Genomic DNA, 56,922 nt, shown 5'->3' on the forward strand with positions numbered 1-56,922 from the left:
TTAATATTTATTTTAAAGTCGGGCCCAATTTCATTCATTGCCCTTTTAAAACAATTTAGAATTATTTTACTAGCCCCTTTCATATTTGTAGATACAATAATATCATCTGCATATCGTGTATAAGTGGCATTAAGTTTATCAATTGTGTTTAGTTTTCTCGTCAGTTTTTCATCAAGCTCTCTTGCGACAAAGTTTGCAATTATAGGTGACGTTGGAAATCCGATAGGGAGAGTACTATCTGATATGAAACAGATTGTTTTTATAAGTTGTAGTAACTCTTTGTCATACTCTGTTGTAAATTCAATGCGATCTCTATAACGAGTGAATGCATTTTCAAAATCACTAAATTTAATTGAAGGAAAAAAATCTTTGAGATCTATTTTTACATAATATTTATTTTTTGATTCAGCATGCAATAAGGCGTTGCTTTTTATTGAACGGTTTTTAACAAATGCATATGCAGCATTATGCATTGGCAGTTTAGAAAAAATATTATTCATTAACCAATATTGAATTAGTTTTACTTTAGATGATGGGTGGTATATTGTTCTCACACCGCCTTTTTTCTTAGCTATATCCCATCTTTTTGGAGGCTCAGGTGACCGCATTACTTCAGAAGCAAATCCCTTAGTCATTAATGTTTGAGAATCAATCAGGCTATATATTCTCATATACCTTCATCCTTTCTGGTTTGTTCTTGAGGAAAAAAACCTTAAACATTGATGAGATGTTGTCAATATCAAAATCATATTTAAAATAATATTCTTTATACAGAGAATAATAAACTCCATTTGTGCATGATATTATTCTAATAGCCATTAGAATACCAAGATGCTTTAGAAGGTTTTTTTTGTAATGACTTTCTGTACCAAAAATTTTGGTGATTATTTCGATAAGTTCATTAAGCTGTAAAGGGCCACATACAAAAATTATATCATGAATAAATCGTACTGAGTCTTTATTAAAGTTATTGGAAGGATCTAACTCTTCCTTTTTTAAAGTTCTTGAAATTGCTCTCTCATTCTTAGAAAGAATATCATATAGAGCATCGAATATTTCGCCAATGCCGTCAGAGCGCTCTATACTTTCAATACCTTCTGTCATTTTATAATGTAAGAAATGACCAGATTGTTGTGATTGTTGAGTAATAGCCTTTATTGGTCCCATATTTATAAATGATTTCTCATTTATAAATTTTGTATTGTTAACTATTATTAATTTCTTGCGTAATTGCTTGCTGTATGCGAATGCACCAAGTTCCGTGAAAGATGAATAACTTTCTAAAACAATGATAATATGGTCAGCTAATTTAGATAAGTCAGCTTCGATATCTAATAAATTATCAGATAATGATTCTTCATCGGTGCTTAATTCTTTGAAAACTAGTTCAGCAAGAAAAAAATGACAGTTATTCAAATACCTTTCAGAAAAATTTATTAATTCCAATCGTCTTGCTGATGGTTCTCCATTGTTTTTGTTAGCACCACACAGAAAGACGAATTTTTTTACATTACCAGGACATTTTACTTTGTTCTTTTCAACGAATGATGAAAATAACGCGGTTGCTCTGGATACCTCAGTACCATTTTTTTTTAGCTGAGTCAGCATCGAGAATATCCTTATGCACCTTGATGGTAGAGGACTAAAAGAGCCAAACCTACTTGAGCACGTCGATCAGTTCGCTGATCGGTGGCCCCCAGCCGCCGCTCAGCGAACTGAACGACGGGCATAGCTAAAATACTAGGCGAAACCATGACTCATGGCCCGATGGGCTATTAACCCATAAAATGCTAGGTTTGGCTCTGTTACGCTCTCATAAACCTCAAGAGGATTCAAGAGGAAAGCTATTGATGTGAATTAATTTTCTTTTATCCAAGTGCTGAGAAAAAAGTTTTTTTGCATTTAACTGTTAACACTGTTCACCTCGGTTATTTCTCATTTTATATCATTAAGTTAAGTGATGATGAGTTGGTGAAGGGTGAACAGTCGACTCTTCACCTTTTTTCGCTTTACTCGTTCCGGGGGCGCCCGGTCAGGCAATACTCGGGGGGATAAAAAGTTTTTTCCGGTTTTACTGTTCACACTGTTCACCTTTGCTTTTTTATCAATAATTTCATACTGATACAGGGTGAATATACGGTGAAGGGTGAACAGTGGAGTGTTCACCTTATGATAAGGTCGGAAAGAAAAAGACCGGCTGTTGCCGATCTGGAGTTGGTTAAGTCGCTGCGGGTTCGTCGCATTTGGGCAGCCAGTCGCCGTAGCTTTCCTCTTTCAGCGACAGGTTGGTCTGTATCCCCTGCTTTGTGTGCCGCTTTTCATAATTCAGGCCGTACTCTTTCAGCATCATGGGCAGCCCCAGCCCGAACATTTTCAGGCTGAGTACGTTCCTGTATCCGTTAGCCTCCATATAGGCCAGATACGCGTGATAAAGATATTTACGGTAATTACGCGGGACAATGCTGGCATTACCCATAAACATTCCGTTGGTCTGCGGCAGCATTTCCAGATAGCCGCAAAAATCAAACGTCGGGTCAGCATCACGCTTGATGCTGAGCGCCTCGTCGGAGTTCTGCTGCGACTGGAGCAGTGCGCGCGCTGTCATCGGGTCGCTGAACCGCTGCATAAGCTGACGCACAATAACGGCCAGCTCGCGCGCAATTTTATCTCTGAGCTGCGGGTCGCGTTCCTCCGGGGCAATCTGCTCCGGGAAATGAATAATCACCCGGCGACGTGACACACCGCCGCTGCGGTCGGTAAAGCGCATCGGATTGTTGTTGACGGCCAGAATGACCGCCGGAATATGTGTTGAATACGGGTTCTGGTATTTCGGGTCAACCGAAACTGCATCACCGCCGGTGATGGCTTTAAGTCCTGCGCCGTCACCGCTCCATTTTTCCTGGTCAGGCAGACGTATCAGCGAGAAGCCAATCAGGGAGGCACGCTTGCGCGGGTCTTCCAGTGTGTCGATGTCGGCCGACGTGGCGTTATCCTCTCCGGCGAGCAGGGTCGCAATTTCGGCCAGAATACTTTTGCCGCTCCCGCCGGGACCGGTGACTTCGAGAAAGAGCTGCCAGTCATAGCGGTTCGCCAGCACCATAAAAAGCGCAGCGAGTATCACGTCGCGCTTTTGTGGATTTTTACTGGCCGCCCGGTCAAGCCAGCGCCAGAAATTCGGCGCGTGGGTTTCCAGCGTTTCACCCTCAACAGGCGGGGTAAAATCCACGTCGCACAGCGTGCGCAGCCAGTACGATTTGCTGTGCGGGCTGAACAGACCGGTTTGTGTATCGAGTACCCCGTTGCGAAAACCAATCAGACGGCGTGCCGGTGTATCCTGCTGCGGAATAATCAGCTTCAGGGTCTCCACCACCGAGGCAATTTTCCCGGACGAGAATGGGGCGCGTAAGCGCTGGAATAAATCAGCCACATTCCGTGAAAAAGTGGCGGCAGGGATATTTTTCCAGATGCCGTTTTCATAGCGGGACAGGAGCTGGCCGTTCGCATCCACCGCCAGCGCTTCGCCGTAATGCTCATGCACCCGCAAAGCCTTGTCGCTGGCGCTCATGGCGGTAAATTCTGCCTCGCTCATGGTATCGAACGGGCTTTGCGCCGGTGGGCGGATGGTGTCATAAATGGCTTTGCGCGTGTCTTCCTCGCCGTACTGTATAAACGCATCATTCCAGTCACCGAACACCGGCGGCAGGGCGACAATGCCCTCACAGGCGTCTGCGGCCGCAGTGGCTTTACTCTGACCATCGCCGCTCAGGTCACGGTCGGCGGCGAGGACAATCTGACAGGCCGGGTGTTTCTGACGGACAAGGCTCGCCAGAGAAAGGAGGTTCACGGACGACAGCGCCACCATGACGGTTTCTCCGGTCAGGTGATGTACGGTGAGCGCGGTTGCATAGCCCTCCGCAATCCACAGGCGTTTTCCGGTCTGTTTTTTCCCTTCGATGGTGTGGCACGCTCCTTTTACTGCCCCGCCTTTCAGGGTGCGTTTGAGTCCGTCAGAACTGATAAGCTGAAGGTTAACCAGCACGCCGGTATCGTCATACAGCGGGACAACCACATCACCGGCGCGGAACGTCACGCCGCCGGTTTTATGTGTGGCCGTCAGCATGACACATTCATGACCGGGGAATCCCTTGCGGGTCAGATAGGTGTTGCCGCTGGCCGTGCGGGTTTTCTCCATGAGCCTGACGGCCAGTGTGGCCGCCGCTTTACGGTCAGCTTCGGTTTCAGCTTCTGCGGCCGCAATCACTTCGGGGGCAACCGGTGGCAGGTTGCCGGTCACGGCGTTCACCTTTTGGGCTGCCTCTGACGGTTTTACACCGAAAACCTTTTCAACCAGCTTAAGCCCGTCACCCGCGCCGCACTGGTTACAGAACCATGTGCCGCGCCCCTCTTTATCGTCAAAGCGGAAGCGGTCAGAGCCGCCGCACACCGGACAGGCCTGATGGCGGTTTTTAATGACCTTAACACCCAGCGCCGGGAGAATGCGCGGCCAGTGGCCGCACGCCTGTTTTACGGTTTCCGTTACGTTCATTTTCATCGTTATTTTCTCCCTCAGTGCATAACAGGCGATGTGATATGACGGGCGCAGAGTTCCTCCATCACGGCCAGCCCGAGAAAGGACAGCGACGGGGTGGCCTTGAGCGGTCCGGCTTCCATTAAATCTTCCAGCAGCGCACAGGCAATCTGGCGGCCTTTTTCCTCACCGTGCTGGCGCAGATAGAAGCCCTCCAGCTCGTCGGCAATGGCGCTTTCCAGCGCATCAAGGGTGAGGTGTTCGTAGCGGTGCTGACGCTCGCATACTGTCAGCCATGCACAGGCCACGGCGCGGCGATAGAGCGCGGCGCGTAATACGGGTGAAAGAGGCTTTTTCATACGTTATCCTCCCCGGTCAGCCAGCGCTTTTTGCAGCGTTCGACCACGCCGTCGAGCTGGGCGGTCATGAGGTAAATCACGGAGGTGAGCTGCAACTGCTGCGCCGGGTCGCGACAAACGGAGGTTGAGTCCTGCACCTTCATCAGCTCGTCAACAAGCTGGCCGACATTGCGCATATGCTCAAGGCACTCAATATCATGAGGGGTGATAAGGGTCTGTTTCATGCACGCACCTCCGCAACCGGCAGGCGGCCAGCGAACGACAGAACGTAGTCGCGAACGAGCGACAGGCGTGCGGCGTGTTCATCACCGGCAACGGTGCGGAGCATACAGACACGGGGTTTACGGTCTGCGCGACGAACGGCGGCAAACACAAAGACAAACTGCGGATGTGACGGGGTGAGGATAGTAGCCATAATGGCAGCCTCCATTGAGTAGCGGTTAACGCCACCACCGGAGTTCTCACGCTCGGGTGGTAGCCCAGACGGGGGTGAGAAACCGGCCTCAATGGGTACCGGCCAGCCCGAAGGCTGCCCCGCCTGAGCCACCATTACGCGAATACAGCAACGGCTAAAGAACCGATGCGTAAACAACAGGTGCACATAGGCATAGACACAAAAAAAGACGCATGGCGCGTCCGGTGTCGCCACTGAGTAACTCGGGTTCTCACGCCCGGCTGCCGATTTTGCGACAGCGGGAAAACTATACCTGGAAACGGCGACAGGAAGCAAGCCAGAAAAAGGGGCGGTTTGCTGAACGGTCATCATCATGCGTCATACCCCCGGTTACGTTCGGCAATGCGATCTGCCATCCATGCCGTGATTTCAGACTGCGCCCATGCCACGTTTTTGCCGCCCAGGCTGATTTGTTTCGGGAAAGCCTCGCGGCTGATGAGGTCGTAAATGGTTGACCGGGACAGGCCACACAGATGCATCACTTCAGGCAGGCGGATAAAGCGCTCCTGAACGGCATCAGAAACAGGCATCAGTGGTGCGGCAGGGGCAGAAGACGGGGAAGAAAAAGCGGTGTGCATCGGGCTACCTCATAAAGTCCATACAGTGCCGGTCATGTCCGTCCGGCATCGGGTAGCTCCTTATTATGTCTATATTTTTTCTCAGGTCATGTGAGATTTTCGGGGAAACAAACATTGACTTTTCGCTCTGGCAAACAAAGACAAACGCTGGCAAAGATGTGCAAATCACTGCATTACAATGCAGCAATTTATATTGCTTTTAGTTATACATTTTTCATTTTTAATCGAAATATAGTCTTAGTGGTATAGACAGAGCAAAACAGGAGGGTGAACAGTGGTGAACAGACGGTGAACAGTCATACCCTCAACTGTTCACCCTTTATCTTACTGTATTACTTATATTTTTATTTAAGGTGAACAGTGGTGAATAGTTATAAGTAAAAAAACAATCGATGAGTAGGTTTTGCTGAGACCTTTCTCTGGCAAGCCGGGTTTTGAGTGGTGTTTGTGCCAGAACTGCCACAACTGCAATGAATCGAGATGTTGTGTGATGAAGGGCAGAATCATTTCAGGTTGAATAAACGGAGAGCCTGAACATGAAACCCGAAACAGTCATTACCGCCCTGCAAAATGTTGCCGCTCAGCAGTATGAAGTGAACAACCAGCACATCACCGACAAGCTGAGCGCATTCACTGCGGCCAGAGACACCCACGCGGCCAGCATGCAGGTACTGAAAGAGATTGATACGTCCATTGAACGCTGTAAGCAGGAGCGGCAGACCGCCCTCGATAAGAGCGCAGAGGCTGAGCAGGACTGGCGCAGCCGCTTTCGCACCCTGCGCGGCAGTCTCACCCCTGAAATGAAAGCTGAGCACAGCAGGCGTATCGCCAGTCGCGAGCTGGCCGACGAGTTCACCGGCCTGATTGCGGAGCTGGAGACAGACCGGACACGCGCCATGCTGAATGCCTGCTCCACCGGCAATAAATACCTTTCAGCGCATGAAGATGCCTTTACCGCTTACGCCGGTGCGGAATGGGCTCAGGCTGTCAATGCGGTTCCCGTCGCCCTTATCCGCGCTTTCCTGCTGCGCATTCGTGCCCTCGAAATGAAGGGGGAGAGCGCCCCGCAGTCCGTGGTCATCAGTGAGCTGCGCGATGCGCTGAGCCGTCAGGGCAGCCTGTATCACTTCGATATGAAGCAGGAGCCGGTGTTGTCCGTGACGGGCATGCACCGGCCGCAGATTACTGACGTTGATACGGAGCTGTTACGCAGCCCGGCGAAGAGAATGATGCTCGCCAGAAAGCTGGCTGAGAATGGCGAGACAAAAGCAGAGGAGTAAGCATGTTTCACTGTCCGTTCTGCAAAACCAGCGCGCATTCCCGCACCAGCCGGTATCTGTCCGATAACGTCAAACAGCGCTATCACCAGTGCATGAACATCGAATGCTCGGCCACGTTCCGCACGCTTGAATCCATCGACGGGATTATTCGTTCACCGGTGGCAGAGCCGGTCATCCCTGTACCCGCACCGGGGGCCACCGTTAACCGTGCCGGTGCGTAAGCACGGCCAGTCATCAGGAGAATCATACGTGACCACACTGACGCTACAGAAAGCCTTTGAGGCCTGTCAGGCAAACAAATCCGCCTGGCTGCAACGCAGGGATGAACTGAAGCAGGCCGAACAGGCATACCGCGAACAGCTTGCCGGTAACGGCCACAGCCTGCAAACGCTGCGCGAAATTATCGACGTGAAAAAATGGGAAATTAATCAGGCCGCCGGGCGTTATATCCGCTCGCATGAGGAGGTGCAGCGAATCAGCATCCGTAACCGTCTGAATGATTTTATGCAGGCACATGGCGCGGAGCTGGCCGCCGCCCTTGCCCCGGAGCTGATGAATTATTCCGGGCAGCATTCCGCCATTCAGCGCTGCGCCATGCAGCACTCACTCGACTATCTGCGTGAGGCGCTGCAGGTCTGGCTGGCCGCCGGTGAAAAAATTAATTATTCGGCGCAGGATAATGACATTTTAACGGCCATCGGATTCAGACCTGACGCGGCCTCGCGCGATGATAATCGTGAAAAATTCACACCTGCACAGAGCCTGAATTACACCCGCCGCCGTGCAGAACTGGCCGTGCGGTAGTCCGCTTAAAAATCCCAGAACATCCCGCCATTTTTACGTATAAAAGCCATGCATGCATAAGGTGCATGGTTTTGCATGCGTTTTACCGACACAGGATCCCCCGCCAGCGCCAGCACTGGCGTGCCCTGAGGCCGGTCATGCACCTGCATTAAAAGCGCCCCCTTAAGCGGGCAGGCGGGGCGGGGAGAGCATTGCGCGCACACGTACACTTGTCATTTATTTTTGTCTATGGCGTTTTCTAGAAAATCAAAGAATTCCTTCACTAATTTATCATTGTTATTTTCGGTAAAGCCTCGCTTGTAAAATCCCATGCATGCAGAAAAAATTGCCCTGCTAGTTAATTCGCTATATTGGGATGAATACAAAGGTTCAACTCCTCGGTATAGAGACCAGGCTCCATGAGCTATGTCAGATCTAATTTCATACATTTCTTTAGCAACCTTATCCCAGTCCTTTTCATTTGGATAATAAATTGAAACTAATGATGAAATGCGTCTAGTGAAGTTCTTTGTAGTTGAAGAATCTTTTTTCTCACTTGGTAGACTCACAAGTCTTTCGAGGGCTGTTGCTAATTTCACTATGCGTGAACTTTCATCCTTATCTTGTTGCGCGCTACTAAATAAATAGATGGCATCAATTAATCGGTCAGAAATGATAGATCTTTCATTAGGCTCGATGGCTAAGTCAATTAGCTGAGATAACACCTCTCCTAAATCGGAACAGTAATCTTCCTCAAATTTATCCCAGAACTTATCACTCCATACAACCCTACCTATAGATGAATGATTATAATTGAAATTACTATTAGATTTTTTTGTGAAATAAAAACCTTCGTAGTTAGGATAGGGACTAGTTGATAAACTTAAAAAGTGTGGCGATATTTTATAGTGCTCGCTAAATAAATGTAGTATCCCAACTACAAAGCCTGCTATATTTTTAGCGATTCGCTCTCTACTCTTTTTAGAGCGTTTACTTATTGGGGTTTTTAGGAAATGCTCATAGGGGTATTTATGAGAAAGGCAATATCTCGTTGACAATGCAAGCTGGTCTTCAGTCAATGCATCACCAATTATTGAATACATTTTCTTTGATGAGATTATTTCAGCGCGACCAATTGAAATTTTATCTTTGATTAGGCCGTGAGCTAACACAGGGAAATAGAACTCTTCTTCTACCATTTCCCTTTTTATCATTTTAAATGCATTGTTAAGGATTCTTGTGCATCCTTTAATTCCATCTTCACCATCATCGATGAATATGTGAATATATAGACTGTCCTTTATTTTTGCCACTAATTCATCCACAGCAACCAACATCTCTAATCTATTCGATTTGATATATCTTGCTGCTATGGAATATAGCCTTTCATTTGAAAGGTATGAAAGATGGATTTGCCTTCTTGGGGTGTTATTGTTTTTCTCTATAAGCTCACACGGAGTGTCTATAGTCATTCCTATTGAACCAAGGGGACGATCATATTCTTTTCGATAGAAATCTTTAAAATTAGATGAAGCTAATTCTTTATTTATTCTATATGCTTCAGAAATAATAAAATCAAAATCCGTAACATCTTGTAAACTTGCGCTCATGATTTTCACCACGTTGTATTAATAAGAAGATCACTATACCATTGCAGCATTTTCTTTCGTTCTTCTAAATATTGAGCATGATTATATATGCCGCGTATTTTATTTTTATCCGCATGCGCTAATTGCATTTCAATCCATGCACTTTCAAAACCTTGTTCGTGCAAGATAGTGGACATTGTATGCCTGAAACCGTGGCCAGTAGCACGTCCTTTATAACCTAATAATTCAATTACTTGTGACACAGTTTCTTTAGAAATAGGTTTGCTACGGTTATTTCTTCCAATAAATATATAAGGATAATGTCCAGTTATTGGTTTAAGCTGCTTAAAGAGGTCAATAACTTGAGTAGATAAAGGAACAAGGTGAGGTCTACGCATCTTCATGCGTTCTGCTGGAATTTGCCATACCCCTTTATCTAAATCAACTTCATCCCAAGTAGCAAAACGCATCTCCTGAGTTCGTACACCTGTTAACATGATTATTTTTGTAGCATTTTTAGTAATAATGCTACCTGTATACGCTTCTAAATCGCGAATAAAATGTGGTAATTCTTCGGCAGATAAAAACGGGTGGTGTTTTTGCTTGTGAACGGCCAGCGCTATAGCTAAGTCAGGGGCAGGATTATACTCAGCACGACCTGTTATGATCGCATAGCGAAACACTTCTCCACATCTTTGTCGCACCTTTCGGGTTTTCTCTAAAGCTCCACGTTTTTCAATGCGTCGCAGCACCTCAAGCAACTCTAATGGCTTAATCTCACCTATAGGTCGTTTACCTATAAAAGGGAAAACATCCTGCTCAAATGTTTTGATGATTTCCTCTCGGTAAGCAACTGTCCAACGATCGGCTTTAGTTGAATGCCACTCACGGCTTACTGATTCGAAAGAGTTTTCTGTTGATAGCTTTTGAGCGAGTTTTAATGCTTTGCGTTCCTCTACCGGGTCAATGCCATTAGCAACTTGCTTACGGGCGGTGTCACGCTTCTCACGTGCTTCTGCAAGGCTTACCAAATCGTAGCTACCGAATGACATTAACCGCGCTTTCCCAGCAAAGCGGAAACGGAAACGCCAGCCCTTCGAACCATCGGGATTGATAAGCATTGACAGACCTTGCCCGTCGTTCAATGTGTACGGCTTGTCTTGGGGCTTTGCTCGTTTGATTTGTATGTCTGTAAGTGCCATATGTATAAGCCAAAAATGCGTATAAAAAATCTATACACATCACTATACATATTTTTCATGGATTCAGGGAGAACTTGTCGGACGACTACGGATGAGTGGTAAATTATGTATATTGAAAATAAAGACTTTTTAGACATTCTCGGATGACGGCGGAGGAACTTTGGCGGAAGATCACAGGAGTCGAACCTGCCCGGGAACGCTGGCGTCCCCAACTGGATTTGAAGTCCAGCCACCTCACCGGAGATGACGATCTTCCGCGCCTGCATTGCTACATGGAGGCGGGGCGCATTATAGCTACTTTCAGGCATTTACCACATACCCCCACACACTTTTTTCACCTCTCTTTTGACCTGTACACCCCTGTTTCAGTTAATTCTTAAGAAAATCCTCAGGTTAGCCTTTCGTGCTGCCAACATTTACCGCGATCACAAAAAACAAGAAACGTAATTTGCTAACCAGAAAACGCAATACCCGCCTTTGAAACAATGGTTTAAAACCAATGCAACCGGTCTCAGCGCCCCCTACAGCGTGAAGGATAAAAAAGATGAGCGAAGTATTGTCAGTAAAAGAGAAGATTGGCTACGGCATGGGAGACGCCGCCAGCCACATCATTTTTGATAACGTCATGTTGTACATGATGTTTTTCTACACCGATATTTTCGGCATTCCCGCCGGTTTTGTCGGCACCATGTTCCTGCTGGCCCGCGCGCTGGATGCGATCTCCGACCCGTGCATGGGGCTGATTGCCGACCGCACCCGCAGCCGCTGGGGCAAGTTCCGCCCGTGGATTTTGTTCGGTGCGATACCGTTCGGTATCGTCTGCGTGCTGGCCTACACCACGCCGGACCTCAGCCTCAACGGTAAAATGGTCTACGCCGCCGTGACTTACACGCTGCTGACCCTGCTCTATACCGTGGTCAACATCCCCTACTGCGCGCTGGGCGGCGTGATCACCAACGACCCGACGCAGCGTATCTCCCTTCAGTCCTGGCGCTTCGTGCTGGCGACCGCGGGCGGCATGCTCTCCACGGTGCTGATGATGCCGCTGGTGAACCTCATTGGCGGCGACGATAAGGCGTTCGGCTTCCAGGGCGGCATCGCCGTGCTGTCGGTTGTCGCTTTCCTGATGCTGGCGTTCTGCTTCTTCACCACCAAAGAGCGCATTCAGGTGCCGCCGAGCACCACCTCCATGCGAGAAGACCTGCGCGACATCTGGCAAAACGACCAGTGGCGCATCGTTGGCGTACTCACCATCCTCAACATCCTCGCCGTCTGCGTGCGCGGCGGGGCGATGATGTACTACTGCACCTGGATCATGGGTTCGCCGGAGGTGTTCGTCGCGTTCCTCACCACCTACTGCGTCGGCAACCTGATCGGCTCCGCGCTGGCGAAACCGCTCACCGACTGGAAATGCAAGGTCAGCATCTTCTGGTGGACCAACGCCGCGCTGGCGGTGGTCAGCGTGGCGATGTTCTTCGTCCCGATGCACGCCACCGTGCTGATGTTCGGCTTCATCTTCGTCATCGGCGTGCTGCACCAGCTGGTGACGCCGATTCAGTGGGTGATGATGTCCGATACCGTCGACTACGGCGAATGGACCAACGGCAAGCGCCTGACCGGCATCAGCTTTGCGGGCACGCTGTTCGTGCTGAAGCTCGGCCTGGCGCTGGGCGGGGCGATGATCGGCTGGATGCTGGCAGGCGGCGGCTACGACGCGGCGGCCAAAACCCAGAACAGCGCGACCATCAGCATCATTATCGGCCTGTTCACCCTGGCCCCGGCGGTCTGCTACGTGCTGAGCGCCATCATCGCTAAACGCTATTACACGCTGAAAACCCCTTTCCTGACCAAAATCCTGGGCGAGCTGGCGCAGGGCGCGCGCCGCAATCAGCAGGAGTTTGAAAACCTGCCGGCCAGCAAAGAATTGCAGAACTAAGAGGACGAGAGCATGAAAATCAGTGATGGAAATTGGCTTATTCAACCGGGCCTGAACGTGACGTATCCGGTGCAGGTGTTCGACGTGGAGCAGCAGGGCAATGACCTTGTGGTGTTTGTTGCGCCGCGCGACGTGCGCGAACGCACCTGGCAGCTCGACACGTTGATGTTCACGGTGCGTCTGTTTTCCCCGGAGGAAGGGATTGTCGGGGTGCGCATCGAGCACTTCCAGGGCGCGCTGAATAATGGCCCGCACTACCCGCTGAACGTTCTGAAAGACGTGAAGGTAGAGATTGAAAACAACGCCGATTTTGCCGAGCTGAAAAGCGGCAGCGTCAGCGTGCGCGTCACCAAAGGCGAGTTCTGGGCGTTGGATTTCCTGCGCAACGGCCAGCGCATTACCGGCAGCCAGCTGAAAAACAACGGCTACGTGCAGGACAGCAATACCGAATGCAATTACGTGTTCGAACGTCTGGATCTGGGCGTGGGGGAAACGGTCTACGGTCTGGGCGAGCGCTTTACCGCGCTGGTGCGCAACGGCCAGACGGTCGAAACCTGGAACCGCGACGGCGGCACCAGCACCGAGCAGTCCTACAAAAATATCCCGTTCTACCTGACCAACCGCGGCTACGGCGTGCTGGTGAATCATCCCGAGAACGTCTCGTTTGAAGTCGGCTCCGAAAAGGTCTCCAAGGTGCAGTTCAGCGTGGAAGGGGAATATCTTGAGTACTTCGTGATCGACGGCCCGACGCCGAAAGAGGTGCTGAACCGCTATACGCGGTTCACCGGGCGTCCGGCGCTGCCGCCTGCCTGGTCGTTCGGCCTGTGGCTCACCACCTCGTTCACCACCAACTACGACGAAGCGACGGTAAACAGCTTTATTGACGGCATGGCCGAGCGCGACCTGCCGCTGCACGTCTTCCACTTCGACTGCTTCTGGATGAAGGCCTTCCAGTGGTGCGACTTCGAGTGGGACCCGGTGACCTTCCCGGATCCGGAAGGGATGATCCGCCGCCTGAAAGAGAAAGGGCTGAAGGTCTGCGTGTGGATTAACCCGTACATCGGCCAGAAATCCCCGATCTTCCGGGAGCTGAAAGAAAAGGGCTACCTGCTCAGGCGCCCGGACGGATCCCTGTGGCAGTGGGACAAATGGCAGCCGGGGCTGGCGATTTATGACTTCACCAACCCGGAAGCGTGCCGGTGGTATGCCGACAAGCTGAAAGGCCTGGTGGAGATCGGCGTCGACTGCTTCAAGACCGACTTCGGCGAGCGTATCCCGACGGACGTGCAGTGGTTCGACGGGTCCGATCCGCAGAAGATGCACAACCACTATGCCTACATCTATAACGAGCTGGTGTGGAACGTGCTGAAAGAGACGGTGGGAGAAGAAGAGGCGGTGCTGTTTGCCCGTTCGGCGTCCGTGGGTGCGCAGCAGTTCCCGGTACACTGGGGCGGCGACTGCTACGCTAACTACGAATCGATGGCTGAAAGCCTGCGCGGCGGGCTGTCGATTGGCCTGTCCGGCTTCGGGTTCTGGAGCCACGATATCGGCGGGTTCGAAAACACTGCCCCGGCGCACGTCTACAAGCGCTGGTGCGCGTTCGGGCTGTTCTCCAGCCACAGCCGTCTGCATGGCAGCAAATCCTACCGCGTGCCGTGGTCGTACGATGACGAGTCCTGCGACGTGGTGCGCCACTTCACCCAGTTGAAGTGTCAGTTGATGCCGTATCTGTATCGCCAGGCGGCGCTGGCGCGTGAGTTCGGCACGCCGATGCTGCGGGCGATGATGCTGGAGTTCCCGGACGATCCGGCGTGCGATTACCTTGACCGTCAGTACATGCTGGGGGATTCAGTGATGGTCGCGCCGGTGTTCTCTGAGGCGGGGGACGTACAGTTCTACCTGCCGGAAGGCCGCTGGACGCACCTGTGGCACAACGACGAACTTCAGGGCAGCCGCTGGCATAAGCAGCAGCACGATTTCATGAGCCTGCCGGTCTACGTGCGCGACAATACCCTGCTGGCGCTGGGTAACAACAACCAGAAGCCGGACTACGCGTGGAACGAGGGGACGGCTTTCCAGCTGTTTAACCTGGACGATGGCGCAACGGCGGTAAGCGAGGTGCCTGCGGCGGACGGTTCAGTGGCGCTTACGCTGAAGGCGTCACGTCGGGGAGACATTGTGACCTTTACCGGCGCGGGAGACGCGCAAAACTGGTCGGTGTGCTTGCGCAACGTGCAGAAGGTGAGCGGCGTGAAGGGCGGTTCACTCGCGGGCCGCGAGAGGGGTGTGGTGGTGAAAGCAGAGGGGGATGTGGTGGTAGTTCACCTTTAATTCCCCTCACCCTAACCCTCTCCCCAAAGGGGCGAGGGAAGGGTTTGCTCCCTCTCCCTTTCAGGGAGAGGGCTGGGGTGAGGGTGGTGTTGAAACCACACCGCCCGTCATCGTCTGCTGCACCTGCTGTTTATCCATATTCACCGCGTTCAGCTTGCCGTTCACCGTTGGCTTCAGCGGGGCATTTGCCTGCACGCTGCCGCTGGCGGTCATCTGAATATTGCCGTCGCCCGTAATCGGCAGCGCAGGCCAGCCCCACTGCTGCAGCACGTTGAGCGGCACGCCGCGCCCGTTCAGGCTCACCGTGGTCTGCCGCTGTGGCAGCTGTGAAACCGTCGCCGTGGCTTCCAGAATGCCTTTCTCGGTAAACGCGCTCAGGTCGGTAATGTTCACCGTGGCGGCGTTGGCATTCAGCGCCAGCGACGGACGGCGTACGTCGACGCGGTTAAAGGTTGCCGCCGCGCCATTCAATGTTGCGCTGCCGCCCCAGACGCCCCACTGGCGATCTTTCACCAGCTGCAGGTTTGCGCCATAGCCGTCCAGAGAGGTGATCTGCCACGGGAAGGCGGGATCGATGTCGATCACCAGGTTGCGGCTCAGGCCGAATTTTTGCAGCGTGACGCTGTTCAGCCATTCCGGCAGCGGCTCCATCCACAGCGTTTTCCAGTTCTGCGGCAGGGTATACTCCAGCCCGGCGATGGCGACATCGTCCAGCACCAGCGCTTTGCCGTCGCGCAGCCAGTTACCGGACGTGCGCACCATGCCGCCTTCCCAGCGGGAGGTGAACTGGCGCAGCGCCATGCCCTGCGGGGAAAACTCCGCATTCAGGATCGGGTCGAAAAGGTGCAGCGAGCCGTAGATAAACTCGCTGGCATTCATGGACAGGCGGCCTTCCTGGCTCTGCCAGTCGCCTTTGCTGAGAGTCAGGTTGCGCAGGCTTAAGTCGAGATCGGTTACCGCCCAGTCCGGACCCTGAAGCCTGGCGTCGGTCACGTCCAGACGGCCAATCTGTAAAGAGGGAATGGTGGCCAGTGGTGCGAAGAACGCCGTCAGCGTTTTGTCGCTCTGCAGGCGGATCTCGTTCAGGCGCATCGTGTCGATAATCCAGCTCCCGTCGGCGTTGCGCAGGGCGGAGCCGGTGAGCGAACCACGGGCCATGTCGGCACCAATCGTTTTCAGCACCACCTCCTTGCCGTTCAGCTGCCCCTCGATCAGCACGTTGGTGGCCGGTACGCCGTTCAGGGTCAGCGAGCCCGCGCTCATCTGGATCTGCGCGTTATTCCCCAGCACGTTGCCGGCTTCCGGCTGCCATGGGCTGACGCCGCCCGTGACCTTTTGCGCGCTCAGGTCCCATTCAGTATTCGGGCTGTTAAAGGCCATGTTGTTCAGCTGCAGACGATCGGCCTGGAAGGGCAGCGGTGCTGTTTGAGGCGAGAGATTCAGCGTACCGTCGAACAGGGTGATGGTGCCCATGTGCAGCGGATCGGTGATCTGACGGCTGCTCAGGCCAATATCGACTTTTTTGGCAACTAATGTGGCAGGTTTACCATCCCGCCCAAAGGTGACGTTTTCCAGAATGATGTGGGAAGGCGACGAAAAGCGGTGATTCATTTTATCGAAACTGAGTTCGTAGTCGGTATTCACTGTAATCCAGCTGCTGACCTGAGCCGCGCCCCAGCGGGTCTGGAGCAAAATATAGAACGCCAGCAGCACAATAAGCAGGGCTATCAGAAGATAGACGAGTAGCTTTCCAATAAATTTCATGGTCTTCCATCCCGCAAAACGAACATAAGGGAGTTATGCACGATTTATACGCAATGCTCAAGGCGGGAATGGTGTAATTAGATGTCACGGCAGGCATTGACTGCCTGCCGTGAGGGAGATCAGTTCTTCTCAGGCGGGAAAACGAGGTTCAGCACGATAGCGGTGATACCGCCCGCGGCAATGCCGGAAGAGAGCAGGTTTTTCACCCAGTCCGGGGCAAACTGCAGGATCAGCGGCTGCTGGGAAACGCCCAGGCCAACGGCCAGCGACAGCGCGATAATCATGATCGCGCGGCGGTTCAGCGGCTCGCGGGAGACGATACGCACGCCGGAGGCCGCGATAGTCCCGAACATCACTAGCGTTGCGCCGCCGAGCACCGGCTCAGGAATGTGCTGCACAAAGCCGCTCACCGCCGGGAACAGGCCGAGGACGATCAGCATGAGCGCCACCACAAAACCAACGTAGCGGCTGGCCACACCTGTCAGCTGGATCACGCCGTTGTTCTGGCCGAAGCAGGAGTTCGGGAAGGTGTTGAATACCGCAGAGACAAACGAGTTCAGGCCGTTCGCCAGCACGCCGCCTTTCAGACGCTTCATGTACAGCGGGCCGGACACCGGCTGCTCGGAGACGTCAGAGGTGGCGGTGATATCGCCGATGGTCTCCAGAGAGGTGATCATAAAGACCAGCATCAGCGGCAGGAGCAGGCCCCAGTCAATGCCCAGTCCGTAGTACAGCGGCGTGGGGACGGTGATCAGCGCGCTGTTGGTAGGCGCGGTGTTTTCCGGCAGCATGCCCAGCGTCCACGCCAGCAAATAGCCCGCCGCCATGGCGATCACCAGCGAGGCGACGCGCAGGTAAGGGTTACGCTGACGGTTAAGCAGAATAATGATTGCCAGCACTACGCCCGCCAGCAACAGGTTTTTCGGCGCGCCGAAGGTGTGATCGCTCATTGCGGAATAGCCGCCGCCGATGGAGGTGAGGCCCACCTGGATCAGCGACAGGCCGATAATCATCACCACCACGCCGGAGACCAGCGGGGTAATGACGCGGCGAGCCAGATGCAGCACGCGGGAGATGACCATCTCCGTGCAGCTGGCCAGCATCAGGGTGCCGAACAGCGCCGCCATCATGGTTGGGACATCCGCACCGCCGGTTTTCAGCGCCGTACCGCCCATGATCAACGGTGCCACGAAGTTAAAGCTGGTGCCCTGAATCGACAATAATCCAGAGCCCACCGGACCCCACGCTTTAATTTGAATAATGGAGGCCACGCCGGAAGCGAACAGAGACATACTGATGATGTGCTGCGTATCCTGCGCCGGTAAGCCAAGTGCCTGGCAGATCAGCAGCGCCGGAGTGATCACGGCAACAAACATCGCCAGAAGATGCTGGCAGGCGGCGAAAAGCGTCTGTGGAAGCGGCGGGCGGTCTTCAAGGCGGTAAATCAGTTCGCTATTATGCTTCTGCGCAATCGGTTGCGCATCAGGCGACTCTATGGTGTTAACGGACATCGGCGGCAATCCCACGGTGGAAAAGCGGGCATTTTATCTGACCACCTGGTAAAAGCAAACGATTGCCAGCAAAAAAAGGGAAGAAAATCTGCTGCTGTGAGCAGGTTTTCTACAACGCATCGGGAAAAAAAATTACACTTTTTGCGCCGGGGGCTCATGAAGAGCGCAAACTGGCCCAGGATAACGCCGCGTGTGTATGGAACACGCGCAAAACAGGAGCCTTTTATGATTCATCTCGATACGTTGTCGACACTTGTTGCCGCAACGCTGGTCTTATTGCTTGGCCGTAAGCTGGTACATAGCGTTTCCTTTCTGAAAAAGTACACTATCCCTGAACCCGTCGCCGGCGGTCTGCTGGTGGCGCTGGCCCTGCTGATACTGAAAAAAAGCATGGGCTGGGAAATTGATTTTGATATGTCCCTGAAAGACCCGCTGATGCTGGCCTTCTTTGCCACCATCGGCCTGAACGCCAACCTGGCGAGCCTGCGCTCGGGCGGTAAGGTGCTCGGCGTATTCCTGATTGTGGTGGTGGGGCTGCTGCTGATGCAAAACGCCATTGGCATCGGCATGGCGACGCTGCTGGGGCTGGATCCGCTGATGGGTCTGCTGGCGGGGTCGATTACCCTTTCGGGCGGCCACGGCACTGGCGCCGCGTGGAGCAAGCTGTTCATCGAACGCTACGGGTTTGAAAACGCAACGGAAGTGGCGATGGCCTGTGCGACCTTTGGCCTGGTGCTGGGTGGCCTGATTGGTGGCCCGGTGGCGCGTTATCTGGTGAAGCACTCCACCACGCCGAACGGCAGACCTGACGATGAAATGGTGCCGACCGCATTCGAAAAGCCGGACGTTGGACGCAGCATCACCTCACTGGTGATGATTGAAACTATCGCGATGATTGCCATCTGCCTGACCGTGGGCAAAGTGGTTGCGCAATGGCTGGCGGGTACCGCGTTTGAGCTGCCGACCTTTGTCTGCGTGCTGTTTATCGGGGTGATCCTGAGCAACGGTCTGGCGCTGATGGGCTTCTACCGCGTGTTTGAACGGGCGGTATCGGTGCTCGGCAACGTCTGCCTGTCGCTGTTCCTGGCGATGGCGCTGATGAGCCTCAAGCTGTGGGAACTGGCCTCGCTGGCGCTGCCGATGGTGGCGATTCTGGCGGTGCAGGCGCTGTTTATGGCGCTGTACGCCATGTTCGTGACTTGGCGCATGATGGGCAAAAACTACGATGCGGCGGTGCTGGCGGCGGGTCACTGCGGGTTTGGTCTGGGAGCCACTCCAACGGCTATCGCCAACATGCAGGCGATCACCGAACGGTTCGGGCCATCGCATATGGCGTTTCTGGTGGTCCCGATGGTTGGCGCATTCTTCATTGATATCGTCAACGCGCTGGTGATCAAGCTGTACCTGATGCTGCCGATGTTTGCCTGAGATCAGGCGTTGGAATAGCGTTCGGTTTCCGGCATCCAGCGTTCAATTAACGCTGCCGCCTGTTCGGGGTAGCGTTCATGAATATGGCGAGCCAGGCGCTGAACTTCGGGGATCATGGCTTGATCGCGCAGTAAATCCGCCACTTTGAATTCTGCGTTCCCCGTCTGGCGCGTGCCCAACAGTTCACCCGGGCCGCGGATCTCCAGGTCTTTTTGCGCAATTACAAAACCGTCGTTGCTGTCGCGCAGCACCTGCAACCGCATCTGGGCTGTTTTTGAGAGCGGGGCTTTGTAGAGCAGTACGCAGTGGGACGCTACCGCGCCACGGCCAACGCGCCCGCGCAGCTGGTGGAGCTGAGCAAGGCCCAGACGCTCCGGGTTTTCGATGATCATCAGGCTGGAGTTGGGTACGTCAACGCCCACTTCAATGACCGTCGTCGCAACCAGCAAATGCAGATCTCCCTGTTTGAAGGACTGCATCACCGCCTGCTTCTCGGCAGGCTTCATGCGGCCGTGAACCAGGCCAACGTTCAGCTCGGGCAGTGCCAGCTTGAGTTCTTCCCACGTCGCTTCGGCGGCCTGCGCTTCCAGCAGTTCAGACTCTTCAATCAGGGTACAGACCCAGTAGGCCTGACGCCCTTCGTGGGTGCAGGCGTTGCGCACGCGGTCAATGATATCGCTGCGGCGCGTGTCAGGAATTGCGACCGTCGTGACCGGGGTACGGCCCGGCGGCAGTTCGTCGATGGTGGAGGTATCCAGATCGGCATAGGCGGTCATCGCCAGGGTGCGCGGGATCGGCGTGGCGGTCATGATCAGCTGATGCGGGTGGAAGCCCTGCTGCAGCCCTTTTTCCCACAGCGCCAGACGCTGATGCACGCCAAAGCGGTGCTGCTCGTCGATAATCACCAGCGCAAGACCGTTAAACTGCACCTGCTCCTGGAAGATGGCGTGCGTGCCGACAATCATCTGCACCTGGCCGCTGGCGATGGCTTCCTGCTGCGCAAGACGCGCTTTGCCTTTTTGTTTCCCGGCAAGCCAGCCCACTTCAATCCCGAGCGGCGCGAACCATGTGCGGAAATTGTTGGCGTGCTGCTCGGCCAGCAGCTCTGTCGGTGCCATCAGTGCGACCTGCTTGCCATGGGCGATGGCGCGTAACGCGGCCAGGGCGGCAACCAGCGTTTTACCGGACCCCACGTCGCCCTGCACCAGGCGCATCATCGGCACGTCGAGCGCCATATCGCGTTCGATCTCGGCGGTGACCCGCGCCTGCGCGCCGGTGGGCTTAAAGGGCAGCGAGGCCAGCAGCTTATCTTTGAGCGCATCATTCTGGCTTAACGGCTGAGCGTGGAAACGCTGCGCGCCCGCGCGAAGCGCCAGCATGCTCAGGTTATGCGCCAGTAATTCCTCAAGGATAAGACGCCGTTGGGCGGGATGTTTGCCGCTTTCTAAATCGCTGAGCTGCAGCGTTGGCGGCGGGCGGTGCAGGGTGCGCAGCGCCTCAGGCAGGCTCATCATCCCCTGAGCCAGTTCTGGCGGCAGCAGCTCGGTGATGGCGCAGGTATCGAGCAGTTCCAGGGCCTGATCGGTGAGCTTACGCAGCGTTGCCTGCTTGATGCCTTCCGTCGTCGGGTAAACCGGGGTGAGCGTCTCCTGCATTTCTGGCGTGCTGAGATCGCCCTGCACGCGGTACTCCGGGTGGATCATCTCTGCGCCGTATTTTCCGCGTTTAGCTTCGCCATAGGCCAGCACCCTGCGGCCTGTCGCCAGGCTGTTTTTCATCGCCGCGCTGAAGTTGAAGAAACGCATGGTGAGGATGCCGGTGCCGTCGCTGATCTGGCAGGTCATCATCCGGCGTCCGCCGAAAGTGATGTTGCAGTTCAGGACTTCGCCTTCAACGGTGGCGTAAATTGCGGGAAGCAGATCGCCAATCTTGTAGAGTTGAGTGCGGTCTTCGTAACGCAGGGGGAGGTGAAGCAGGAGATCCTGCACAGTGTGCAGGCCAATTTTTGCCAGCTTATTGCTTTGCGCCGCGCCCACGCCCGTCAGGCTGTTGAGCGGGATAGCATCCAGCAGGCGGCCTTTCATCGGTTACCCGGCGTACTGCATGGTGGCCCACCACTCGGCATCGGCTTCAATTTCGCCCTGCGCGTTGACGTGGGGATAAGGCAATTTTTTCTGCTTCGCAACGCGAGCCAGCACCGGATAGCCACCTTCAAACAGCAGGCGCTGCTGTTCCTCTTCCGGCAGCATGCTGTTGCTGCGCTCGTACATCCCGGCGTTCTGACGCTGGCGCTGCGCTTCATACAGAATGAGCGCGGACGCTACGGAGACGTTAAGGGACTGGACCATGCCGATCATCGGAATGATGATGTCCCGATCCGCCAGATCCAGCGCTTCCCGGGAGATCCCGGTTTTTTCCTGGCCCATCAAAATGCAGGTCGGGCGGGTATAGTCGATCTCGCGGAAATCCACTGCTTTAGCGGAGAGGTTTGTCGCAAGAACCTGCATCCCGCGGCCTTTCAGGTGCGATACGGCTTCGCTAATGGTTTGATGGTTTTTGACCGAGACCCAGCTGTTACTGCCTGCGGCAGCGGAGACCATGTTGCGCATGCGGTTGCCTGGCCAGACGGCGTGCACTTCATGCACGCCTACGGCGTCAGCGGTACGGACGATAGCAGCAACGTTATGTGGTTTATGGACCTGCTCCATGCAGACCGTCAGGTCAGGCTGACGCCTGGCGAGCATTTCGCAGATACGGGCATAACGTTGTGAATTCATAAACCTAGTTTCGGTTTCGGGTGACTTTAATCACGTCCGGCATGACGCGGATCTTGCGCATAATGTTCGCCAGATGCACGCGGTCGCGAGCGGTCAGACGAATAAAGGCGCTGTACACGCGGCCGTCTTTTTCTTCCGTATTCAGGCTCTGAATGTTGGACGAGGCCGTGTTGATTGCTGCCGTCAGGTTCGCCAGAGCACCCTGGTGGTTGAACATATCCACCTTAATTTCGGTGATAAATTCCTGCGCGGTCTCTTTATCCCACTCGACCGCCATAAACTTCTCGGCTTCTTTCTGGTAGCCGCGAATGTTACGACAGGATTCATGGTGGATAACCAGCCCTTTGCCCGGGCTGACGTGCGCGATAATCGGGTCGCCAGGGATTGGGCGGCAGCATTTTGCGAAGGTGATCAGCACCCCGTCCGCGCCTTTAATCGGCAGATGAGCATGGCCGGATGCGCCTGGAGCAGAAGGCGTCGCTTCGCCCTGCTGCAGGTTTTTCGCCACCACGACGCTCATGGCGTTGCCCAGACCAATTTCCGCCAGCAGATCGTCCAGAGACGTGAGCTTCATACGGTCGAGTTCACGCTGGATATGCTCCGGCGGGATCTCAGCCAGCTTGCGGCTGCCGCCTAACGCGTGGTTGAGCAGACGACGCCCCAGGCTGACGGAGTCGTCGCGCTTGAGGTTTTTCAGCAGCTGACGGATTTTTGCGCGCGCTTTGGAGCTCACGACAAAGTTCAGCCAGGCCGCGTTCGGACGTGCGCCCGGCGCGGTAATAATTTCCACCGTCTGGCCGCTGGAGAGCGGCTGAGACAGCGGGTAAGGCTGTCTGTCGACGCGCGCGCCGACGCAGGCGTGCCCGATATCGGTATGCACGGCGTAGGCGAAGTCGACCGGCGTTGCGCCCGCAGGCAGTTCGACAATGCGGCCTTCTGGGGTGAAAACGTAAATCTCATCCGGGAAGAGATCGGATTTAACGCTCTCGATAAATTCAAACGAGCTACCCGCACTCTGCTGAAGCTCCAGCAGGCTCTGCATCCAGCGCTGGGCGCGGATTTGTGCGGTTGTGCTGCTTTCGCCACCGTGCTCTTTGTACGCCCAGTGTGCGGCAACACCCATCTCTGCCATCTGGTCCATGTCTTCGGTGCGGATCTGCACTTCAACAGGCACGCCGTGCGGACCGATCATCGAGGTATGCAGAGATTGATAGCCGTTCGCTTTTGGAATGGCAATGTAATCTTTCATGCGCCCCGGACGAGGTTTGTAGAGGCTGTGCATCTGCCCCAGCACGCGATAGCAGGTGTCCGAATCGTGGACGATTACGCGGAACGCGTAGATATCCATGATCGAGTGAAAACGCTGCTCTTTGAGCACCATTTTGCAGTAGATGGAATACAGATGTTTCTCGCGACCGCTGACGCGGCACGGAATTCCCGCTTCCTGTAAGCGCCCTTCAATTTCAGAGAGGATCTTTTGAATCATCTCTTTACGGTTACCGCGGGCGGCTTTTACCACCTCTTTGATTACGCGATAGCGGTTCGGGTACAACGCTTCAAAGCCCAGCTCTTCCAGCTCGGTTTTGATGTGGTGAATACCTAAACGGTGCGCCAGCGGACTGTAGATTTCGAGGGTTTCACGGGCAATGCGGCGACGTTTATCCGGGCGAAGTGAGCCCAGCGTGCGCATGTTGTGGGTACGGTCAGCGAGTTTGATGAGAATGACGCGGATATCCTGCACCATCGCCATAATCATCTTGCGGAAGTTTTCGGCTTGCGCCTCTTTCTTGTCGCGGAATTTCAGCTTATCAAGCTTAGAGACCCCTTCCACCAGCTCGGCAACGCTTTTGCCAAACAGCTGTTCCATATCCTGGTAGGTGGCAGGGGTATCTTCGATCACGTCGTGCAGCAGGGCGGCCATCAGCGTTTCGTAGTCGAGTTTCATCTCGGCCAGAATACAGGCTACCGCAACCGGGTGCGTGATATAAGGTTCACCGCTTGAACGTGTCTGGCCCTCGTGAGCGTCACGTGCAACGAGATACGCCTGCTGAAGACGCTTAATCTGGTCTTCAGGCAGGTAGGTTTGAATCAGTTGATTCAGGCTTTCAAACAGATACAAGGGCGACCCGCAGGTTTAATTAACGACGACCTTCAGCAATGGCGGTTACGGCCTGCAGTTCTGCGGCTTCCTGCTCTTGCTGCTCCTGGCGCTCACGTACGTCGAGGATCTGGTTGTTAATCAGACCTTCTTCGATTTCGCGAAGTGCAATAACGGTGGTTTTATCGTTTTCTTCCGGTACCAGCGGATCTTTACCGCCTACCTGCATCTGACGAGCGCGACGCGCGGCGACCAGCACCAGGTCAAAACGGTTACCAATTTTCTCTACAGCGTCCTGAACAGTTACGCGTGCCATACTTAAAATGCTCCACAGGTGAAGAAATGACTGGGCATGATACTGAAAGTGGGTTCAGTCTGCCAACAGTTTGGTGATTAATGCGTCATGTCGCTGCTTCTGGCGGCTCATACGCAGTCGTTCTGCGCGAAGAATGGTTTTGAGATCGCTCAGCGCGGCATCAAAATCATCATTCACAATAAGGTAATCATATTCCGCGTAATGGCTCATTTCTGCAACTGCCTGTTCCATACGCTTTGCGATGACTTCTTCGCTGTCCTGACCGCGGCCACGCAGGCGGCGATCCAGCTCATCTTTCGACGGCGGTAAAATAAAGATACTGCGCGAGTCAGGCATTTTCTTACGAATTTGCTGTGCGCCCTGCCAGTCGATGTCGAGGAACACATTCACGCCCGTCGCCAGAACCTGCTCAATGGTTTCACGTGAGGTGCCGTAGTAGTTTCCAAACACTTCTGCGTGTTCAAGAAACGCGTCTCTGCCGATCATCGCTCTGAACTCGTCGTGATCCACAAAGAAATAGTGTTCACCGTGCACTTCACCCGGACGCGGCGCTCGCGTGGTGTGAGAAACAGAAACCTGTGTGTCGTACAACGGTTGGGTTTTTAACAGTGCCTGAATAAGGCTGGATTTACCCGCGCCACTAGGGGCAGAAACAATATAAAGCGTGCCTTGAGCCATGAGAGTCTTTTGTATGTGTTAACGAAGAAGTCCTACATACGGGCTTATTATACACGTCGGCGCACCGTGACGTAGCCTTTGTCACACTTTTTCCCCTGGATTATTGAATTTTGCGTGCCGTTTTCAGGTTTTACCCGCGGTTTGCAGAAATAAAAAGAAACCCTGGATAGCGCCTCGTAAAGCGAAAGGTTGCCGTTAGCGTTGTTTTGATCGGCAGGTTATACCTCCTGCAACGCAAAGGAGGGGTAGCAATGTGGCGATGGATAAGCGGATTACTGGTGTTGTGGTGTGGCTATGGCGCGGCGGTGTGTCCGGTGTGGTCGCAGGCAAAAGCAGAGAAAGAGATTGCGTCGTTAAGCGCGCAGATAAAACGCTGGGATGATGCCTACTGGAAGCAGGGGGCGAGCGATGTAAACGACGACGTGTACGACCAGCTTCACGGGCGGTTAACGCAGTGGCAGCGCTGTTTTGGCAGTGAGATTTCAGAAGAGAAACTCCCCGCGCTGACGGGAAGCGTAAAACATCCTGTTGCCCATACGGGGGTACGTAAAGCAGCCAGCAAAGAAGCGCTGAGCCAGTGGATGCACGGCCGGAAAAATCTCTGGATGCAGCCAAAAGTCGACGGCGTGGCAGTGACGCTTGTGTATCGCAACGGAAAGCTAGCCCGGGCGATCAGCCGTGGTAATGGGCTAAAAGGCGAGGACTGGACGGCACGCGTGCGTTTGATTCCGTCCGTGCCTAAGGAGGTATCCGGCGTGCTGGCAAACAGCGTCTTACAGGGGGAGCTTTTCTGGCTACGCGAAAACCACGTCCAGCGGCAGATGGGCGGAATGAATGCACGTGCAAAAGTGGCGGGCGCGATGATGCGACAAAAGGACAACGCGTTTCTGAACCAGACGGGAATATTTATCTGGGCCTGGCCGGATGGACCGAAGGGAATGGAAAACAGGCTTTCTGAGCTGTCCAGCGCAGGTTTTTCCCTGACGGCGCGCTATACGCTGCCCGTACAGACTGTTGATGCTGTTGAAAAACAGCGTTTGGCCTGGCAAAACACGGCATTACCCTTTGCCACGGATGGCATAGTGGTTCGGTCTGCTGAGTCTCCTTCAGGGGAGCGCTGGCTGCCTGGCGAAGGCAACTGGGTCATCGCGTGGAAATATTCGCCTGCAGCACAGGTCGCTGAGGTCAGAAATATTCATTTTTCCGTGGGGCGCACGGGCAAAATTTCTGTCGTGGCGGCACTGGAGCCTGTCCAACTGGACGATAAACAGGTGCAGCGAGTGAGCCTGGGTTCGGTTGGGCGCTGGCAGAGGCTGGATATTGCCCCGGGCGATCAGGTTCAGGTAAGTCTGGCCGGGCAGGGTATCCCCCGGTTTGATAAGGTGGTCTGGCGAGGAACGGACAGACAAAAACCAGAACCACCGGCCTCGCGTTATCACTCCCTTAGCTGCTTTTATGCCTCGCCAGCGTGTATGGAACAGTTCTTTGCCCGGCTGACGTGGCTCAGTTCAAAGCAGGTATTCAACATTGAAGGATTAGGTGAGTCAGGCTGGCGGATGCTCTGGCAGGCACATCATTTTGAACATCTCTTTTCATGGCTGCTATTAACGCAGGAACAGCTGCAGTCGACGCCGGGGTTTTCCGCAGCGCGCGGGCTCGCACTTTGGCACCGCTTTAATCAGGTGCGCGAGCAGCCTTTCATCCGCTGGATTATGGCTCTGGGTGTTCCGTTACCGCAGGCGTCGCTGAAGGCTTCAGGGGAGGTGTCCTGGCAGAAGATGAGCGAGCGCAGCGCAAAGTCATGGCAGACCCTGCCGGGAACGGGAGAGGAGAAGGCGCGGCAAATCGTTAGCTGGCTGCACGCGCCAGAGATTGATGTGCTGGCGAAGTGGCTCGCTGGACAGCACATCAACGGGTTCTGAGATTAGTGAGCGCCGTGCTTATAGTGAAACACAGGCAGCCCGAGCTTCAGACGCAGCGCCAGCATGCGGGCCGTAAAGCCAAACAGCAGCGTGGAGATGACCACCACGTCGTGGTTTGAAACGTAATGCTGCAGGGCAATGTAGAGCACCGCTGCGGCGAAGGAGATGCCGGCATACAGCTCTTTTTGAAAGACCAGAGGAATGCGTTTGCAGAACATATCGCGCAGCACGCCGCCGAATACCCCCGTGACCACGGCCGCGATGGTAGCGATAACCGGACCTTCCCCCATATCGAGCGCGATTTGCGCGCCGATGATTGAAAAAACGATCAGCCCCAGCGCATCAAGCACCAGGAACAGGCGGCGCAGATGGGGCATAACGGGTGCCACTATGGTGGTTAATACGGCAGCCGTTGCGACGATAATCACGTACTCAGGATGCTTCACCCAGCCAAGCGGGTAGTGACCAAGCAGGATATCGCGCACGGAACCGCCGCCCAGCGCGGTTGCAGTAGCAATAATGATCACGCCGAAGGTGTCCATCCGGCGACGCCCGGCGGCGAGAGCGCCAGTCATGGCTTCTGCGGTGATACCAATGAGATAAAGAATGTGAAGCAGCATATACCCTCCGGTGTGAACGCGGGAAGGTTAGCGATTTGTGCGCAAGATCACGATTGAGATTTTCTAAGGCGATTGGATTTCACCTATAAAATCTAATCAATACATGCTGAATATGGTTGATTATTGGCAGGTGAATTGGAAAAGGTGTGAAAATTCGAATTAGAAATAATAATGGGTGGCATCAGCCGATACCACCCAAAAAGGGATTACTCAATATTCTGGATCTGCTCGCGCATCTGCTCAATCAGAACCTTCAGTTCAATCGCTGAGTTGGTCACTTCAGCATTGATAGACTTAGACGCCAGAGTATTCGACTCGCGGTTGAACTCCTGCATCATAAAGTCCAGACGGCGGCCTACAGCTTCCTTCTTCTTCAGTATGTTGTAGGTCTCTTTCACGTGCGCTTCCAGACGATCCAGCTCTTCGGCCACGTCAACGCGCTGCGCCATCAGCACCAGCTCTTGTTCCAGACGGGTGTTTTCCAGCTGAACTTCCGCTTCTTCCAGCTTGGCGACAAGTCGTTCGCGCTGCCATTGCAGCACTTCTGGCATGTGGGTGCGGACTTTGGCCACTTCGGTGCTCACGCCTTCAAGACGCTGCTCAATCATCGCTTTTAGCGCCTGGCCTTCGGTTTCTCGGGCAACGATAAAATCGTCCAGCGTGCCGTCGAGGGCTGCCAGAATTTCAGCGGCAATGGCATCCAGATCCTGCTCACCGGCGGCCATGACCCCAGGCCAGCGCAGAATATCAACCGGGTTGATTTCGCCTTCATCGCTCTGCATTTTGACCCAGTTCGCCGCATTCACGAGCTGTTTCGCCAGCTTTTCGTTGAGGATAAGTTCGCCCTGCGCGCTGGCATCTGGCTCAAAGCGCAGGTTGCATTCCACTTTCCCGCGGGTCAGACGCGTACGGATACGCTCGCGCACCACAGGTTCAAGGCTGCGGAACTGTTCCGGCATACGGAAATATGTTTCCAGATAGCGCTGGTTTACCGAACGCATTTCCCAGGTAGCGCTACCCCAGCTACCCTTGATTTCACGCCGGGCGTAGGCGGTCATACTGCGGATCATAGACATTCCCGTTTTTAAAGGAGAGATGGGGGGATTATAGCTTTCGGGGGCTTCTCAGGATAGGAATAAGCGTCCTTTATCCGTATAATGCGCAGCCACATTCGTTTCAAGCCGGAGAATCCATCATGCGTCCATCAGGTCGTAGCGCCAATCAGGTGCGTCCCGTCACCCTGACCCGTAACTATACAAAACACGCTGAAGGCTCCGTGCTGGTTGAGTTTGGTGACACCAAAGTGCTGTGCACCGCGTCCATCGAAGAAGGGGTTCCGCGCTTCCTGAAAGGCCAGGGTCAGGGCTGGATCACCGCCGAATACGGCATGCTGCCACGCGCAACGCACACTCGTAATGCCCGTGAAGCGGCAAAGGGTAAGCAGGGCGGCCGTACCATGGAGATTCAGCGTCTGATCGCACGTGCGCTGCGCGCTGCCGTTGACCTGAAAACTCTCGGTGAATTCACTATTACGCTGGACTGCGACGTAATTCAGGCAGATGGCGGCACGCGTACCGCGTCCATTACCGGTGCCTGCGTAGCGCTGGCGGATGCCCTGAACAAGCTGGTTGCAGCCGGTAAGCTGAAAACCAACCCAATGAAAGGGATGGTCGCGGCGGTTTCCGTGGGGATCGTTAACGGCGAAGCGCTTTGCGATCTGGAATACGTTGAAGATTCCGCCGCCGAGACCGACATGAACGTGGTGATGACCGAAGATGGCCGCATCATTGAGGTGCAGGGCACGGCGGAAGGCGAGCCGTTCACCCATGAAGAACTTCTCTCCCTGCTGGCGTTGGCCCGAGGGGGGATCGAATCCATTGTAACGACGCAGAAAGCGGCGTTAGAAAATTGATTTTAAAGGCGACCAGTGAGTCGCCTTTTTTTTGCCTGTAAGACAGAAAAACCAAAGGAGCGAATCCATGAAATCGTATCAGCGCCAGTTTATTGAGTTTGCTATTAATAAACAGGTACTTAAGTTTGGCGAATTTACGCTGAAATCCGGGCGTAAGAGCCCCTATTTCTTCAACGCCGGGCTGTTTAATACCGGGCGCGATCTGGCCCTGTTAGGCCGTTTCTATGCCGAAGCGCTGGTGGATTCCGGGATTGATTTTGACTTGCTGTTTGGCCCGGCCTACAAAGGCATTCCAATTGCGACCACCACAGCAGTCGCGCTGGCGGAACATCACGACCGCGACGTGCCGTACTGCTTTAACCGCAAAGAGGCCAAAACCCACGGTGAAGGCGGTAATCTTGTAGGCAGCGCGCTGCAGGGCCGCGTGATGCTGGTGGACGACGTGATCACCGCAGGCACTGCGATCCGTGAATCTATGGAGATTATCCAGGCCAACGGCGCGACGCTGGCTGGCGTGCTTATTTCTCTGGATCGTCAGGAGCGTGGTTGCGGCGATATCTCTGCTATCCAGGAAGTAGAGCGTGATTACAGCTGCAAAGTGACCTCTATCATCACCCTGAAAGACCTGATTGCGTATCTGGAAGAGAAGCCAGAGATGGCGGATCACCTGGCGGCGGTGCGGGCGTATCGCGAAGAGTTTGGCGTGTAACTGAATTGCCCGGCGGCGCTACGCTTACCGGGCCTGCGGTGCTACTGCAGCTGCGCTGCCACTAACGGCCAGCGGGCGTCAAAATCGTCCGTTGGTCGGTATTTGAATTCACTGCGCACAAAGCGGGAGAGCATGCCTTCACAAAACGCCAGGATCTGGCTTGCCAGCAATGTCTCATCCGTATTGTATCCTTCACCTTCACGCATTTTCTTCTCGCGTAGCACCTGGCGCAGCTGTGCTTCAATACGCTCAAAAAGCTGATTGATGCGGCCCTGCAGCCTGTCCTGCTCAAACATCAGCGCGTGGCCGGTCAGGATACGGGTTAAACCCGGATTGCGTTCCCCAAAGCCCAGAATTAACAGCACAATCAGACGCAGACGCGCGGTGGTGTCTTTTTCGTCTTTCAAAATCAGGTTAATGCGTGTGATCAGACTGTCTTCAATAAACTCGATCAGGCTGTCGAACATTTTTGTTTTGCTGGGGAAATGACGATACAGCGCCGCTTCAGACACGCCAACAGAGGCGGCCAGTTTAGCGGTGGTGATGCGTTGACTGCCATCGCTGGATTCAAGCATCAGAGCCAGAGATTGAAGTATTTCTTCGCGACGATTCCTTTTCGCGGTTTGTTTTTCTGCCATGTTACAAAATACCCCTGAAAAATAAGCACTTGCCAGGCTGGCATCCACACAGCGACCGCAAACTGGCGTTTGCGGTTTGTTATTGCGTTATGGCGCTGCGAGATACGTGTGTGTCGGGCGGTTATTTGCGCCCGGAATGGCCGAAGCCGCCTTCGCCACGGTCGGTGGCATCAAAGTCTGCCACCAGGTTAAATTCTGCCTGAACCACCGGTACAAAAACCATCTGCGCGATACGCTCGCCCGGTTCAATGGTGAAGCTGTCCTGGCCACGGTTCCAGACGGATACCATCAGTTGACCCTGGTAGTCGGAGTCGATCAGGCCGACCAGGTTACCCAGCACAACGCCGTGCTTATGGCCCAGACCAGAGCGCGGCAGGATCACTGCCGCCAGAGATGGGTCAGCAATGTGGATCGCCAGGCCAGTCGGGATCAGGGTAGTGGCACCGGGAGCCAGTTCTACGGCGTCATCGAGACAGGCGCGCAGGTCAAGTCCGGCAGAGCCGGAGGTGGCATAGGTTGGCAGCGGGAATTGCTCGCCAACACGCGGGTCCAGAATCTTAACGTCGATTTTTTTCATCATAACGGGTAACGATCTCGTCCAGTAATTGTTGGCCCAGGAGTTCCTTGCGCTCAAGCGGTAAGATTTTATCTCCATCCTGCCAGAAAAGGTGCAGTGCGTTGCTGTCGCTATTAAATCCTTGCGTGGCCAGCGATACGTCGTTCGCGCAAATTAAATCGAGGTTTTTGCGGGTACGTTTTTGCCGGGCATATTCTTCCACATTATTCGTTTCTGCGGCAAATCCAACAACGTAAGGACGATGGTTTTTTAGTGCGGCGACCCCAGCAACAATGTCCGGGTTTTTCACCATTTTCAGTGTTAATTCATCACCTTGCTTTTTGATTTTAGATTCGGCGATGGTCTCGGCACGATAGTCTGCCACGGCCGCACAGCCGATAAAAATCTGCTGATGTTGCGCATGAGCCTGCACGGCGGCTTCCATCTCCAGCGCGGTGGTGACATTAATGCGCTGCACAAAAGGTGGCGTAGGTAACGAGACCGGGCCGCTGACCAGCGTGACGTTAGCACCGCGTTTTGCCGCTGCGGCAGCAATTGCAAAGCCCATCTTGCCGGAGCTGTGGTTGGTGATGTAGCGCACCGGGTCCAACGGCTCGCGCGTGGGACCCGCAGTAATCATGATGTTGAGATGTTGCAGATCGTTGACAGGTGAGAAATGGGCGGCAGCCATATCTACAATCGTCAACGGGTCGAGCATACGCCCTGGGCCAACGTCGCCGCAGGCCTGGCTGCCACTGTCCGGGCCCCAGATAAGCAGGCCGCGCGAGGCCAGCGTCTCCAGATTATGCTGGGTGGCGGCATTGCGGTACATCTGCTGGTTCATGGCGGGCACAACGGCGACAGGTGCAGGCGTCGCGAGGCAAATGGTCGAAACCAGATCGTTCGCCATACCGGCCGCCACGCGGGCAATCAAATCCGCCGTGGCTGGGGCAAGAATCACCAGATCGGCCCATTTCCCAAGCTCAATATGCCCCATCGCGGCTTCGGCGGCCGGATCGAGCAGGCTGTCAGATACCGGGTATCCTGAAACCGCCTGCAGGCTCAGAGGGGTGATAAAGGCTTTACCGCCTTCGGTTATCGCGACCCGCACGTCCGCCCCGCGCTCGCGCAGACGACGCACCAGCTCCGGCGCTTTATAGGCAGCAATACCGCCGCTCACGCCAAGAACGATTTTTTTACCGGCCAGGCTCATCATGATTCTTTCCTGTTGGGTTTCACCAGAGAGCGGGCATTTTATCACAATCCCAAATACGGGGTGATGAAGTCCTTTATTCACTTTGCGAGGCGCTACGCAAGAACGAAACCTCAGCGTCGAGCCCCGGATTTGCCTGTGGCAGCATAATGGCAAACAGAAGGAGGCCGGGCATGGAAGAGACTGAACTGCTGCTACCGCGCGAAAAAATGCTGCGTCATGGCGTCACGTTATTAAAAGACGACGAACTGCTGGCGCTCTTTTTACGTACAGGTACGAAGGGAAAAACGGTATTTACGCTGGCGAGAAATCTGATAGACCATTTTGGTTCACTGTATGGTTTGCTGACCGCCGAACTGGAGGAGTTTGCGCACGTAGAAGGCATTGGCGTCGCGAAATATGCCCAGTTACGGGGTATTGCTGAACTTGCCCGGCGATTTTATAACGTGCAGATGGAGGAGCAAGATCCGATCCTTACCCCTGACATGACCCGCGAATTTCTGCAAAGCCAGCTATCCGGTCTGGAGCGGGAGATCTTTATGGTGATCTTTCTCGACAACCGAAACCGGGTGCTTAAGCATACCCGCCTTTTTTCAGGTACACTGAGCCACGTTGAGGTGCATCCGCGTGAAATTGTGCGCGAAGCGATAAAAGTGAATGCAGCAGGCGTGATCCTCGCGCATAATCACCCCTCTGGCTGTGCAGAACCGAGCAGAGCGGACAAAGAAATCACCGAGCGCATTATCAAATGCTGTCAATTCATGGACATTCGTGTGCTGGACCATCTGATAATTGGCCGCGGAGAGTACATTTCTTTTGCAGAACATGGCTGGATTTAGGCTATTTCTGGCGATCCATCGGGATCTTTGTCTGTTCGGGACTTGAGCACACCGCCGAGTCAGCGTATACTACGCCACCTTTGAGAATCTCGGGTTTGGCATTTGGGCCTGGCAATCGAGAGTTCACTTAGAACTACGCGATGACCGGGCTGTAAAGCCTGACGAGGCGCCGATACCCCATACGAAGCTCGAGCTAATTTGATTTTTGGAGAATAGACATGTCCCGAGTCTGCCAAGTTACTGGCAAGCGTCCGGTGACCGGTAACAACCGTTCCCACGCACTGAACGCGACTAAACGCCGTTTCCTGCCGAACCTGCACTCTCACCGTTTCTGGGTTGAGAGCGAGAAGCGTTTTGTCACCCTGCGCGTATCTGCTAAAGGTATGCGTGTAATCGATAAGAAAGGCATCGATACAGTTCTGTCTGAACTGCGTGCCCGTGGCGAAAAGTACTAAGTACTTAAAGAGGAAATAAATCATGGCTAAAGGTATTCGCGAGAAAATCAAGCTGGTTTCTTCTGCTGGTACAGGTCACTTCTACACCACCACGAAGAACAAACGTACTAAGCCGGAAAAACTGGAACTGAAAAAATTCGATCCAGTTGTACGCCAGCACGTACTGTACAAAGAAGCTAAAATCAAATAATTTTAGCCTCCTTGTATTGAAAAACCCCGCAACTGCGGGGTTTTTTGCATTCTGCATCTCAACGGAGGAACCATGCCTGAATTACCTGAGGTAGAGACCAGCCGTCGCGGCATTGAGCCCCATCTGGTCGGCGCGACTATTCTTCATGCTGTCGTTCGTAATGGACGTCTGCGCTGGCCGGTGTCCGATGAGATCCACGCGTTAAGCGACAAACCCGTCCTTAGCGTGCAGCGCCGCGCGAAATACCTGCTGCTGGAGCTGCCTGACGGCTGGATTATTATCCATCTGGGGATGTCCGGGAGCCTGCGCATCCTGACCGAAGAACTGCCTGCGGAAAAGCACGACCACGTCGATCTGGTCATGAGCAACGGCAAAGTGCTCCGTTACACCGATCCCAGGCGTTTTGGCGCGTGGCTGTGGACAAAGGAGCTGGAAGGACACAACGTGCTGGCGCATCTGGGCCCTGAGCCGCTTTCAGACGCGTTCAACGCGGACTACCTGAAAGAGAAGTGTGCGAAGAAGAAGGCTCCGATCAAGCCCTGGCTGATGGATAACAAGCTGGTGGTCGGCGTGGGGAATATTTACGCCAGTGAATCGCTGTTCGCGGCCGGGATCCATCCCGATCGGCAGGCCTCATCGCTGTCGGCGCAGGAGTGTGAGCTGCTGGTTCGGGTCATTAAAGCCGTATTACTGCGCTCGATTGAGCAGGGCGGGACCACGCTGAAGGACTTCCTGCAAAGCGACGGTAAACCGGGCTATTTTGCCCAGGAGCTGCAGGTGTATGGCCGTAAAGGTGAGCCATGCCGGGTATGCGGGACGCCGATCGCTGCCGCAAAGCACGCCCAGCGAGCCACGTTCTACTGCCGTCAGTGCCAGAAATAGCGCTACTTTAGCTTGTCCATCAGCGCCTGGTGGACGTTATCCGGCAGGAAATGGGTAACGTCCCCGTGATGGCGCGCCACCTCTTTCACCAGCGTGGACGAGATAAACGACCACTCTTTTGATGGCATCAGGAATACGCTTTCCAGCTCCGGCATCAGGTGGCGGTTCATGTGCGCCAGCTGCATCTCATACTCGAAGTCTGCCACCGCGCGCAGGCCACGGATCAGAATATTGGCCTGCTGGGCGCGGGCGAAGTTTGCCATCAGGTCGCTAAACCCGACCACCTCAACATTCGGCAGGTGCGAAATGGCATCGGTGGCGAGCTTTACGCGCTCGTTGAGGTCAAACATCGGCTTTTTGCTGGGGCTGGCGGCAATGGCCAGGATCAGCTTGTCGAACATGCATGCCGCACGGGTGATGATATCAAGATGACCGTTGGTGATCGGATCGAAGGTACCCGGATAAATCGCTTTTGTGCTCATGGCTCACGTTTTCTCTGAGTAGCCGCGGCAGAGCGCCCACAGCTCGGTGTATTTGTTGAAAGTATACTGGGCATTCACTACCGCGAGTAACCAGCCCTGCTTACCGTCCAGCACGCCACCACGCAGCAGCAGCGTTTTCAGAAACGCACCCAGCGTGTGGGTGAAGATACCCGTCAGCGAGGCCTTCTTGCCGCGCTGGTGACGCTCCTGCGCCCATGCGGTGGCATAGTTGAGCTGCTTTTGCTGGAAGCTGGCGAAATCACGGCAGGTCAGGTGCAGCAAATCGCCCGTCAGGGGGATGACCTGGGCGCTGTCGCAGGTCAGGGATTCATGGACCAGATTGTCGTTGTACTGATAGCGCTCGCGCTCGTAGAGGCGCATCACGCGGTCAGGATACCAGCCGCTGTAGCGCATGAAGCGGCCAAGGAAGTAGTTGCGGCGGGCGATGCTGTATACGGTGCCAGGCTTGGGCGAGGAAAGCACCGCCTGGATGGCTTGCTGAAGCTCCGGCGTGATGCGTTCGTCGGTATCGAGCATCAACACGTAATCACCGGTGGCATACCCCTGCGCGCGCTGGCGCTGGATGCCATAGCCTTGCCAGTCAGTATTGGTAAAGACTTTTGCGCCCGCTGCCCGGGCAACGTCCACCGTGTTGTCCGTGCTTCCGGAGTCGAGAATGACGATCTCGTCAGCCCAGGCGACGGAGGCCAGGCAGTCCGGAAGCAGGTCGGCGGCGTTTTTGGCGATCATGACGACCGACAGACGCGTAGACATTAGTGGCTCCGCTGAGGCAGATAAGGTTGCAGAAGCTGCAGCAGACGGGTGAGTGCGCCCTGATTCTGGTGCAGCACTTCGACGGCGTGGCGACCGTACCACAGGCGGTAATCTTCGTCCGTCAGAAGGGTCGATACCTCTTTGACGACCGAGTCCGCATCGGTCACGGTAATTAAACCATCGGCCTGCTGTAATTTCGCGCAGATATCTTTGAAGTTAAACGTGTGTGGCCCCATCAGCACAGGAATGGCGTGGGCTGCCGGCTCCAGCGGGTTATGGCCTCCGCGTTCCACCAGGCTTCCGCCAACAAAGGCGAGGTCAGCAATGCCGTAGAGCAGCATCAGTTCGCCCATCGTATCGCCAATCACCACCTGGGTACTGCCGGAAGGGATCTCTCCGCTGCTGCGCAGAGTGAAGCTGAAGCCGCCTTTCTGCACCATTTCGCGGGCATCTTTAAAACGTTCCGGATGACGAGGCACGAGGATCAGCAGTAAATCAGGGAATTTTTCCAGCAGCTTGCGGTGCGCCTGCAGGATAATTGCCTCTTCACCCTCATGAGTACTGGTGGCAATCCAGACCTGACGACGCGGAGCCCACTGGCGGCGCAGCGTGATGGCGCGGGCGGCCAGTTCAGGGGTAACGGAAATATCGAATTTCAGACTGCCGGTTACGGCAAGCTGGTTGCGCTTCAGGCCCAGAGAGATAAAGCGTGCCGCGTCTTCTTCATTCTGCGCAGCAATCAGCGTGATTTTGCTCAGCAGGCGGCGCATAAATTTACCCAGCTTGCCGTAGCCTTTCGCCGAGCGCTCTGACAGGCGCGCGTTGGCAATCACCAGCGGAATTTTACGGGCGTGCAGAGCGGAAATCATGTTCGGCCACAGCTCGGTTTCCATCACGATCACCAGCTTCGGGCGAACGGTGTTCAGGAAACGATTCATGGCGCAGGGCAGATCGTAAGGGAGGTAGACGTGATGAACGTCTTTACCAAACGCGGATAACGCGCGCTCTGAGCCGGTTGGCGTCATGGTGGTGACGGTAATTGGCAGAGACGGGTAGCGATGGCGCAGAGCGCGAACCAGCGGGATCGCCGCCAGCGTTTCACCAACAGAAACGGAATGCAGCAAAATACCGTCCGGCGCGACTTTATTGCGGCAAAAGCCATAGCGTTCAGCCCAGCGTTTACGATACGCAGGCGCTTTACGGCTACGAAGCAACAGTCTCAGCCACACCAGTGGCTGAATGATATAGAGCAGGGCGGTATACAACAATTCCAAGCGATTATCCGTCTTTTTAGTTTCGGCGGGCAAATTCTAAGCATTTAAGCCAGGTAAAGCTATCTCTTATGCCAGATACCGTTTTAAACGGAAGTAGCGTCGGCCCAGGCGCCAGCGCAAACGCGGGCTTTTGGCACTTTTCCAGATAAGCTTCCAGATCCCGGTGTCGAAGAACTCTTTGATAATCATTGTCTTCTTTGCCTCATCCTTCATGTTGTCGAAGGTATGAATGATTCCCAACCCCTCTTTGGCGATTTGCCAGTAGCAGGCGGGGATATTTTTCACTTTATCCGGGTAACGCTGGTTAATGGCATCAAGCATCTGCAGGATTTTCATGTAGTGGCGCGCGGAGCGAATCAGCGTGTCGTCATTATCCGGCGTGTGCGATACCGAGGCAGAGTGAATGTAGTAGTCATAAAAGCGTTCGCTGGTGTACTGAACGCGCTCTGCGGCAAGCAGCACCTCGGTGGTCCACGGGATATCCTGATGGCGCAGGCCGGGTTCGAAATGGAAACGGTGTTTACGAATAAAATCGTGGCGATAAATATTAAGCCAGGTCACGTGCAGGAACTTACGTGAATCCAGCGCCATCTTCAGCCATGCCGGGCCCGTCATGACGCCCGTCGAGGCGAGTTTATCCTCAGGGAAGATAGGGCGAGAAGGTTTCCTGTCATTTTCCCAGACATAGTTGCCGTTGCAGGTGGCGACATCCAGATCCTGCGTAACGGCCATATCCAGCAGACGCTGGTACATGCCAGGTTTGAAGACGTCATCAATATCCGGGAAAGAGAGATACTGACCGGTTGCAACGGCCAGGCCGGTATTACGCGCGATGGAAACACCCTGGTTATGCTGTTCAATCACCTGTATCTGCGGCAGTTTTTCACGCCAGCTTTCGACGATCTGCATCGAGCGGTCAGTCGAGCCGTCATTGACAATGATGACTTCCATGCTGTCGATGCGTTGATTCACAAGGCAGGTAAAGAACTGATCCAGAAAAGCTTCGCCGTTATAAACGGCAACCACCACGCTTAACATTGGCGCTGAATTTTGCATAAGAAACCTGATTATTTTTGATTGTCGACCAAAGCAATGTACTGCTGGCAGATGGCATTGATACCGAACGATGCAATCGTTGCATCGCCAACGACCGGCGGGGCGGTATAAATATCTACCAGGGTTTTTGCCAGTGACGCGTCATTTAACTCTGCCAGCCCGCGCGTTAAGGCGCCGGTGAGGATTTCTGCGGGGCCACCCGGACAATTGGTACTGACCGGTGGCGTCTGGCAGATAATGGATTCCACCAGCACATTACCAAAACCTTCGCAGTCAGAACTTAACACTAAGAGGCGTGCACCTTTTATCCAGGGGTAGGGGTTAGCGTCGAACGGACGGAAAACCGTTTTGTTTTCAATACCCAAATCGCGGGCAAGCTGCTTAAGTTTTTGAATTTTGGCTTCGGAGCCATTGCCCATCATGACAAGCGTAGTGTCAAGCTGACTCTGTGCGAACGCGCGTAAAAGGCGGTCGTGGCGTTTGTGTTCATGGAAGCGGCCAACATGGATGATGTAATCCTTCCCTTGCATCTCGAAGGGGGCATCCGCCAGACGCTGAATCTCAGGGATATCAAAAGGATTATGGATAACCGCTTTACGCCGGAGTTTGAGAGCCAGCGTCTCGGAAAGATCTTTCAACACGGCGCCTGAGACGGCGACAACGTTTCGGTTTTCGTAGGTATGACGAATTTTAAGATGCTTAAACCAGCGCGAAAGCCCGCTGCGGTGTCGGAGATAAGAGAAAGAGAACATGCCGTGCACGCAGAACCAGACTTTATCACGTTCCAGCGCGCGGCAGTGCGCCACAATGCGGTCCGTTTTGTGCAGATGAGAGAACACAACGTCAAATTTTCCGCTGCGCTCAGCCCGCTCAATTGCCTGATCCAGCAGGCGGGCGCGGCGTGGGATCTCCGTCAGCTTTCGCCACGGTTTTTTGCAGGTATCCTGAACCACCTGATAATCAATGCCTTCCGGGATGGCGTAATCACACACTTTCCGCAGAGAGAAAAGAGAGACCTGATGCCCCATTTCCATTAATCCGCTGGAAAGTGTAAGAACTGTTTTTTCAGCTCCCCCACCGGGTAAACCATCAATAATCATTAGGATACGCATTTTTAATCCAGTAATTTTTGATAAAGCGAAATAAGCTGACTTGACAGTTTTTCGGGGGTGGCGCTTTTTACGCGTTCACGTGCCGCTTGCCCCATCGTGTTATTTTTTCCCAGAGAAGGGGTGGCTGCAATTGCCTCCTTCAATGTGTCGATATCCAGGGCGTCACAATAAAATCCGTTCTGGCCTTGCTGAATAAATTCAGCGCCACCGCAGCTCTCTGAAGTAATGACGGGCAAGCCGCAGGCCATCGCTTCAAGAATGACGTTCGGAAACGGATCATACAGCGTTGGCAACAGTAAACCATCGGATAGCTGATAAAAAGGCAGAGTTTCTTTCTGCATCCCCAGGAAACGGATTTGCCCTTCGCAGCCTAAGGAGCGGGCGAGGTCACGATAACGATGTTCTGCTTTATCCTGTCCAACCACAATCAGCCAGGCTGGCGTTCCTGCGATAGCGCGTATGGCGCTGGCCAATCCTTTTCGTTCAAATCCCGACCCTACAAAACAGAACACCACGGCATCGGCTGGCAAACCAAATTGCTGACGCAGCGCGGCACGCTGTGCTTCCTGGGCTGGAATGAAGCGGCTGGAATCAATTGAATTATAAATCACATGTATTTTTTTTGCGTCAATATCAAAGTCTTCGACGATTTCGCGTTTGATCATCTCCGCATTACAGATAACCGCCTTCAGCTCTGGGGCCTGGTACATTTCTCGTTCGGCTTGCATCACGTAGCGGTGATAGCGATCGAACATCAGCATCTGCGCGCGCCAGGCGGGCAGAATGCGCGCACGCTGCAGCAGCCAGCGGCGATGGACGCCATCTCCAGCGCGGTAGATATCGCAGCCCGGGATACGCTCATGGCTTTGCACAATATCAAACTGCTGTTGTTGCCACAGCGCGCGGGCGGCATGGGCAAAACCGCGTTCGCGGCTGATGCGGCCCCATTTACGCGGGTCGCAAATATGGATATGCCAGTCGTCCTGCTTTTCGCCCTGCCATTCACGCGTAATGACGTTGAGTTCAAGATTCTGGTTGCTCAGCGCGGTGAGAGCACGTGAAACGAAGCGCTCCGCCCCGCCATCAGGGCGATACTTTTGGCGAACAATCGCCAGGCGATGGTGTTTCATGACAGATATCTCCTTGCAGCGGAGACGACAGCATCAGCAGGAATGGCGTCGAGATAACGTTCTTTCGTTTTGGTATCAATGGCGTCGGGATCGGGAAGGGGGCCGTAGTCGCCCGCCCAGATGACTTCACCGTTGACTTGCCATGGAGACCAAAACGTCAGTTTGGAAGGGCCAAACAGCGCCACGCAGGGCGTCTGCAGCGCGGCGGCCATATGCATCGGCACGGAGTCAACGCCAATAAAAAGACACGCGTGATCGATAAGCGAGGCCAGCTGGCGCAACGTTAGCTGTCCCGCCAGCGAGACGACCCCCGTCTTCGGTGAGGCGGCGAGAATGCGATCGATCATCGCCAGCTCTTTTTTATCCGGCCCGGCCGTGAGGACGACGGTATGCCCATCCTGCTGCAGCGCGGTGATGGTTTGCGCCATTTTGCTCTCATCCCAGCATTTGAAGAACCAGCGTGACGTCGGCTGGATGACGATGTAGTTATCGCCCACTCCTTTTTGCACCAGCTGCTGGCGGGCGTGGTGCCAGTCTTTTGCGCTGTAGGCCATGGTAACCGCCGGCTTAGGCGCGACCTGTAATGGCGACAGAATGGAGAGATTTTGTTCGACGGTGTGCAGGGATTTGTGCTTTGCAACAGAGACTAATTCGCTATGGCAGAAACGCCAGAATGGATTGTTGCGTTTGTTAAAGGCGAATCCGAGGCGAACCGGCGCACCGGTGAAGCGGGTGACGATAGCGCTACGCCACTGATCGGCAAGATTAATCACCAGATGATAATGTTGCTTTCGTAACGCGCAGAGCAATTGCCACTCCTTTTGGAGGTGCTTTAGCGTGCCCAGCTGCTTCCATTTACGATCGATTCCATAAATAGTGCCAATCGCCGGATGGGCGGCGAGCATATCGCGCGTTTCTTCATACAACAGCACGTCAATTTGCGCCTGCGGCCATTTTTGACGTAACGAATCAATGACGGGAGTGGTCAATAACATATCGCCATGATGGCGGAGTTTGATCAGTAAAATGCGCAAATCAGGCGTGTCAGGTAAGTTATTCATCATCATCTTATCGGCGTTGTACTGTTGGCAATTCTAATAGACCTGGTAGCGACTTGCACTCTTTCTCCATAATCTCAGGAATTTCCCAGGGAGGCTTTACTCAGGCTTTGGTGAGTGCGTAACATAGCGCTAACTTCCCTGTCATGCGGACTCATTATGAAAAAACCAGCGTTTATCATCACGATTGATACTGAGGGCGATAATCTCTGGCAGAATCACCGCGTCATTAAAACGGAAAACGCGCGCTATCTGGCCCGCTTTCAGACCCTTTGTGAACGTTTTGGTTTTAAGCCCGTATGGCTGACAAACTATGAGATGGCAATTGAGCCCGTTTTCATTGAGTTCGCCAGGGACGTGATTGCTCGCGGGCAGGGGGAGGTGGGAATGCACCTTCACGCATGGAATAGCCCGCCTGAGCACGATCTCACGGGAGATGACTGGCGCTGGCAGCCGTATCTGATTGAATTTTCAGACGAGGTGATGCGTGAGAAAGTGCTGTTCATGACCCGTCTGCTGGAAGAGACATTCCAGACCAAAATGCTGAGCCACCGCGCCGGGCGCTGGGCATTTGATAGCCGCTATGCAAAATTGCTCGTTGAACTGGGCTACCAGGTTGATTGCTCCGTGACGCCGCGCGTGAACTGGCGCAACGCGAAAGGTGCCCCGCAGGGTAATGGCGGAACGGACTATCAGCATTTCCCCGACCACGCCTATTTTATGGATTTAGATACTCTTTCCCGGGCGGGCAATAGCCCATTGCTGGAAGTGCCGATGAGCATTCAGTATAAACATCCGGCCTGGTTGAACACGATCAAACAGGGGTACGATCGTCTTCGCGGGAAATACCGTTCGCCCTCCGTGAACTGGCTACGACCGACGGGTGGAAATGCGCCGCAGATGATTCAGGTCGCGCAGCAATGCTTGTCTCAGGGGAATGACTACATGGAGTTTATGCTTCACTCGTCTGAATTTATGCCGGGTGGAAGCCCTACGTTTAAAGATGAGGCGGCGATTGAAGGGTTGTATCAGGATCTGGAAGTGCTCTTTAGTTGGTTATCCGATAAGACGGTTGGGATGACGCTGGCGGAATTTTATCAGTACAAGAAAAAATAATGCCCGCATGGCGGGCATTATCGCTTATTGACGTTGTCTGGTTTGCGAGAGCGGAGTGCTCAGGGCAAACACGGTAACAAAGAATATTAAGGCTTCTGAGCTCAATAGAATGACGTCCGTCAGACCATAGAGTAATAAAAGAAGCATCGTTGTCAGCAGCAGACCATTTCGGTTTTTAAGTGCGTAAGCGATCATCGAAACGAAGAAAAAGAGCAATATCGCCAGACCCGGAAGCCCTTGCAGAGAGTATTTTTCGATAAATTCATTGTGTAAATGCACTCTGATAAACTCGAGTGCGGCGGCGAGATGTGGATGCCCATGTTGCACATATTGCTTTGTCCATACTTCGCGGTCTTCGACTGACTGCCCCAGCGGGTGTGCAAGTCCGTTCTGAATACCAATTGTCCACATGGAAAAACGCGCTCCGAGTGACGTTGCGTCATGTCCCTGCTGGTAGCTTTCCAGTTCCATCTGCGTTTGGACTATTTTTGGCGAAATCAATGGCTTGTAGCTAACGATAATAATACCCGCCACAATGCATAAAAAAATCAGCGTTGATTTTAGGTGAATTCTTCTGAAGTGGTAGAGCGTGAGCACAATCGCCAGAAGCAAATACAGCCCCATTGCGGCACGTGTACCTGTTAAAAGAATGACGAAATAAGATATTAAGACGATGAGCCCTGCAGCAACATACAGCTTTATATTTTTTTGCAGATAAAGGCTGTATACAAACGCCAGTGACAGTACAGAGTAAACATAGGCTGATACGGTCGCACGATTTATGGCCATCTCGATACGCCCCATACCTTGCGATGCCTGCCATAAGCCATAGCCAGTGGCAAGTACAAACCCCGCGCCAGAGGCGTATAAGAAATATTTCTGAAAGGATGCTTTATCGATGTAAGACTTAAACCGATCAAGATAGAAAACGAGAATACTCGCTAAAATCAGCTTCTTACTGGCACCAAGATAATCGCTATAAGCGTTTAAACCTTCGCTATGATATTCATACACCATATACCAGACAAGATTGAGTAGCCCAATCAGCAAAATGGGTAACGCGATAGAAAAGGGACGCAGCGTAATTTTTTTATATTCGCAAGCTAAACCGATAATGCTGGCATAAACCGCGATGTAGAAAAATTCTCGTTGTTTACCTGAGCTCAGCAGCGACAGCGCCAGCGAAATGAGGCTCAAAATCAGTGCCAGCTGATAGAGCCGCAGTTTTACTTTTTCCATAATGCCTCAATGACCCTTTTTTTGTAGCTGAAACGTACATCTCTGGAGAAGAAAAAAGAGAAAGAATAAAGTGATTTCACCCGCTGCTTAACCAGCTTGAGCTGCACATCGGTCAGGTGTTGTCGGTGATTACTGTAAATATCAAACCAATGGCAATTAACAAGATGCTTAAATGATGGCGGGAATGTTTTTTCCATCTGTAATGTGCATTCAACCAGCGTAGCGATTTTACTGGCGTCAAGACGGCTCGACAAACTGCCGCTGCGTTTGATGTAATAATAGTGCCCCTGGCGCTGATAGACGATTTTACGCGATTGCATCAGCATGCCGGGAAATACCGCGAAATCTTCATAGCAGACCATAGAAGGGATCGGGTTGGTTGCGTACAGCCTGCGGTGTACGAATTGCCCGATGAGGTGCGCCTGAAAATCTTTGTGCTGTAAGAAACGTTTTATTGCATCATTCTGAGATAATGAGACGGGAGTGAATCCCTGCCAGGCGGAGGTGATTTTCCGCATATCACGAATTTCCAGCAGGCGCGTCAGCAACATATCAGGACGCTCTGCTTTCAGGAAGGCGACGGCATCCCGGATGCTACCCGGCTTCAACAGATCGTCGCTATCCAGCATCGTGATGTATTCGCCTGACGCCAGCGAGACTGCGCTATTTCGAACATGTCCTACGTTACGGTACTCAACGTAATGGGATTGCGCATGCGGAAGCTTTGGCAACCACGTCTCAATAATACCCTGTGTGGAATCACCGGAACCGTCATTAAAGATAATGACTTCGACATCATCGCCTGCATTCTCAATCGCGTTTTGCAGGTTTTCCAGCGTGGCGTGAAGCGTGTTTTCAGCGTTGTGTGCGGCAATAATGATGCTGAGAAAAGCCATAGTAATTAGTTTCCCTGCGCATCAAGGGCGGTATTTGCTGTTGGCAGTCCGCAAATGAAATGTTTGAGTTCGTCCAGCGATTCGTCTGTTACCGCGAAGAGTTCTTCCCGGCTTTGTGAGAAGTAATATCGTGTTTCAAAAACATACGAGCATATATTGGCATCGTTGCCAATCAGCAACACGTTGCCAAGCGGGCGTTGCTCATAGTGGCAGCACGGTCCGAACAATAAGACGACCGGCACGCCAACCGCATCGGCAATATAGACATTCCCCGAATCGGACGCGATATAACAATCCATCTTAGAAATGGCCCACGGAAGCTCTTCCAGCGAGATCTTGCCAATCAGATTAATAAAGTTGGGCAGCTCACCATAAGCCCGGGTGATATCGTCCATCCACGACTGTTCATTCGGGGCGCCAAAGACATAAAACTCGCATGGCAGGTCTGCCAGACGATCGGCAATTTGCTTCCAGATGACCGGCGGAACGGTTTTCGCTTTATTTCCTGCGGCGATGCTGATGCCAATGCGGATCGCACCTGGTTTATCAAGGATCGCCGGGTAAGTCGCGGGTTTAAACAGTGGCTTTGTGGCGTGCTTGGGAGAGTCTTGCCAGGTCAGCGCACGATCCGCCAGCTTAAGATAGTTCGTGACGGACAGCGTCTTCTTTTCGTGCTTAACCGTACCATCGGCCGTTGCATAGAAAATCCCGTGATACCACCTGCGCGTATAAGTGCTTAAAAATTGTTTGTTTTTGGCATTGCATACGGAGGCGAAAAAGAGATTCACGCTGTTAGGCTGCAGCAGGTATACGTTGTCATAGCGGTTCATAATCCTGCAGGCAAAGCGAAGCTTTCGCCACAGGTTACGCTTTTGCTGCTCGATAAAAAAAATCTCGTCGATAGTCTCATCATGTTTCGCCAGCGCACCCACGCTGCGGCTGATCAGCACGTCGCTTTTTTGCAGCCAGGCCAGAAGAGGCGTAGCATTAACAAAATCGCCGATTTTAGCTGTTTGAATGACCAGGTTTTTACCTGTCTCCTTGCGAAACAGCTTCCGGAGAAGCTTCACCGGAAAGAGTAAAATCAGCAGAAATACGTAACTCATGGGTTAAATATCCCTGTTGGAAAGCCAGCGGCTGCCCTGTAAAAATGAAAAAATCGCATCTGCGCTGATATCCTTCGTTTGCTGAGTCGGGCTGACCATCTGATGCTGGTTTTTGCCATAGCCTCCGATCAGGCCGGGATCGGTCGGGCCAAAAAGGGTGATATTTGGACGATCCAGCGCCGCGGTTAAATGGCTTAAACCCGTATCCACGGAAACAACGGCGTTAGCGCCTGCCAGCTCTGCGGCAACCTGCGCCAGCGTGAGTTTGGGTAAAACCTCAACGTGGGTAAAGCCTGCTGCCAGACGCTCCGCACGCTGCCGTTCATGCTCAGCGCCCCACGGGAGTTTAATATGGATACCGGAGGGTTGCATTAGTTCAATCAGCCTTCGCCAGTGCGTTTCCGGCCAGTGCTTATCGTCACGCGTTGTGGCATGCAGGAAGACAAGATAAGGCTGAGCACAGGGATCTGTATTGCGCAAAAAGTGCTGTGCAATGGCATAGTCGCCCTGGGTTTCCGGTTTCGCATAGCCGAGGCTTTTTGCGAACAGCTCGCGGGTGCGTTCCACGGCGTGCTGCTGTTTTGCGATGTGGTGGCGGCGGTTATAGAACAGGCTCGCCAGCGGTTCGCGGGCGGTGTGCCAGTCCATGCCGTGCTTTACGCCGTGCGCCAGACGCGTGACCAGCGCGGCGCTTTTCACCAGCCCCTGGGCGTCGATGATTGCGTCGTAGCGCTGCGCCTGCACCGTTTCACGGAAGGCTTTACGCTCGGCTTTAATCGGCGCGGAGAACCACGCTTTGCGCCAGCGGCGAATCGCGACCGGGATCACGCGGTCAACCGCTTCATGCCAGGTGGGGATCTGCGCGAAGCCTTCTTCCACCACCCAGTCAAAACGGATGCCGGGGATGGCCCGCATAGCGTCCGTCAGCGACGGCAGCGTATGCAGAACATCGCCCATTGAGGAGGTTTTAACGATCAATACCCGCATCCGTTATCCTTCTTCGCTCAACAGCAGTTCGTTGAGCTCTTCGAGAACGCGCTGCGGGGTAATATCGATCAGGCTCTGATGGTAGCCTTCTGCGGCATCGCCCTTGCGTACCTTGTGGTAGCCGGTGATCAGGCGGATGACGCGCGCTTTGTGCGACAAGGGCGGGGTGAAGTCCGGGCTGCTTGGGCCATACAGCGCGACCAGCGGACGGTCCAGTGCGGCGGCGACGTGCATCAGGCCAGAGTCATTGCTGACCACGGCTTTACAGGCGGCAATCAGGATAACCGCCTGTTCAAGCTGCGTTTCTCCTGCCAGGTTGCGGCACCAGGCCTGTTGTTCATTGCTCAGCGTGGCGAGTATTTCGTTGCCCGCCTCGTGGTCCTTCGCCGAGCCAAACAGCACAATCTGGTAGCCTTCGTCGATCAGCTGTTTCGCCAGTTCGGCGTAGTGGTAGTGCGGCCAGCGCTTTGCCGGACCAAATTCCGCGCCAGGGCAGAAGCCAATCATCGGGCGTTCAGACGAAATGCCAAACGCGTTGCAGGTGTGGGATTTCTCCCCGTCGTTAACCTGAAGCTGCGGCCACAGCAGCGGCTGCGGCAGGTCTTTCGCGCTGCGCATCACGCCTTTGTCGTAGGCCAGCGCCACGTAGCGCTCCACCATCAGCGGCCAGGCCTCTTTATCCAGCACCCGGGCGTCGTTCAGCAGGCCGTAGCGCATTTCACCTCGCCAGCCGGTACGGTGCGGGATACCCGCAAAGAAAGGCACCAGGGCGGATTTGAAGGAGTTTGGCAGCACGTACGCGCGATCGTAGCGCTTCTCGCGTAGGCTGTGGCCGAGTTTGCGGCGCTCGCCGATTTCCAGCGCCCCGTGGCCAAGCGGCATCGGGATCGCCTCGTTCACTTCCGGCATGCGCAATAGCAGCGGACGGCACCATGCAGGTGCCATCACGTCGATTATCGCCTGGGGATAACGCGCCTTGAGCGTGCGATAAAGACTTTGCGACATCATCATGTCGCCCACCCAGGACGGGCCGATCACCAGAATCTTCATACTTATGCGTCGCGGTTCAGCCAGGCCATGTATTCCGTTACGCCTTCGGCAACGGTCTTGAACGGCTTGTCGTAGCCTGCGGCGCGCAGGTTGGTCAGGTCTGCCTGCGTGAACGCCTGATAGCGGCCTTTCAGTTTGTCCGGGAACGGAATGTACTCGATGCTGCCTTTTTTGTGGTACGCCAGCGTCGCGTCAGCCACTGCCTGGAAGGATTCCGCGCGGCCTGTGCCCAGGTTGAAGATGCCGGACACGCCGTTTTCCCAGAACCACAGGTTCACGGCTGCTACGTCGCCCACGTAAACGAAGTCGCGCTTGAAGCCGTCGCTGCCTTCAAACAGTTTCGGGCTTTCGCCGTTATTCAGCTGGGTATTCAGGTGGAACGCCACGCTCGCCATGCTGCCTTTGTGGCCTTCGCGCGGTCCGTAGACGTTGAAGTAGCGGAAGCCGACGATCTGGGAGTTCGCTTCAGGCAGGATCTGACGCACGTACTCGTCGAAGAGGAACTTGGAGTAGCCGTAGACGTTCAGCGGCTGCTCGTACTCGCGGGACTCGATGAAGTCCGAGGTACGACCGCCATAGGTTGCCGCCGAGGAGGCATACAGGAACGGAATTTCACGCTCCAGGCAGTAGTGCAGAAGCTCTTTGGAGTACTGATAGTTGTTGTCCATCATGTACTTGCCGTCCCACTCTGTGGTGGATGAGCACGCACCTTCGTGGAAGATGGCTTCGATCTCGCCGAACTCTTCACCTGCCATAATCTGGATAAGGAAGTCTTCTTTATCCATGTAGTCAGCGATGTTCAGATCCACCAGGTTAACAAACTTGGTGCCGTCTTTCAGGTTGTCCACCACCAGGATGTCGGTGATGCCTTTGTCATTGAGGGCCTTGATAATATTGCTGCCGATAAAGCCCGCGCCGCCGGTAACGATGATCATAACTGTAACCTTTGAAGTGTGGAGCCCGGGGCCAATCCCGGACGCTAATGTTCATATCATATCATTAGTATGGCGACCCTTCAGCCATTCACCGATATGCAGCAGGGTTACACGTGATTTATGCTGCAAAAACGAGAAGAGATACTGCGTCATCTCGTCATGAACTATAGGTTTGGGTAATATGTGCCGAAATTTGCCGAGTCTGGAGAATTGCAATGCGTGGTGATTTTTACAAACAGTTAAACAGCGACCTCGACACCGCACGTGCGGAAGGGTTGTTCAAGGAAGAGCGTATTATCACGTCTGCTCAGCAGGCGGACATCACCGTTGCCGACGGCAGCCATGTGATCAACTTTTGTGCGAACAACTACTTAGGTCTTGCGAATCACCCTGAGCTGATTGCCGCGGCGAAAAACGGCATGGACACCCACGGTTTCGGCATGGCCTCCGTACGCTTTATCTGCGGTACGCAGGACAGCCACAAGCAGCTTGAGCAAAAGCTGGCGAGCTTCCTCGGAATGGAAGACGCGATTCTGTACTCCTCCTGCTTCGACGCCAACGGCGGTCTGTTTGAGACCCTGCTCGGCGCAGAAGATGCGATTATCTCCGACGCCCTGAACCACGCCTCCATCATCGACGGCGTACGTCTGTGCAAAGCGAAGCGCTTCCGCTACGCCAACAACGACATGGTCGAGCTGGAAGCGCGCCTGAAAGAGGCCCGTGAAGCGGGGGCTCGTCATGTGCTGATCGCCACCGACGGCGTGTTCTCGATGGACGGCGTGATCGCCAACCTGAAGGGCGTGTGCGACCTGGCGGATAAATACGACGCGCTGGTAATGGTCGATGACTCTCACGCGGTCGGCTTTGTCGGCGAAAACGGCCGTGGTTCCCACGAATACTGCGACGTGATGGGCCGCGTGGACATCATCACCGGCACGCTGGGCAAAGCGCTCGGCGGCGCGTCCGGCGGTTACACGGCTGCGCGCAAAGAGGTGGTTGAGTGGCTGCGCCAGCGCTCTCGACCGTACCTGTTCTCCAACTCTCTTGCGCCGGCGATTGTGGCCGCCTCCATCAAAGTGCTGGAGATGGTGGAGTCCGGTGCCGAACTGCGCGACCGCCTGTGGTCCAACGCCCGTCTGTTCCGTGAAAAAATGAGCGCTGCAGGGTTTACCCTGGCCGGTGCCGATCACGCCATTATCCCGGTGATGCTGGGTGATGCGGTCGTCGCGCAGAAGTTTGCCCGCGAGCTGCAGAAAGAGGGGATTTACGTCACCGGGTTCTTCTTCCCGGTGGTGCCAAAAGGTCAGGCGCGTATCCGCACCCAGATGTCCGCGGCGCATACGCCTGAACAAATTGAACGTGCGGTGGAAGCCTTTACCCGCATCGGTAAACAGCTGGGCGTAATTGCCTGAGGACGTGTGATGAAAGCGTTATCCAAACTGAAAGCGGAAGAAGGGATTTGGATGACCGACGTGCCGGAGCCGGAAGTCGGTCATAACGATCTGCTGATCAAAATTCGTAAAACCGCCATCTGCGGTACTGACGTTCACATCTACAACTGGGACCAGTGGTCGCAGAAAACCATTCCTGTCCCGATGGTTGTCGGCCACGAATATGTGGGTGAAGTGGTCGGCATCGGCCAGGAAGTAAAAGGCTTCAAGATTGGCGATCGCGTTTCCGGCGAAGGCCATATTACCTGCGGCCACTGCCGTAACTGCCGCGGTGGACGTACGCACCTGTGCCGTAACACCGTCGGCGTGGGCGTTAACCGTCCGGGCTGCTTCGCGGAATACCTGGTGATTCCGGCCTTTAACGCGTTCAAAATCCCGGACAATATTTCTGACGATCTGGCCTCCATCTTCGACCCGTTCGGCAACGCGGTGCACACCGCTCTCTCCTTCGACCTGGTGGGCGAAGACGTGCTGGTCTCCGGCGCGGGCCCAATCGGCATCATGGCGGCAGCCGTGGCAAAGCACGTGGGCGCGCGCAACGTGGTCATCACCGACGTGAACGAATACCGTCTGTCGCTGGCACGTAAAATGGGCGTGACCCGCGCGGTGGATGTCTCTAAAGAGAGCCTGACCGACGTGATGGAAGAGCTGGGCATGACCGAAGGCTTTGACGTAGGTCTGGAGATGTCCGGCGCGCCACCGGCGTTTCGCACCATGCTGGACACCATGAACCACGGTGGGCGTATCGCGATGCTGGGTATTCCGCCGTCAGATATGTCCATCGACTGGAACAAAGTCATCTTCAAGGGGCTGTTCATCAAGGGCATCTATGGCCGCGAGATGTTCGAAACCTGGTACAAGATGGCGGCGCTAATCCAGTCCGGTCTGGATCTGTCACCGATTATTACGCACCGTTTCTCCATCGACGAATTCCAGCAGGGCTTTGACGCGATGCGTTCCGGTCAGTCAGGAAAAGTGATCCTGAGCTGGGATAAATAATCAAAAAGGGGCCCGTGGCCCCTTTTTTACTGATTCTTTTTCTCTTCGTCCGTCAGGTAACGCACCTTGCGGGTGTAGTCCTGACCTTTGAATAACAGCTTATTATCTGGCGATTCAAGATACTTCTGCCATTCGGAAAGTGGGAAACCACCGTGCGCGCCAATCACCTCTTTCGGCACAACAGCTTCCTGTCCGCCGATCTTCTTGGACACCGGCCAGTTCATCCAGTCGCCCAGATTAACCGTTTTTAAATCCAGCATGTCCAGCAGCGCGGCGAGCGGCAGCTGATCGGTTGGCGGCTGCGTGTCGTCCATCAGTTCCCAGGTATCCTGGAACAGCGTCAGCCACAGCGGGCAGATACGGCGCCAGGTCTTTTTGGTGGCCGCAAGAAACGCGCCGTTAACGTGATCGACCAGATACGGGCGCACCGTCTCTTTGTAATACGCCGGCACTTTCTCCGCTGGCGCACCGTCCAGCTTGGCAATCATTTTGCCCTGACGGAAGCTGGAGTAGATGTGCATATCGGCCATGTTAATTTCCGGCATTTTCAGCAGGTTGAGATCGGAATCGATCATCAATACGCCTTCACCGCGCGCCTGTAACGGGGCGTTCAGCTTCACCAGACGGCTGAGGTAGATCTGCTTATAGCGGTAACTTTCCTCGCGTACCGGAAGGGTAAGCGTGACGACGCGGGTCTTTGGCGGGAGTTCGCCGAAAGCGGATTCAGGCTGATCGCTGACGATAACAATTTCGCTGACGTCGGTGGCATAACGTTCTGCAAATGTCGCTGACAACAACGCTTCTTCAACGAAATCCGCGCCCGTACACGGGATCACGATGGAGTCCACCGCAACGAGATCGCGCGTAACCGGAAGGGAAGCGTACGGAATGTTATGTCGCCCGGTGATGTGGCGGTAGCGAGCATTCAGGAATTTAAACATGTTGTTCTCGTTTGGTTATTGCGCGCCAAGAACGGCCTCGACACCGTTAACATAGCTTTCAATGGCATACACGTTGCAGACATTCTGATGCGCAGCCGCGGCGAGCCGGGCGCGCAGATCGGGATCCTGCCAGATATTATCCAGATGTTGAGCAAGTTTCGATACATCGCTCCACGGGAAAAGCAGCCCGGTCGCCTCGTGGTCGATCAATTCTGCCGTGCCGGTCACCTTTGAACCAATGACGGGGATGTTCAGCAGCATCGCTTCCAGCACGACTCGGGGCAAGCCTTCGCTCTGCGAGGCCAGAATAAACGCGTCGAAGGTAGCGAGGTAGTCAAAAGGCGTGTTCTGGAAACCGGTAAAAATCACGTGCCCGGCAATACCCAGCGCCTCAGCCTGTGCCGCCAGCGCGCCGCGTTCAGCCCCTTCACCGACCAGCACCATCTTCCATTTTGCCTGCGGATGCTGCTGGTTGAACTGCGCCAGCGCCGCCAGCGTATGGTGGTTAGCCTTGCGGGGGATCAGCGATCCAATGCTGCCGAACACAAAGGTGTCGTCATCAATGTTCAGACGATGACGCATGGCGCGTCGGTCGGGCAAAGGCTGGTGGATGTCGATGGCATTGTTCACCGTTGTACACAGCTCGGGCCGGACGCCATGCTGAAGTAACACGCGCTCGACGCCGTGCGAAACGGCGATGATTTTTGTGGCATGGGCATTCACCAGCTTTACCAGCGGCGGCGTCAGCACTGGTTCAATCCGGCAGTGCTGAATTATCCGCGCATGCAGCTTCGCGCCCGCCAGGTAACCCTCTTCGTTAGAGCCTGGCTGGTTGTTCATGTACAGCGTATCGAAACCGCCTTCCCGGAAAATCGTCTCGATCTTGCGGACGTTAGGGCGAATGCGCCAGAGGGTATCAACATGGCGCGTAAGCGCCTTCCGGGCGCTGCGGGAGAAAAACAGCAGGCTGCGGCCCAGCTCTTTTGCGATTTTCGCCCATGCGGGCTGTTTATGCTGGGGAATGACAATTAAGGGAATGCCAATGCCGTTCAGCACCTGACCGATGGTTTGCCCTTCGGCCCGACTGTAGTCGCTGTAAAAACAACAGGTAATATCGAACTTCTCGCGGTTAATGCGCTTCAGAAGTTCGAGCATGCTGTTGGTGCCTCCTCCCCACTCTTTACCGGTATCGAGGAGCAGAATTTTGTGTCGTTGCGGCATTGTTCTACCTTAATCGCCTGTCACTGGGAGTGGTTCGCTGAGACTTTCTTACCCCATCCCTGCCACTGGTGCTGGAAGTATTGCACCAGCGTACTCTGGCTCACGCTTTCGCTGATTACCGTGAAGAAGCGGGTTGCATGCACCGGTTCAGGCGGTTGTTTCAGCGTGCAGTTCTTCACGCCGCGGAACGGATTGCGCGGCTGCGTTGCCGGAGGTTGAGCGCTACCCGGACGAGACGTGTCTACCTGCGGTTCATTGAGCAGATCGCTCGGGCGTACCAGCGTGATGTCGGCAGGCAGGGAGGGCAACATCTGCTGTAGAACGCGCACCGTTGAAGGATGCGGGTGCCCAATGGCAATAGCCGAACCGTTACGGCGCGCCAGCGCTACCGCGCGGTTAAACTGCACGCGGATATCCGCTTCATTCTGGGAGTCGTCCAGGAAGACTTTACGCTTAATGACCTTTACACCCGTCCCCTGAGCGGCCCGCATCGCCTGGCTGTTGCCGATGGTCATGCTGTCGAGGAAGTAGAGATTGTAACGTTCCAGCGCCTGCATCACTTTCAGCATTCCATACAGGCTGGAGGTCATCGCGCTGCCCATATGGTTGTTCAGGCCTACGGCATACGGAACTTTGTTGTAGGCGTCACGGATGATGCGCTCGATCTCATCGCTGCTCATATCCGGGCGCAGGGTATCTTTTTCCAGCGGCTGCTTGCTAAGCGGGGCCATTGGCAGATGAATAAGCACCTGATGACCGCTGTTGTGGGCTTTGGTAGCCATCTCGTGCGCGTGTGGCGCATTGGGCAGGACGGCGACGGAGATGGCTGACGGCATCGCCAGCACCTGATTTTCATAGTGCGGACGATAACCGAAGTCATCAATCACAATCGCGAGTTTGCCTGCATAAGCTGGTGCAGCCAGCGCCAGCGCGCTGACGACGGAGAGAATCATTCGACGAAACTGAAGCAAAACTTATCTTCCCAACCACGGCTGTGGATTGACCGCCTGACCCTGACGACGAATTTCGAAATAGAGTGACGGGCGGCCCTGACCGCCACTGCTGCCCACAAGGGCGATGGGTTGGCCGGCGCGCACCTGCGTGCCGACGCTGACCAGCGCGCTCTGGTTGTAGCCGTAAAGACTCATGTCGCCTTTACCGTGCTCGACCACCACCACAAGCCCGTAACCCTGCAGCCAGTCGGCCAGAATCACGCGGCCATCGGCGATGGCTTTCACTTCGCTACCTTCAGACGCACCGATAACGATCCCTTTCCAACGTAGCTCACCCTGCAGCTGTTCGCCATAGCGATGCAAAATAGAACCGCGAACGGGCCAGTATGCCTGACCGCGAGGGGAGCCCAGGCCACCGGTACGCGACATGAGGGAACGTTCGCTCTCGCTTGGCTTGTAGGTGGTTCCTTTGCGGGAGGCTTCCTGCTGCTTGTCGCGAACCGCCTGCGCTTCGCGCGCCTCTTTTTCGGCGCGCGCTTTCGCCGCCGCTTCCGCACGGGCGATGCTGTTACGCAGTTTGGATTCGTTGGCGCGCATTTCGCTCAGCTGGCTTTGTCCTGCCTGAATGGAGGACTCAAGACCGGACAGGGTTTTCTTGCGCTCGTTACGGGCCTGCTCAAGTTTCGCCTGCTGCGCTTTTTGTTCGTAGAGCAACGTCTGTTGCTGGCTCTGCTTCTCTTCCAGCTCCGCTTTTTGGGTGGAGACCTCTTCGCGCGTCTGCTTCAGCTGCGCGATAGTCTCCTGACGCGCCTGGTTGAGATAGCCGAAGTAGGCCTGCAGGCGCTGGCCACGTTGGCTCTCTTCGCCGCTGAGAATCAGCTGGAGTCCGGTATGTTCACCCTGGCGGAATGCAGCATCCAGCTGTGCCGCGAGGTTGCGCTCCTGCGCATCACGCTGGCGCTCCAGTTTGGCAATCGACGCGTTCATCTCGTCGATCTGTTTGTTCAACTCGGCGAGGGTGTTTTGCGTTTCACGGAGTTTACGTGCGGCAGCGGAGATGGCCTCTTCCTGCTGCTTAAGCTGGGCGAGCAGGGCGGAGCGCTGCTGTTGCTGCTGGCGTACCGCACGCTCTTTGGCGGCGATATCGGCCTGAATGGATTTTAGCTGGTCGCGGTCATCCGCGTGGGCGGATGCGGCGCACAGCAATACGCCAGCGCTGAGTGCGCTGGCGTAAAACAGAGGTCTGACTGATAACCTAAGCGGCTTCACGACCCATGTGATTGAAAAAATCGCCTTTCCCCTCATGGGGAGCGATTATTCCACGATGAACAGCGGCTTACCAGTCATCTCTTCAGGGATCGGCATGCCCATCAGCGACAACATGGTTGGCGCGATGTCGGAAAGCTTGCCGCCTTCCACTGCTTTCAGTGATTTATCACCCACATAAATCAGCGGAACAGGCAGGTTGGTATGCGCGGTGTGTGCCTGGCCGGTTGCCGGGTCGCGCATCTGCTCGGCGTTACCGTGGTCAGCGGTGATCAACAGCTGGCCGCCCACAGATTCAACCGCTTTTGCTACCTGCTCAACGCAATGG

The 56,922-nt window shown here is 54.4% G+C and carries 56 protein-coding genes and 1 tRNA gene (2 of these 57 running past the window's edge); 16 read left to right on the forward strand and 41 right to left on the reverse strand.

The features are described from left to right. From HBM95_00480 to HBM95_00510, 7 genes are all read right to left on the reverse strand, one after another. A protein-coding gene (locus HBM95_00480; GenBank protein NIH41429.1) for an RNA-directed DNA polymerase crosses the window boundary here: on the reverse strand, positions 1–671 show its 5' portion. The gene continues 280 nt to the left of window position 1, outside the view; only the first 671 of its 951 coding nucleotides appear in the window; it begins with the start codon at positions 669–671; the stop codon falls past the left edge of the window. Then, entirely contained in the window at positions 658–1,608 is a 951-nt protein-coding gene (locus HBM95_00485; GenBank protein NIH41430.1) for a hypothetical protein, read from the reverse strand. Before HBM95_00485 ends, HBM95_00480 begins: the two co-directional genes overlap by 14 nt. Before the next feature lie 610 nt (positions 1,609–2,218). Continuing rightward, positions 2,219–4,552, reverse strand: coding sequence for a DNA primase (locus HBM95_00490; protein NIH41431.1), 2,334 nt, complete (start codon positions 4,550–4,552; stop codon positions 2,219–2,221). Between the two features lie 14 nt (positions 4,553–4,566). Beyond that, on the reverse strand, positions 4,567–4,887 hold the full coding sequence (locus tag HBM95_00495; GenBank protein ID NIH41432.1) for a DUF5375 domain-containing protein: 321 nt from the start codon (positions 4,885–4,887) through the stop codon (positions 4,567–4,569). Then, positions 4,884–5,111: a hypothetical protein gene (locus tag HBM95_00500; GenBank protein NIH41433.1), complete on the reverse strand. Its 228-nt coding sequence runs from the start codon at positions 5,109–5,111 to the stop codon at positions 4,884–4,886. The genes HBM95_00495 and HBM95_00500 overlap by 4 nt, the downstream gene beginning before the upstream one ends. Next, positions 5,108–5,656, reverse strand: coding sequence for an ash family protein (locus HBM95_00505; GenBank protein NIH41434.1), 549 nt, complete (start codon positions 5,654–5,656; stop codon positions 5,108–5,110). The genes HBM95_00500 and HBM95_00505 overlap by 4 nt, the downstream gene beginning before the upstream one ends. Then, on the reverse strand, positions 5,653–5,919 hold the full coding sequence (locus HBM95_00510) for an AlpA family transcriptional regulator (protein NIH41435.1): 267 nt from the start codon (positions 5,917–5,919) through the stop codon (positions 5,653–5,655). Before HBM95_00510 ends, HBM95_00505 begins: the two co-directional genes overlap by 4 nt. A gap of 536 nt (positions 5,920–6,455) precedes the next feature. On the opposite strand from HBM95_00510, the gene HBM95_00515 reads away from it, so the two are divergent. The 3 genes from HBM95_00515 to HBM95_00525 are packed head-to-tail and all read left to right on the forward strand — an operon-like array spanning position 6,456 to position 8,003. Beyond that, positions 6,456–7,199 carry a capsid protein gene (locus HBM95_00515; protein ID NIH41436.1) on the forward strand — a complete coding sequence of 248 codons (744 nt, stop codon included), beginning with the start codon at positions 6,456–6,458 and terminating at the stop codon, positions 7,197–7,199. 2 nt (positions 7,200–7,201) lie between these two features. Next, a complete protein-coding gene (locus tag HBM95_00520) occupies positions 7,202–7,420 on the forward strand; it encodes a hypothetical protein (protein ID NIH41437.1) in 219 nt (72 codons plus the stop codon). A gap of 28 nt (positions 7,421–7,448) precedes the next feature. After that, positions 7,449–8,003, forward strand: a complete 555-nt coding sequence (locus HBM95_00525) for a Polarity suppression protein (protein ID NIH41438.1) — start codon at positions 7,449–7,451, stop codon at positions 8,001–8,003. Positions 8,004–8,008: 5 nt separating this feature from the next. Here the strand turns inward: HBM95_00525 and HBM95_00530 are convergent, their stop codons facing one another. The 4 genes from HBM95_00530 to HBM95_00545 all read right to left on the reverse strand — a co-directional run bounded on the left by HBM95_00530 (position 8,009) and on the right by HBM95_00545 (position 11,029). Then, on the reverse strand, positions 8,009–8,152 hold the full coding sequence (locus HBM95_00530; GenBank protein ID NIH41439.1) for an acetyl xylan esterase: 144 nt from the start codon (positions 8,150–8,152) through the stop codon (positions 8,009–8,011). A 63-nt stretch (positions 8,153–8,215) separates the two neighbouring features. Beyond that, on the reverse strand, positions 8,216–9,592 hold the full coding sequence (locus HBM95_00535) for a hypothetical protein (GenBank protein NIH41440.1): 1,377 nt from the start codon (positions 9,590–9,592) through the stop codon (positions 8,216–8,218). Between the two features lie 5 nt (positions 9,593–9,597). Beyond that, entirely contained in the window at positions 9,598–10,773 is a 1,176-nt protein-coding gene (locus HBM95_00540) for a tyrosine-type recombinase/integrase (GenBank protein ID NIH41441.1), read from the reverse strand. A 161-nt stretch (positions 10,774–10,934) separates the two neighbouring features. Continuing rightward, positions 10,935–11,029: transfer RNA gene (locus HBM95_00545), tRNA-Sec, on the reverse strand. Positions 11,030–11,317: 288 nt separating this feature from the next. Between HBM95_00545 and HBM95_00550 the strand changes: the two genes are divergently transcribed. Both HBM95_00550 and yicI read left to right on the forward strand, forming a co-directional pair. Further along, a complete protein-coding gene (locus HBM95_00550; protein NIH41442.1) occupies positions 11,318–12,709 on the forward strand; it encodes a glycoside-pentoside-hexuronide family transporter in 1,392 nt (463 codons plus the stop codon). Positions 12,710–12,721: 12 nt separating this feature from the next. Then, positions 12,722–15,040, forward strand: coding sequence for an alpha-xylosidase (gene yicI, locus HBM95_00555; GenBank protein NIH41443.1), 2,319 nt, complete (start codon positions 12,722–12,724; stop codon positions 15,038–15,040). A gap of 60 nt (positions 15,041–15,100) precedes the next feature. Here the strand turns inward: yicI and HBM95_00560 are convergent, their stop codons facing one another. After that, complete coding sequence (locus HBM95_00560) at positions 15,101–16,804, reverse strand: AsmA family protein (GenBank protein NIH41444.1); 1,704 nt, start codon at positions 16,802–16,804, stop codon at positions 15,101–15,103. A gap of 119 nt (positions 16,805–16,923) precedes the next feature. Beyond that, a complete protein-coding gene (locus HBM95_00565) occupies positions 16,924–18,315 on the reverse strand; it encodes a uracil-xanthine permease (protein ID NIH41445.1) in 1,392 nt (463 codons plus the stop codon). Between the two features lie 225 nt (positions 18,316–18,540). On the opposite strand from HBM95_00565, the gene gltS reads away from it, so the two are divergent. After that, positions 18,541–19,743 (forward strand): sodium/glutamate symporter, encoded by a 1,203-nt coding sequence (gene gltS / locus HBM95_00570; protein NIH41446.1) that lies wholly within the window; start codon positions 18,541–18,543, stop codon positions 19,741–19,743. A 2-nt stretch (positions 19,744–19,745) separates the two neighbouring features. Here gltS and recG read toward each other — a convergent pair whose 3' ends face one another. The 5 genes from recG to gmk are packed head-to-tail and all read right to left on the reverse strand — an operon-like array spanning position 19,746 to position 25,612. Further along, complete coding sequence (gene recG / locus HBM95_00575; GenBank protein NIH41447.1) at positions 19,746–21,827, reverse strand: ATP-dependent DNA helicase RecG; 2,082 nt, start codon at positions 21,825–21,827, stop codon at positions 19,746–19,748. A 3-nt stretch (positions 21,828–21,830) separates the two neighbouring features. After that, complete coding sequence (gene trmH, locus HBM95_00580) at positions 21,831–22,520, reverse strand: tRNA (guanosine(18)-2'-O)-methyltransferase TrmH (GenBank protein NIH41448.1); 690 nt, start codon at positions 22,518–22,520, stop codon at positions 21,831–21,833. 4 nt (positions 22,521–22,524) lie between these two features. Next, positions 22,525–24,639, reverse strand: a complete 2,115-nt coding sequence (gene spoT, locus HBM95_00585; protein NIH41449.1) for a bifunctional GTP diphosphokinase/guanosine-3',5'-bis pyrophosphate 3'-pyrophosphohydrolase — start codon at positions 24,637–24,639, stop codon at positions 22,525–22,527. A gap of 19 nt (positions 24,640–24,658) precedes the next feature. Further along, positions 24,659–24,934: a DNA-directed RNA polymerase subunit omega gene (gene rpoZ / locus HBM95_00590; GenBank protein NIH41450.1), complete on the reverse strand. Its 276-nt coding sequence runs from the start codon at positions 24,932–24,934 to the stop codon at positions 24,659–24,661. A 54-nt stretch (positions 24,935–24,988) separates the two neighbouring features. Beyond that, on the reverse strand, positions 24,989–25,612 hold the full coding sequence (gmk, locus tag HBM95_00595; protein ID NIH41451.1) for a guanylate kinase: 624 nt from the start codon (positions 25,610–25,612) through the stop codon (positions 24,989–24,991). A 251-nt stretch (positions 25,613–25,863) separates the two neighbouring features. Here gmk and ligB point away from each other — a divergent pair, with 251 nt between their 5' ends. Then, the gene (ligB, locus tag HBM95_00600; protein NIH41452.1) at positions 25,864–27,534 is read left to right on the forward strand and encodes an NAD-dependent DNA ligase LigB; all 1,671 of its coding nucleotides are present in this window, start codon (positions 25,864–25,866) and stop codon (positions 27,532–27,534) included. 2 nt (positions 27,535–27,536) lie between these two features. Here the strand turns inward: ligB and HBM95_00605 are convergent, their stop codons facing one another. Both HBM95_00605 and HBM95_00610 read right to left on the reverse strand, forming a co-directional pair. Further along, positions 27,537–28,154: a trimeric intracellular cation channel family protein gene (locus HBM95_00605; protein ID NIH41453.1), complete on the reverse strand. Its 618-nt coding sequence runs from the start codon at positions 28,152–28,154 to the stop codon at positions 27,537–27,539. Between the two features lie 206 nt (positions 28,155–28,360). Next, positions 28,361–29,224 carry a YicC family protein gene (locus tag HBM95_00610; protein NIH41454.1) on the reverse strand — a complete coding sequence of 288 codons (864 nt, stop codon included), beginning with the start codon at positions 29,222–29,224 and terminating at the stop codon, positions 28,361–28,363. Between the two features lie 125 nt (positions 29,225–29,349). Here HBM95_00610 and rph point away from each other — a divergent pair, with 125 nt between their 5' ends. Together rph and pyrE are read left to right on the forward strand one after the other, a co-directional pair. Beyond that, entirely contained in the window at positions 29,350–30,066 is a 717-nt protein-coding gene (gene rph / locus HBM95_00615; protein ID NIH41455.1) for a ribonuclease PH, read from the forward strand. 67 nt (positions 30,067–30,133) lie between these two features. Beyond that, positions 30,134–30,775, forward strand: a complete 642-nt coding sequence (gene pyrE, locus HBM95_00620; protein NIH41456.1) for an orotate phosphoribosyltransferase — start codon at positions 30,134–30,136, stop codon at positions 30,773–30,775. 41 nt (positions 30,776–30,816) lie between these two features. Here pyrE and slmA read toward each other — a convergent pair whose 3' ends face one another. The 3 genes from slmA to coaBC form a co-directional block, all read right to left on the reverse strand. Beyond that, the gene (gene slmA / locus HBM95_00625; protein NIH41457.1) at positions 30,817–31,413 is read right to left on the reverse strand and encodes a nucleoid occlusion factor SlmA; all 597 of its coding nucleotides are present in this window, start codon (positions 31,411–31,413) and stop codon (positions 30,817–30,819) included. Positions 31,414–31,534: 121 nt separating this feature from the next. After that, complete coding sequence (gene dut, locus HBM95_00630) at positions 31,535–31,993, reverse strand: dUTP diphosphatase (GenBank protein ID NIH41458.1); 459 nt, start codon at positions 31,991–31,993, stop codon at positions 31,535–31,537. Next, positions 31,971–33,182 carry a bifunctional phosphopantothenoylcysteine decarboxylase/phosphopantothenate--cysteine ligase CoaBC gene (gene coaBC / locus HBM95_00635; protein NIH41459.1) on the reverse strand — a complete coding sequence of 404 codons (1,212 nt, stop codon included), beginning with the start codon at positions 33,180–33,182 and terminating at the stop codon, positions 31,971–31,973. The genes dut and coaBC overlap by 23 nt, the downstream gene beginning before the upstream one ends. 173 nt (positions 33,183–33,355) lie before the next feature. Between coaBC and radC the strand changes: the two genes are divergently transcribed. From radC to mutM, 4 genes are all read left to right on the forward strand, one after another. Next, positions 33,356–34,021, forward strand: a complete 666-nt coding sequence (gene radC / locus HBM95_00640) for a DNA repair protein RadC (protein NIH41460.1) — start codon at positions 33,356–33,358, stop codon at positions 34,019–34,021. A 218-nt stretch (positions 34,022–34,239) separates the two neighbouring features. Continuing rightward, entirely contained in the window at positions 34,240–34,476 is a 237-nt protein-coding gene (rpmB, locus tag HBM95_00645) for a 50S ribosomal protein L28 (protein ID NIH41461.1), read from the forward strand. 22 nt (positions 34,477–34,498) lie between these two features. Then, on the forward strand, positions 34,499–34,666 hold the full coding sequence (gene rpmG, locus HBM95_00650) for a 50S ribosomal protein L33 (protein NIH41462.1): 168 nt from the start codon (positions 34,499–34,501) through the stop codon (positions 34,664–34,666). A 72-nt stretch (positions 34,667–34,738) separates the two neighbouring features. After that, positions 34,739–35,548 (forward strand): bifunctional DNA-formamidopyrimidine glycosylase/DNA-(apurinic or apyrimidinic site) lyase, encoded by an 810-nt coding sequence (mutM, locus tag HBM95_00655; GenBank protein NIH41463.1) that lies wholly within the window; start codon positions 34,739–34,741, stop codon positions 35,546–35,548. Positions 35,549–35,550: 2 nt separating this feature from the next. Here mutM and coaD read toward each other — a convergent pair whose 3' ends face one another. The 7 genes from coaD to rfaQ all read right to left on the reverse strand — a co-directional run bounded on the left by coaD (position 35,551) and on the right by rfaQ (position 42,443). Continuing rightward, the gene (gene coaD / locus HBM95_00660; GenBank protein NIH41464.1) at positions 35,551–36,030 is read right to left on the reverse strand and encodes a pantetheine-phosphate adenylyltransferase; all 480 of its coding nucleotides are present in this window, start codon (positions 36,028–36,030) and stop codon (positions 35,551–35,553) included. Between the two features lie 3 nt (positions 36,031–36,033). Then, entirely contained in the window at positions 36,034–36,804 is a 771-nt protein-coding gene (locus tag HBM95_00665) for a glycosyltransferase family 2 protein (GenBank protein NIH41465.1), read from the reverse strand. After that, a complete protein-coding gene (waaA, locus tag HBM95_00670) occupies positions 36,804–38,078 on the reverse strand; it encodes a 3-deoxy-D-manno-octulosonic acid transferase (protein NIH41466.1) in 1,275 nt (424 codons plus the stop codon). Before waaA ends, HBM95_00665 begins: the two co-directional genes overlap by 1 nt. Positions 38,079–38,144: 66 nt before the next feature. Then, the gene (locus tag HBM95_00675) at positions 38,145–39,134 is read right to left on the reverse strand and encodes a glycosyltransferase (GenBank protein NIH41467.1); all 990 of its coding nucleotides are present in this window, start codon (positions 39,132–39,134) and stop codon (positions 38,145–38,147) included. Between the two features lie 11 nt (positions 39,135–39,145). Next, positions 39,146–40,246, reverse strand: a complete 1,101-nt coding sequence (locus HBM95_00680; protein ID NIH41468.1) for a glycosyltransferase — start codon at positions 40,244–40,246, stop codon at positions 39,146–39,148. Between the two features lie 2 nt (positions 40,247–40,248). Beyond that, a complete protein-coding gene (locus tag HBM95_00685; protein ID NIH41469.1) occupies positions 40,249–41,376 on the reverse strand; it encodes a glycosyltransferase family 4 protein in 1,128 nt (375 codons plus the stop codon). Next, entirely contained in the window at positions 41,373–42,443 is a 1,071-nt protein-coding gene (gene rfaQ / locus HBM95_00690; protein NIH41470.1) for a putative lipopolysaccharide heptosyltransferase III, read from the reverse strand. Before rfaQ ends, HBM95_00685 begins: the two co-directional genes overlap by 4 nt. 150 nt (positions 42,444–42,593) lie before the next feature. Between rfaQ and HBM95_00695 the strand changes: the two genes are divergently transcribed. Beyond that, positions 42,594–43,550, forward strand: a complete 957-nt coding sequence (locus HBM95_00695) for a deacetylase (GenBank protein ID NIH41471.1) — start codon at positions 42,594–42,596, stop codon at positions 43,548–43,550. Between the two features lie 24 nt (positions 43,551–43,574). Here the strand turns inward: HBM95_00695 and HBM95_00700 are convergent, their stop codons facing one another. Genes HBM95_00700 through rfaD form a run of 6 tightly spaced genes read right to left on the reverse strand, consistent with a single transcriptional unit; the run spans position 43,575 to position 49,763 of the window. Then, positions 43,575–44,789, reverse strand: coding sequence for an O-antigen ligase family protein (locus HBM95_00700; GenBank protein ID NIH41472.1), 1,215 nt, complete (start codon positions 44,787–44,789; stop codon positions 43,575–43,577). Beyond that, complete coding sequence (locus HBM95_00705; GenBank protein ID NIH41473.1) at positions 44,777–45,685, reverse strand: glycosyltransferase family 2 protein; 909 nt, start codon at positions 45,683–45,685, stop codon at positions 44,777–44,779. The genes HBM95_00700 and HBM95_00705 overlap by 13 nt, the downstream gene beginning before the upstream one ends. A 5-nt stretch (positions 45,686–45,690) precedes the next feature. Further along, positions 45,691–46,791, reverse strand: coding sequence for a glycosyltransferase family 9 protein (locus HBM95_00710; GenBank protein NIH41474.1), 1,101 nt, complete (start codon positions 46,789–46,791; stop codon positions 45,691–45,693). A 3-nt stretch (positions 46,792–46,794) separates the two neighbouring features. Further along, entirely contained in the window at positions 46,795–47,778 is a 984-nt protein-coding gene (gene rfaC / locus HBM95_00715) for a lipopolysaccharide heptosyltransferase RfaC (GenBank protein ID NIH41475.1), read from the reverse strand. A gap of 3 nt (positions 47,779–47,781) precedes the next feature. Then, entirely contained in the window at positions 47,782–48,828 is a 1,047-nt protein-coding gene (rfaF, locus tag HBM95_00720) for an ADP-heptose--LPS heptosyltransferase RfaF (GenBank protein NIH41476.1), read from the reverse strand. Between the two features lie 2 nt (positions 48,829–48,830). After that, positions 48,831–49,763, reverse strand: a complete 933-nt coding sequence (rfaD, locus tag HBM95_00725) for an ADP-glyceromanno-heptose 6-epimerase (GenBank protein NIH41477.1) — start codon at positions 49,761–49,763, stop codon at positions 48,831–48,833. 215 nt (positions 49,764–49,978) lie between these two features. On the opposite strand from rfaD, the gene kbl reads away from it, so the two are divergent. Continuing rightward, positions 49,979–51,175: a glycine C-acetyltransferase gene (gene kbl, locus HBM95_00730; protein ID NIH41478.1), complete on the forward strand. Its 1,197-nt coding sequence runs from the start codon at positions 49,979–49,981 to the stop codon at positions 51,173–51,175. Between the two features lie 9 nt (positions 51,176–51,184). Continuing rightward, a complete protein-coding gene (tdh, locus tag HBM95_00735; protein ID NIH41479.1) occupies positions 51,185–52,213 on the forward strand; it encodes an L-threonine 3-dehydrogenase in 1,029 nt (342 codons plus the stop codon). Between the two features lie 26 nt (positions 52,214–52,239). Here tdh and HBM95_00740 read toward each other — a convergent pair whose 3' ends face one another. The 5 genes in view from HBM95_00740 to gpmM are tightly spaced (at most 20 nt apart) and all read right to left on the reverse strand, a layout consistent with a single transcriptional unit that may run on beyond the window. Then, positions 52,240–53,154 (reverse strand): hypothetical protein, encoded by a 915-nt coding sequence (locus tag HBM95_00740; protein NIH41480.1) that lies wholly within the window; start codon positions 53,152–53,154, stop codon positions 52,240–52,242. Positions 53,155–53,169: 15 nt separating this feature from the next. Beyond that, positions 53,170–54,375 (reverse strand): glycosyltransferase, encoded by a 1,206-nt coding sequence (locus HBM95_00745; protein ID NIH41481.1) that lies wholly within the window; start codon positions 54,373–54,375, stop codon positions 53,170–53,172. 20 nt (positions 54,376–54,395) lie between these two features. Beyond that, positions 54,396–55,346, reverse strand: coding sequence for a divergent polysaccharide deacetylase family protein (locus HBM95_00750; GenBank protein ID NIH41482.1), 951 nt, complete (start codon positions 55,344–55,346; stop codon positions 54,396–54,398). 3 nt (positions 55,347–55,349) lie between these two features. Next, the gene (gene envC / locus HBM95_00755) at positions 55,350–56,633 is read right to left on the reverse strand and encodes a murein hydrolase activator EnvC (GenBank protein ID NIH41483.1); all 1,284 of its coding nucleotides are present in this window, start codon (positions 56,631–56,633) and stop codon (positions 55,350–55,352) included. A 9-nt stretch (positions 56,634–56,642) separates the two neighbouring features. Further along, on the reverse strand, positions 56,643–56,922 hold the 3' portion of the coding sequence (gene gpmM / locus HBM95_00760) for a 2,3-bisphosphoglycerate-independent phosphoglycerate mutase (protein ID NIH41484.1). Its footprint extends 1,265 nt past the window's final position; only the last 280 of its 1,545 coding nucleotides appear in the window; the start codon falls outside the window, past its right edge; the stop codon is at positions 56,643–56,645.

Source organism: Enterobacter asburiae (genome assembly GCA_011754535.1).
Classification (GTDB): domain Bacteria; phylum Pseudomonadota; class Gammaproteobacteria; order Enterobacterales; family Enterobacteriaceae; genus Enterobacter; species Enterobacter cloacae_N.

Excerpts from the sequence above, each read along its gene's own strand:
- HBM95_00675 (NIH41467.1), bottom strand. The coding sequence starts at position 39,134 with ATGCAAAATTCAGCGCCAATGTTAAGCGTGGTGGTTGCCGTTTATAAC.
- gltS (NIH41446.1), top strand. The coding sequence starts at position 18,541 with ATGATTCATCTCGATACGTTGTCGACACTTGTTGCCGCAACGCTGGTC.
- HBM95_00610 (NIH41454.1), bottom strand. The coding sequence starts at position 29,224 with ATGATCCGCAGTATGACCGCCTACGCCCGGCGTGAAATCAAGGGTAGC.
- HBM95_00540 (NIH41441.1), bottom strand. The coding sequence starts at position 10,773 with ATGGCACTTACAGACATACAAATCAAACGAGCAAAGCCCCAAGACAAG.
- HBM95_00510 (NIH41435.1), bottom strand. The coding sequence starts at position 5,919 with ATGCACACCGCTTTTTCTTCCCCGTCTTCTGCCCCTGCCGCACCACTG.
- slmA (NIH41457.1), bottom strand. The coding sequence starts at position 31,413 with ATGGCAGAAAAACAAACCGCGAAAAGGAATCGTCGCGAAGAAATACTT.
- HBM95_00695 (NIH41471.1), top strand. The coding sequence starts at position 42,594 with ATGAAAAAACCAGCGTTTATCATCACGATTGATACTGAGGGCGATAAT.
- HBM95_00705 (NIH41473.1), bottom strand. The coding sequence starts at position 45,685 with ATGGCTTTTCTCAGCATCATTATTGCCGCACACAACGCTGAAAACACG.
- dut (NIH41458.1), bottom strand. The coding sequence starts at position 31,993 with ATGATGAAAAAAATCGACGTTAAGATTCTGGACCCGCGTGTTGGCGAG.
- mutM (NIH41463.1), top strand. The coding sequence starts at position 34,739 with ATGCCTGAATTACCTGAGGTAGAGACCAGCCGTCGCGGCATTGAGCCC.
- rpoZ (NIH41450.1), bottom strand. The coding sequence starts at position 24,934 with ATGGCACGCGTAACTGTTCAGGACGCTGTAGAGAAAATTGGTAACCGT.
- HBM95_00680 (NIH41468.1), bottom strand. The coding sequence starts at position 40,246 with ATGCGTATCCTAATGATTATTGATGGTTTACCCGGTGGGGGAGCTGAA.
- HBM95_00665 (NIH41465.1), bottom strand. The coding sequence starts at position 36,804 with ATGTCTACGCGTCTGTCGGTCGTCATGATCGCCAAAAACGCCGCCGAC.
- rfaF (NIH41476.1), bottom strand. The coding sequence starts at position 48,828 with ATGAAGATTCTGGTGATCGGCCCGTCCTGGGTGGGCGACATGATGATG.
- HBM95_00685 (NIH41469.1), bottom strand. The coding sequence starts at position 41,376 with ATGAAACACCATCGCCTGGCGATTGTTCGCCAAAAGTATCGCCCTGAT.
- rph (NIH41455.1), top strand. The coding sequence starts at position 29,350 with ATGCGTCCATCAGGTCGTAGCGCCAATCAGGTGCGTCCCGTCACCCTG.
- HBM95_00535 (NIH41440.1), bottom strand. The coding sequence starts at position 9,592 with ATGAGCGCAAGTTTACAAGATGTTACGGATTTTGATTTTATTATTTCT.
- HBM95_00500 (NIH41433.1), bottom strand. The coding sequence starts at position 5,111 with ATGAAACAGACCCTTATCACCCCTCATGATATTGAGTGCCTTGAGCAT.
- yicI (NIH41443.1), top strand. The coding sequence starts at position 12,722 with ATGAAAATCAGTGATGGAAATTGGCTTATTCAACCGGGCCTGAACGTG.
- HBM95_00740 (NIH41480.1), bottom strand. The coding sequence starts at position 53,154 with ATGTTTAAATTCCTGAATGCTCGCTACCGCCACATCACCGGGCGACAT.
- rpmG (NIH41462.1), top strand. The coding sequence starts at position 34,499 with ATGGCTAAAGGTATTCGCGAGAAAATCAAGCTGGTTTCTTCTGCTGGT.
- ligB (NIH41452.1), top strand. The coding sequence starts at position 25,864 with ATGTGGCGATGGATAAGCGGATTACTGGTGTTGTGGTGTGGCTATGGC.
- rfaQ (NIH41470.1), bottom strand. The coding sequence starts at position 42,443 with ATGATGATGAATAACTTACCTGACACGCCTGATTTGCGCATTTTACTG.
- trmH (NIH41448.1), bottom strand. The coding sequence starts at position 22,520 with ATGAATTCACAACGTTATGCCCGTATCTGCGAAATGCTCGCCAGGCGT.
- HBM95_00515 (NIH41436.1), top strand. The coding sequence starts at position 6,456 with ATGAAACCCGAAACAGTCATTACCGCCCTGCAAAATGTTGCCGCTCAG.
- recG (NIH41447.1), bottom strand. The coding sequence starts at position 21,827 with ATGAAAGGCCGCCTGCTGGATGCTATCCCGCTCAACAGCCTGACGGGC.
- pyrE (NIH41456.1), top strand. The coding sequence starts at position 30,134 with ATGAAATCGTATCAGCGCCAGTTTATTGAGTTTGCTATTAATAAACAG.
- coaD (NIH41464.1), bottom strand. The coding sequence starts at position 36,030 with ATGAGCACAAAAGCGATTTATCCGGGTACCTTCGATCCGATCACCAAC.
- HBM95_00520 (NIH41437.1), top strand. The coding sequence starts at position 7,202 with ATGTTTCACTGTCCGTTCTGCAAAACCAGCGCGCATTCCCGCACCAGC.
- HBM95_00700 (NIH41472.1), bottom strand. The coding sequence starts at position 44,789 with ATGGAAAAAGTAAAACTGCGGCTCTATCAGCTGGCACTGATTTTGAGC.
- radC (NIH41460.1), top strand. The coding sequence starts at position 33,356 with ATGGAAGAGACTGAACTGCTGCTACCGCGCGAAAAAATGCTGCGTCAT.
- HBM95_00485 (NIH41430.1), bottom strand. The coding sequence starts at position 1,608 with ATGCTGACTCAGCTAAAAAAAAATGGTACTGAGGTATCCAGAGCAACC.
- tdh (NIH41479.1), top strand. The coding sequence starts at position 51,185 with ATGAAAGCGTTATCCAAACTGAAAGCGGAAGAAGGGATTTGGATGACC.
- HBM95_00530 (NIH41439.1), bottom strand. The coding sequence starts at position 8,152 with ATGCAGGTGCATGACCGGCCTCAGGGCACGCCAGTGCTGGCGCTGGCG.
- envC (NIH41483.1), bottom strand. The coding sequence starts at position 56,633 with ATGAGGGGAAAGGCGATTTTTTCAATCACATGGGTCGTGAAGCCGCTT.
- coaBC (NIH41459.1), bottom strand. The coding sequence starts at position 33,182 with ATGAGCCTGGCCGGTAAAAAAATCGTTCTTGGCGTGAGCGGCGGTATT.
- HBM95_00495 (NIH41432.1), bottom strand. The coding sequence starts at position 4,887 with ATGAAAAAGCCTCTTTCACCCGTATTACGCGCCGCGCTCTATCGCCGC.
- HBM95_00745 (NIH41481.1), bottom strand. The coding sequence starts at position 54,375 with ATGCCGCAACGACACAAAATTCTGCTCCTCGATACCGGTAAAGAGTGG.
- rpmB (NIH41461.1), top strand. The coding sequence starts at position 34,240 with ATGTCCCGAGTCTGCCAAGTTACTGGCAAGCGTCCGGTGACCGGTAAC.
- gmk (NIH41451.1), bottom strand. The coding sequence starts at position 25,612 with ATGGCTCAAGGCACGCTTTATATTGTTTCTGCCCCTAGTGGCGCGGGT.
- kbl (NIH41478.1), top strand. The coding sequence starts at position 49,979 with ATGCGTGGTGATTTTTACAAACAGTTAAACAGCGACCTCGACACCGCA.
- rfaD (NIH41477.1), bottom strand. The coding sequence starts at position 49,763 with ATGATCATCGTTACCGGCGGCGCGGGCTTTATCGGCAGCAATATTATC.
- HBM95_00490 (NIH41431.1), bottom strand. The coding sequence starts at position 4,552 with ATGAAAATGAACGTAACGGAAACCGTAAAACAGGCGTGCGGCCACTGG.
- rfaC (NIH41475.1), bottom strand. The coding sequence starts at position 47,778 with ATGCGGGTATTGATCGTTAAAACCTCCTCAATGGGCGATGTTCTGCAT.
- HBM95_00550 (NIH41442.1), top strand. The coding sequence starts at position 11,318 with ATGAGCGAAGTATTGTCAGTAAAAGAGAAGATTGGCTACGGCATGGGA.
- HBM95_00710 (NIH41474.1), bottom strand. The coding sequence starts at position 46,791 with ATGAGTTACGTATTTCTGCTGATTTTACTCTTTCCGGTGAAGCTTCTC.
- HBM95_00560 (NIH41444.1), bottom strand. The coding sequence starts at position 16,804 with ATGAAATTTATTGGAAAGCTACTCGTCTATCTTCTGATAGCCCTGCTT.
- HBM95_00565 (NIH41445.1), bottom strand. The coding sequence starts at position 18,315 with ATGTCCGTTAACACCATAGAGTCGCCTGATGCGCAACCGATTGCGCAG.
- HBM95_00605 (NIH41453.1), bottom strand. The coding sequence starts at position 28,154 with ATGCTGCTTCACATTCTTTATCTCATTGGTATCACCGCAGAAGCCATG.
- HBM95_00505 (NIH41434.1), bottom strand. The coding sequence starts at position 5,656 with ATGATGATGACCGTTCAGCAAACCGCCCCTTTTTCTGGCTTGCTTCCT.